The sequence below is a fragment of the Azospira oryzae genome, from assembly GCF_004217225.1.
Taxonomy (GTDB): domain Bacteria; phylum Pseudomonadota; class Gammaproteobacteria; order Burkholderiales; family Rhodocyclaceae; genus Azospira; species Azospira oryzae.
On sequence record NZ_SHKM01000002.1, the window covers coordinates 1 to 55,440 of the forward strand.

Here is a 55,440-nt window from a genome sequence, read left to right on the forward strand (position 1 = left end):
ATCTTTGTGCAAGCGCTTGATTCATTTGTCCGACCTAAGCCGGAACACCCAACCAAGCACCTACACCTATCGGTTGTCCTATTTTTTAAAGAGCTTGCAAATCAAGACTTTATCTCAATTTGCCGCGCCGCCGTAGCAACGAAAGACGCGCATTCTACACAGAGAAAAACAAGCCGTCAAACAATTTTCAAAAATAATCAACCTTGAAAACGAAGCTACGCTTACTCTGGCAGTCGATAACAACTTATTGTTTTTTATCGACTTTCCCCCGCCGCAAAGCAGCGAGAGAGGCGAATTATACAGGCCAAGAAACGCCAGTCAATACAAAAATAGAAACTTTTACCCAGAATTACTCACAAAACCAAAATTTCCCTAATAAATCCATGTGTTGAAAAAAACAGGTCGATACACGCTGCCGCTCCAGCAAACCCCGTATTACGCAACGACCCAGCCACTGGGATAGCAATGCGCACCATGCTAGACTGCCGCAGTTAAAATAGCAGGGCAGGACACGCATCATGCACCAGCACCCCGGCAGCCAACACACCTCATCCTTATTGCCTCGCCACAGCCCGCTCTACCACCTAAAAAAACATCCGGGAGCCGCCGCCGTATTTGGAGCCTTGGCCCTATTCAGTATGGTGGCTGCATTTGGCCTACAACCCCCCTCGCCAAGCACCACCGAGCTTATCCCCCGTCCCGTTGTAGAAGACCTTGCGCTTGCACTCGCCCACCCTTTGGATTTGGGCAACCAAGCCTATCTAAGAGAAGAAAAGGTACAAAAGGGCGACAGCCTAGCCAACCTGCTCAACAGACTCGGCGTTAACGATGCACCAGCCCTGGATTACATCAAGCAAACCCCTGCCGCACACCCCATCTTTCGCCAACTAGCCCCCGGCAAGTTAGTCACGGCCAGCACCAGTGACTCCGGAGAATTGCTACTCCTCAGTTTCCCACTGAACAATCGCGCAGAGAACTTGCTGATCGAAAGACACGGCAATACCTTCAGAACAAGAGAAGCGCCCCTGGCTCTTCAATCCCAACTGGAAATGAAATCAGGCGAAATTCGTAGCTCGCTGTATGGAGCGACGGATGACGCAGGAATTCCTGACGCCGTAGCCAACCAGTTGGCGGAGATTTTTGGTGCAGATATCGACTTCCACAGAGACTTGCGCAAGGGAGACCGCTTCACCCTGATCTACGAAATGTACCGCCACCAAGGTCAAAGCATTCGTAGCGGACGAATTCTTGCTGCAGAACTTGTAAATGCAGGAAAAGTCTTCCGTGCCGTTTATTTTGAAGACCCGAAGAGCAGCATCAAGGGAAGCTACTACACACCGGAAGGCAAGAGTTTACGCAAGGCCTTCCTCCGCTCCCCACTTGAGTTCTCCCGGATCACGTCTGGATTCACCAATGCCAGACTCCACCCAATTCTCCAACAATGGCGAGCGCACAAAGGCGTCGACTACGGTGCACCAACGGGAACCAAAGTACGCGCCACCGGGGACGGTACCGTGGAGTTTATCGGACGCCAAGGCGGATATGGGAATCTGATCATCCTCCGCCATCAAGGTCGCTACTCCACCGCATATGGACACCTGAGCAGCTTCACCCCCCAGCTGCGTAAAGGCTCTCGGGTCAGCCAGGGCGAGCATATCGGCAACGTCGGCGCCACCGGCTGGGCAACCGGCCCCCACCTACACTATGAATTTCGCATTGGCGGCGAACAAGTCAATCCCTTAGCAGTCCAGTTGCCTGGCGCACCATCACTTGAAACGGCGCAACTGTTGCAGTTTCGTCAGAAGACCCAGGATCTTCTGGCCCAGCTGGAAATGTTGAAACAAAGCGACATGGTTGCCTTTCAGGAGTAAGACCCCTCACACCCCAAACAAAAAAGCCTCGCAGATGCGAGGCTTTTTTGAGAGCACAGACTGAAGCGCACTATACGGAAAACGAGGAACCGCAGCCGCAGGTAGAGGAGGCGTTTGGATTCTTGATCACAAACTGGGAACCTTCCAACCCCTCGGAGTAGTCGATCTCGGCACCGACCAGATACTGAAAGCTCATCGGATCGATCAGAAGGGTCACACCATTCTTGTCCAACACGGTATCGTCCTCGTTTGCCACTTCGTCAAACGTGAAGCCGTACTGGAAACCAGAGCAGCCACCACCGGTCACAAAAACCCGCAGCTTGAGCTCAGCATTACCCTCTTCTTCAATCAACTCCCGAACTTTGCTGGCAGCACTATCAGTAAAAACCAAGGGCAGACCATCAGCAACTGCATTCATAACGCACTCCTAAACTAAAAACTTGAATCCTATTAGTACCGCCGTCAGTTACTTGAAGCTGCCAATTTAAGCTCGACAGTCTTCGCATTAGACTGATGAATCAGCCTTCCCTGAACCACAGCACCTTGCTGCATCTCCAGGCTGTTGTACTCCACGTCACCTGTGACCTTGGCACACGGCTGAAGTTCAAGGGTTTCGGTTGCATGCACCGGACCAATCACTGTCCCATTGATCACCACGTGCGCAACATTTATCACCCCTTCAATACGCGCATGCTCACTAACAACTAGGGTCGACGGCTGATCTTGGGCGGCCTCGACATTTCCCTTTATTTCACCATCAATGCGCAGGCCACCACTGAACTGAACATTACCTTCCAAGCGAGTACCAGCACCAATAAGACTATCAATACGGTTCTGGGGCTTGCTAGCACCATTCTTCTTGCCACCAAACATGGAGCCTCCTCACTTAGGTATCAAAGCGACAGGGACTGCTTGGCACGCACGGAACCGTCCTGCACCAAACGCGCCTCTACCCCCTTAAGAACAGTACCTTTGGGGATAGAAAAATAACCTTCAGTCCGAAGGAACCGCTTGATTTCCAAACGGAACTTCCCCGCCGCCGAGTCCCCCTCGGCGGGAAGAATCATCATAACATCTTTGCCCGCCTGCTGCACTTTGAGGTGGAACTGGAGAAGCCCTCGGAACTCCTTGGAACGAGCCCCCGACTCCATCGCAATCAATAGCCGGTATCGATAGCGCCCCTCCTCGCCTTCTGGCTCCACCCTCAACCGGCTAATCTTCAAACCATCCTCTGATGCCCCAACCCCAGGCACGATGCTTTCAAAGAAAGCCAAATCCTCTTTCAGACTGGCATTTTCCTGCTCAAGCTGAGCAACCTGGCGCAGAAGGCGCTCCTTCGCGGAACGCTCAATCTGAACACTGCTTTCCCCCGCCGCCGAGGACTGACGCAGCACAGCCAACTCAGTCTCCAGAGCCTCAGTTCGAGTCCGCAGAGACGATATCTCCCGATCGGACTCCCGGCTATGAAATCCTGCAAAGCGCCGCCCCACGTCATACACCCAGGCCGCAGCAGCCAAAGACAAGGATAGCAACGCCACAACCAACAAAAGCCGCCAGTACCAGGAAACATGAGTACGAACAGCCACTTTGGGCGCACTTATCCCAAACCGCTGCCGCAGACGCTTACGAATCAATGATGTCGCCAACACGGCCATGGGTTCCCAAGCAACGGATTATCACCGCGCACCGCGGCGGATGAAGACAAATCCAGCGACAATCCTTTGAACCAACACGCTGGACAGCGTCGAGCCATCTTAAACGCCCCAATCTTTACCAACAAGTCCGGATCAAGCAAAAAAAAAGCCGCCCAAGAGGCGGCTCTTTTTCACAGCGCTGATTAACGCTTGGAGAACTGCTTGCGGCGACGAGCCTTGTGGAAACCGACTTTCTTACGCTCAACTTCGCGGGCATCACGAGTCACGAACCCAGCCTTAGACAGAGCAGATTTCAGAGCAGCATCATAAGCAATCAACGCACGGGTGATGCCATGACGAACGGCACCGGCCTGACCAGATTCACCACCGCCAGTAACATTGACCTTGATATCGAAGCCAGCGACCTGCTCAACCAACTCCAGGGGCTGACGCACGATCATGCGGCCGGTTTCACGGGAGAAGAATTGGTCAACCGGCTTGCCATTAACAACGATGTTGCCGGAACCGCGCTTCATGAAGACGCGAGCAACAGCGCTCTTGCGGCGACCGGTGCCATAAAAATAGTTTTCAGCCATGACAGTACCTTAGATATCCAGGGTTTTGGGCTGCTGAGCGCTATGGGGGTGTTCAGCACCAGCGTAGCACTTCATCTTCTTCAGCATGGCGTAGCCGAGCGGGCCCTTGGGCAGCATGCCCTTAACAGCCTTTTCCAGCACACGAGCGGGGAAACGCTGCTGCAGCTTGGTGAAGTTAGTTTCATAGATACCACCGGGGTAACCGCTATGCCGGTAATACTTCTTGTCCTCGGCCTTGTTACCGGTGACACGAAGCTTCTCAACATTGGTCACGACGATGAAGTCGCCGGTATCAACGTGAGGGGTGTAAATTGCCTTGTGCTTACCACGCAGCCGGCGAGCGATTTCAGTGGCGAGGCGGCCGAGCACCTTGTCTGTGGCGTCCACCACATACCACTCGCGCTTCACCTCATGGGGTTTAGCGGAAAAAGTTTTCATCTGGGCCGTCCTTAGCCTAATCACAGAAAGCCGCGGATTATATGGGGGCAGAACACCCCGTGTCAATGCCTTCTTGGCAGACAACACAATCCAGCGCCAACAAAAAAAGCGCGACTCCAAGGAGTCGCGCTAAATCCACACCAAAGGAGGAGGGTGGAGGAGACAAACTGCAAGCATGAGCCGCACCAAAACCTACGTACAACTCACACTCAAGTTGAGTTAATTATCACTAAAGGCAAGGTCGAAATCAAGTAATTTTTTGTGCGATGCACCAGTATTTTTTTGATTTGTCGATAATGTTTATGTATAAAACACAACCCAATGTTTTGAATGATCAAATTCAATTTATCAGAAATTGATTTACCAATTCGTAATTTCACAACCACCTCAGAAGCAAGCCAACACCCCTTGCATTTGTGCGGCGCAACAATACGCACCACTCCCGGCCATCTGATAGAGCCCTTAGAATGCGCCCTTCCAATAAATGGAGAGGTCTCATCGTGGAATGCAAAGTTAAATGGGTTGATGGAATGGCTTTTCTGGCGGAAACAGGCAGCAACCATACTGTGATGATGGACGGCGCCCCGGAAGCTGGAGGTCGCAACCTGGCTCCCCGCCCGATGGAGCTATTGCTGGCAGGCACAGGAGGATGTACTGCCTTTGATGTTGTCCTGATCCTGAAAAAAGGACGTCATGAAGTTAGTGACTGCGAAGTAACGCTCCATGCCGAGCGCGCCGCCACAGACCCCAAAGTCTTCACGAAAATTCATTTCGCCTTCAAGGTCACCGGGAAAAATCTCAAGCAAGCCGCAGTGGAACGGGCTATCGAACTATCCAAGGAGAAGTACTGCTCCGCCTCAATCATGCTGGGCAAAACAGCCACCATCACGCACGAACTTGAAGTGGTCGAAGCATAGAATGCCTGCCCCAGGCCTACCGAGCCTGGGGCATACCTCATAGATAGTAGGCAACCCCCGTCATCACTTTTGACGACAACTTCATCGCAAGCCTGACCGGACCGGGCAAGTCCACTCCTCCGAGACTAACAGCCGTCTGCGCATGGCTCATCTCATCAAATTTCATCTGGCTCACAATGCTTCTTGAACGCTGATCAGCCAGGGGCAAGCGCCGTAAATGGCTATCAAGATGGCGTTCGACCTGGCGTTCTGTCTCAGCCAGAAATCCAAGATTCCACGAATCACCAGCCTTTCCCGCCACGCCCCCCAGCGCCAGCGACCCCGCATACCACAGCGGATTCAAAAAGCTTTTACGTCCGCCCAACTCCTGAATTCGCCTTTCGGTCCACGCAAGGTGCTCCGTTTCTTCCCAGGCCGCATGCTCCAGCGCCTGCTTGATCACCACATTCTTCGACGTCAGTGCCTGCCCCTGATACAAGGCCTGGGCGCATATCTCACCACAGTGATTGACCCGCATCAGCGCCGCGGCGTGACGCTTCTCCTCCGGAGACAATTCAGGCATCGGCACATCAGATCCTGGAACAGAGCGGCGAGTCGGCGCAGGGGCGAATACGGCTCGAAGCGCTTTATCAAACTCGACAATCAGGCGATCAATGCTCATTCAGCAGTCCTTAGCCGAAAGCTAGCGGGGCACATCCGGATGCCCACCTGCCTTCAATGCAGCCACACCCTCCTGGGCCGTTCGGATCGCCACACCCCCAGGACAAAAATACTCCCGGGAAAGCGCGGCATGGTGCCGGTTCACCATCTTGTTCTCCACAAGCCCCCATTGGTTGGAGCGAGCCTTTGACCAACTCCCATCCGGGCGGCCAAAAGCGTAGAGACGACGCTCCCGGGTATCACATCTCAAACCCTCATAACTGACGTTCCGAGCCCCCCCTTGGGCCACGACAACGAGCACATAGCGCACCACCCCATCAGACCCCACTGAAATGGTGGCTCCATCAACGCTGAACACCCCCTGGGCAGTGGGACTGACATAAAAGGGAATCAGAGTCTCTTCCCGGGGCGCGGGCGGCAACTGAGTCTCGACCTCCTGCCAAGGCTTCTTGTCGAACTCGTCGTCAAAGTTATAAACCGTCCCCTGAGGAGGGAAAAGAATGGCCGGCAAATCCGCCAAGACCTGCTGACTGAGACACAGCCCGAGGGCAGCCAGCAAACTGCACAGTTTGGAATATTTCACGAACACTGCCTGTCACGTTAATAAGGACGGGGAACCGTCACTTAACCAGAAAGCCGCTATACCTCCGGCTGGGAAATCACAGCCTCGATTTCCGCAAAGGTACGCGCCACCTCGGTGGTGTGCAAAGGAATGCCCAACTGGCGCGCGACTTGGGAGGCCGAGAACACCCCCCGAACCATCTGCCGCCCGCCCAGGGGATCGAAATCCACCACCAGCGCATGCTGACGCCCTGAGTATTTGAGCGTTTCGACGACATTTCCCACATCTGCGCGCAGGACGTCCCCGATATGCAGCACCTCGATTTCATCCCGAGGCGTCATGATATCCGCCACTCGGACATCCTCATGCCGCACGCCCCGATTGCGCACGACCTGGAGCGGTCGCTCCCCTAGGATATCCCGGGCGGTCACCAGCCCGACGACATCCCCTCGGGCGTCGACAACCAGCAAGGAACGAACCCCCCGCACAATCATGGCCTGGTTGGCCACATCAATGTGGGTGGATGCCTCAATAGTGGCTGCAGCCACCAGCTTGAGATCAGTCATGACTTCAAGCGCCGGGGAATCAACCCGGACCGGCTGGGGAGAAAAATAGGTGGGTTGATGATAACCAGCCCCATCGGCCAGACGGGTTATTGGAAGCGGCTTGTACTCGGTTTTCGCGACCATTGCTATCTCCTTGACTAGAGGACGACGGACCACACCTGCGAAACCAAAGAAAACCTAATTCCCAATCTCCAGCGGGCGCCGAATGCGGCCGGGAGCCCGCCCACGATCGGCGTCAATATAACGGACCAGTTCGTTCAGCGCCTGCTGATAAACGCCACGCTTGAACTCGATCACTGCATCCAACGGAATCCAGTAATCGTTCCAGCGCCACGCATCAAATTCAGGGTGACTGGTTGCCCGGAGGCACACATCGCTGTCGCGGCCCACAAGGCGCAACAGAAACCAAATCTGTTTCTGCCCCTTGTAGCTGCCACGCCATTCGCGCTTGATCCATTGCGTCGGCACGTCATAACGCAGCCAATCCTTGGTTCGACCGAGGATGCGCACGTGTTCGGGCTTTAACCCGACCTCCTCGTGCAACTCCCTGAACATGGCCTGCTCCGGCGTTTCGCCGCGCTTGATGCCACCTTGGGGGAACTGCCAGGAATGCTCACGAATACGCTTGCCCCAGAAAACCTCGTTTTTTGCGTTACAAAGAATGATGCCGACGTTCGGGCGATAGCCTTCACGGTCGAGCATGGAAAACCTGCATCAAATATTGGGTTGAAAGCATTCTTTCACAATTCCACATACTTGGAAAGGAAGGCCATCGGCCGGAAACAAGCCAATACCCGGCATCCCATGACGGTCCGTCGTCTTGTAGAATTAGATTTTTAGCCCGTCAAAAGATTCAATCCCATGCGTACCTCCCAATTTTTCATTTCCACCCTCAAGGAAGCCCCCTCCGACGCGGAAGTGATCAGCCACAAGCTGATGCTTCGTGCCGGCCTCATCAAGCGCCTGGCAGGCGGCATTTATACCTGGATGCCCCTGGGCCTGAAGGTACTGCGCAAGGTGGAAAAGGTGGTGCGTGAAGAAATGGATCGCGCCGGCGCCATTGAACTGCTGATGCCGGCCGTGGTACCCGCCGAGTTGTGGCAGGAAACCGGCCGCTGGGAAAAGTACGGACCGGAACTGCTGCGCTTCAAGGACCGTCACCAGCGGGACTTCGTCATCGGCCCCACCCACGAGGAAGTGATCACCGACGTGGTGCGCAAGGAAATCAAGAGCTACCGCCAGCTGCCCGTCCATTTCTATCAGGTGCAGAGCAAGTTCCGCGACGAGATCCGCCCCCGTTTCGGCGTCATGCGCGGCCGCGAATTCCTGATGAAGGACGGCTACTCCTTCCACACCTCCTTCGCCGACCTGGAGCGGGAATACAAGCACATGTACGACACCTACTGTCGTATCTTCACCCGCCTGGGCCTGCAGTTCCGCGCCGTGGCCGCGGACACCGGCTCCATCGGCGGCACCGGCTCCCATGAATTCCATGTGCTGGCCGACTCCGGCGAAGACGCCATCGCCTTCTGCCCGGACTCCGACTACGCCGCCAACGTGGAACTGGCCGAAGCCCTGGCCCCTGCCGCTGCCCGCGCTGCGGCCAGCCAAGCCATGACCAAGGTCGCCACCCCGGGCAAGACCCAGTGCGCCGATGTGGCCGCCTTCCTTGGCGCCAGCGCTGAGCAGACGGTCAAGGCCGTGGCAGTGATGCGCACCGAAGGTGGCTTTGCCCTGCTGCTGCTGCGCGGCGACCATGAATTGAACGAGATCAAGGCCGAAAAGATCATCGGCGAATTCCGCTTCGCCAAGGACGACGAAATCGTCGCCGCCCTCGGCTGCAAGCCCGGCTACATCGGCCCGGTGGGCATCAAGGCGGACATCCCCGTGATTGCCGACCGCACGGTGGCGGCCATGGCGGATTTCATCTGTGGCGCCAACGAGGCCGAGCATCACCTCACCGGCGTCAATTTCGGCCGCGACCTGCCCGAACCTGGCCAGGTGGCGGACATTCGCAACGTCGTAGAAGGCGACCCCTCCCCGGATGGCAAGGGCCAGCTGGGCCTGTGCCGCGGCATCGAAGTGGGCCACATCTTCCAGTTGCGCACCCGTTACTCCGAAGCCCTCAACTGCAAGTACCTGGACGAAAACGGCAAGGAACAGATCATGGAGATGGGCTGCTACGGCATCGGCGTCTCCCGCATCGTCGGCGCCGCCATCGAGCAGGGCAACGACGACAAGGGCATCGTCTTCCCCGCCGCCATCGCCCCCTTCGAAGTGGCCATCGTGCCCATGGGCTACCACAAGAGCGAGGCCGTCAAGGCGGCTGCCGACCAGCTCCTGGCCGACCTCAAGGCAGCCGGCATCGACGTGCTGCTGGACGACCGCAACGAGCGCCCCGGCTCCATGTTTGCCGACATGGAACTGATCGGCATCCCCCACCGCATCGTCGTGGGCGAACGGGGCCTGGCCGAAGGCAAGCTGGAGTACAAGGGCCGCCGCGATGCGGAAGCCCAGATGGTGGACGCCGCCGGCATCGTTGCCCTGCTGCAAGGGAAGCTGTGCGCCGCCTAAAGGCACTGCTGCTGTCCGGCTGCCTGTGCCTGCCCCTGGCGGCGCAGGCAGGGGCTCAGAAGTATGAGCCCCTGTCGGCCAGCGTCCAGGCTGCCTTGTCCAAGTCGGTCGCCGACCAGAAGCCGCCCCAGAGTTCGTTCAAAGACCCGATTGCGGCGGCCAACTGGCTGACGGAAATGTCCCACCGGCTGGAAAAGCGCATCCCCAACCAGGAAAGCCGCCTCGAGCTCCTGCGCTCGGTGCACTACGAAGCCACCCGGGCCGGGCTCGACCCCCAGCTGGTGCTGGGCCTGATCCAGGTGGAGAGCGGCTTCAAGAAATATGCCGTCTCTTCAGCCGGCGCCCGGGGGCTGATGCAGGTGATGCCCTTCTGGGTCAAGCTGATCGGCGATCCCAGCCACAACCTCTTCAACCTCCGCACCAATCTTCGTTATGGCTGCACCATCCTGCGCCATTACCTGGACATCGAGCGGGGCGACCTGTACCGGGCCCTGGGCCGCTACAACGGCAGCCTGGGCCAGCCCGAGTACCCCAACCTGGTGAAGGGCGCCTGGCATGGGCGCTGGCTCTACAACGAGCAGGTGGCCCTGCATTAGGGCGCACCAACGGCAATTGAGAAGAGAACCACGTATCTGATTTGCCGTCTCCGAGAGGGCGAACCGCCCTCTCCGAAGGGAATGGGTTCGCGCTGCTGGCGGCCATAAATAGCATTAGCCCAGAAGGCTGCAGGGACGGGCATGCCAGCTGTTCCATGCCGGAGAAGGCCGCCCTTACTGCCTCTCAGCCATGGTAACTTTCACCCCGCAACAGGAGCGGATTGGCGGCAAACACCCAGGGCCGGTCAAGCAGGCAATTCCAATAAAAAAAAGCCCCGGCACACGGGGCTTTTTTATTGCCGCAAGGGATGCGAAAGATCAGCGCATGCCCGGCATCATGCCCTTCATGCCCCGCATCAGCTTGGACAGGCCGCCCTTGGCGAAGGACTTCATCATCTTCTGGGTCTGCTCGAACTGATTGAGGAGGCGATTGACTTCCTGCACCTGCACCCCGGCACCGGTCGCGATGCGGCGCTTGCGGCTGGCCTTGATCAGCTCCGGCTTGGCCCGCTCCGCCGGCGTCATGGAATTGATGATGCCCTCAATGCGGCGCACCGCCTTGTCTTCCGCACCGCCCTGCAGCTGGCCGGCGGCCTGGGCGAACTGGGCCGGCAGCTTGTCCATCAGGGCCGCCATGCCCCCCATGTTGCGCATCTGGGCGATCTGGTCCTTGAAATCGTTGAGATCGAAGCCCTTGCCCGACTTGAGCTTCTTGGCCATGGCCAGGGCCTTTTCCTCATCGACCCCCTTGCGCGCCTCTTCCACCAGGGAAAGGATGTCGCCCATGCCCAGCACCCGGGACGCCATGCGCTCGGGGTGGAAGGCCTCCAGGCCGCTCAGCTTCTCGCCGACGCCGACGAACTTGACCGGTTTGCCGGTCACATGGCGCACAGAGAGGGCGGCACCGCCCCGGGCGTCACCGTCCAGCTTGGTCAGCACCACACCGGTCAGGGGCAGGGCCTCATTGAAGGAGCGGGCGGTATTGACCGCATCCTGGCCCAGCATGGCGTCGACCACGAACAGGGTTTCCACCGGCTTGATCGCCGCATGCAGCTGCTTGATCTCGGCCATCATGGCTTCGTCGATGGCCAAGCGGCCGGCCGTATCGACCAGCAACACGTCGTGGTAATGCTTGCGGGCCCAGTCGATGGCGGCCAGAGCGATGGCTTCCGGCTTTTCCTCGGTGCTGGAGGGGAAGAAATCGACGCCGGCCTGGGCCGCCACCGTTTTCAACTGCTCGATGGCGGCAGGGCGGTAGACGTCGCAGGAAACCACCAGCACCTTTTTCTTCTGGGTTTCCTTGAGCAGTTTGGCCAGCTTGCCCACCGTCGTGGTCTTGCCGGCACCTTGCAGGCCGGCCATGAGGATGACGGCGGGCGGCTGGGTCGCCAGATTGAGGGCGGAATTGGCACCGCCCATCAACTGGGTCATTTCCTTGTGCACCACACCGATCAGGGCCTGGCCCGGGGTCAGGGAGCCAATGACTTCCTCGCCAAGGGCCTTCTCCTTCACGGCGGCAATGAAGTCCTTGATCACCGGCAGCGCCACGTCCGCCTCCAGCAAGGCGAGGCGGACCTCGCGCAGGGCGTCGGAAATATTGGATTCCGTCAGACGGGCTTCACCCCGGAGGGTCTTCATGACACCGGCGAGGCGTTGAGTCAGATTATCGAGCATGGGCAGGAGGTGAGCTTAAGAGGTTGCTTGGTGTAAACTGCGGAAATGCCGTCCATTTTACTGCACTTCCTGCCCCACTACCTGGCCAGCGCCCTTTATGCCCTGCTGGGTTTCCATTTCTGGCGCACCCGCTGGGCGGAAACTGACAAGCCCATGGTCACGGCGCCGATGCAACCCTGGGAGCGCTGGGCCATTCTCGGCACCATGCTGATCCAGGGCATCGGCCTTTACGACGGCCTCTTCGGCACAGGAGAAATGCGCTTCTCCTTCAGCTTCGCCCTCTCCCTGATGTTGTGGCTGGCCGTCTTCATCTACTGGATGGAAAGCTTCAAGGCCCGCATGGAAGGCCTGCAGCCCATGGTGTTGCCGCTGGCCGCCGCCTGCGCCATCCTGCCGCCCCTCTTCCCCTCGGCCCACGTCCTGCCCCATGCCGATTCGGTCGGTTTCAAGCTGCATTTCATGGCAGCCATGCTGGCTTACAGCCTGTTCACCCTGTCGGCCCTGCACGCAGTCTTCATGGGGTTCGCCGAACGCAAGCTGCATCAGCGCTCCCTCACCAAGAGCCTGACCAGCCTGCCGCCTTTGATGACCATGGAAGCCCTGCTGTTCCGCATGATCATCGTCGGCTTCATCCTGCTGACTGCCGCCCTCGGTTCCGGCGTGCTGTTCTCCGAAGCCCTCTTCGGCAAGGCCATGGCACTGGACCACAAGACGGTCTTCGCCTTCATCTCCTGGGGAATTTTCGCCGCCCTCCTTGCCGGCCGCCATGCCTATGGCTGGCGTGGCCGCACGGCCCTGCGCTGGACCATGGCCGGCTTCCTGGTGCTCCTGATGGCCTATGTCGGCAGCCGCTTCGTGGTGGAAGTACTGCTGAACCGCCTCTGACGCAGCTGCAATGGCCGGGCACTGCCTCGGCCGGCGAGGCATCGCCCCCTCCTCAGCTAGGCGCCCCCTTGGGGGTACTGGCAGGCGATGGGCGCATACCGGCAACCAAGCAATTGCGTTGCCGAGTGTAAAAGTGCGAAAACACTTCGACTTTGCCATCCAAGCAACTGATCCGTCACAACTTTACAAAAAGACCCGCGGCGGGCATCATCAGCCCGATAACGACGGCATAGCTACCGCCCCACTTCAGTCCAACCCACGCAGATGCAGGAGTCATGGCAGCTACTTTTCAGGTTCCCCTAAGTGGTCTTGCGCGCGCCATGGTCCAGGCTGGACGCCTCAAAGAGGCCGAAGCCGAAGCCTTCATGGCCCAAGCCAGCGAAAAGGGCACGACATTCATTGAGCAGGTGATCGCCGGCAAGCGGGCCAGCGCCAAGGAAATAGCCGTATTCGCAGGAGAAACGTTCGGCTACCCGGTCCTTGATCTGAGCGCTTTCGATGAAGCCAACATTCCGGCCAGCGCCATTGACCGGAAGCTCATCGCCACCCACCGCGTCATACCGCTGAACAAGCGCGGCAACCGGCTCTCGGTAGCGATAGCTGACCCAACAAATTTGCGGGCCTTGGACGAAATTCGCTTCCAGACAGGCTTGGCAGTGGACTCCGTCGTTGTCGAAGAGCCCAAACTGGCACCGCTGGTCGTCAAATATTCGGAATCGGCAGAAGAAAACCTCAAGAATCTCACCAATGAGGACTTGAACCTCGAATTTGCGGAAGAAGAAGATCAGGCCAAGGCCGATGAAGCCGTATCCCTGGATGTGGATGACGCACCGGTCGTCAAGTTCATTCAGAAAATACTGCTGGATGCGATCAACGATGGCGCTTCCGACATCCACTTCGAGCCGTATGAAAAGTTTTACCGCATCCGCTATCGCATCGACGGCGAGTTGCGGGAGGTTGCCAATCCGCCCCTGGCAATCAAGGAAAAGGTCGCTTCCCGCATCAAGGTCATTTCCCGGATGGACATTTCCGAGAAGCGGGTCCCGCAAGACGGCCGGATGAAGCTGGTCCTTTCCAAAACCAGAGCCATCGACTTCCGGGTCAGCACGCTACCAACGCTGCATGGCGAAAAGATCGTCATGCGTATTCTGGATCCGTCCTCCGCCACGCTGGGCATCGAAGCGCTGGGCTACGAGCCGGAACAGAAGGAAGCCCTGCTCAACGCCATCCACCGTCCTTATGGCATGGTTCTGGTAACCGGCCCGACCGGTTCCGGCAAAACCGTATCCTTGTACACCTGCCTCAACATCCTGAACAAGCCTGGCATCAACATCTCCACCGCGGAAGACCCGGCAGAAATCAACCTGGCCGGCATCAACCAGGTAAACGTCAATGACAAGGCGGGCCTGACCTTTTCCGCCGCCCTCAAGTCCTTCCTGCGGCAGGATCCGGACATCATCATGGTGGGTGAAATCCGCGATCTGGACACAGCCGAAATCGCAATCAAGGCGGCCCAGACCGGCCACATGGTGCTATCCACCCTGCACACCAACGATGCCCCGACGACACTGGAGCGCCTGAAGAACATGGGCGTCCCCACTTTCAACATTGCCTCGTCCGTCATCCTGATCACCGCCCAGCGGCTGGCCCGCCGTCTGTGCAACTGCAAGGTCCCGCTCCATGTCCCCACCGAAACCCTTCTGAATGCTGGCTTTACCGAAGCAGAACTGGATGGCAGCTGGACACTCTATGGCCCCAACCCGGAAGGATGCGAGCGCTGCAAGGGAGGCGGTTTCAAGGGCCGGGTAGGCATCTACCAGGTGATGCCGGTTTCCGAGGAAATTCAGCGCATCATCATGGCCAATGGCAACTCCATGGATATTGCTGCCCAGGCCAAAAAGGAAGGGGTCAAGGACTTGCGTCAGTCCGGCCTGTTGAAAGTTAAGCAGGGAGTCACCTCCCTGGACGAAGTGCTGTCTACGACAAACGCCTGATAACCATTCAGAAAGAGGCCCCCCATGGCCACTGCCGGCAAAAACACACAAAACACCAAGCGTGCCGACCCAAGCATCAAGGAGTTCGTCTTTGTTTGGGAAGGCAAGGACAAGACCGGGAAAATCATCCGGGGGGAATTGCGTGCCACCAGCGAAACGGTGGTCCAGGCAACCCTGCGGCGCCAAGGCGTGCTGGTTACCAAGGTATCCAAGCAGCGTTTCAAGAGTGGCGGCAAGATCACCGACAAGGACATCACCCTGTTCACCCGGCAGTTGGCCACCATGATGAAATCTGGGGTGCCGCTACTCCAGGCCTTCGACATCGTTGGCAAAGGCCACTCAAACCCCGCTGTCGGGAAACTGCTCCTGGATATCAAGGCTGATGTCGAAACGGGTAGCGCTCTGAACCAAGCTTTCCGCAAGTACCCACTTTACTTCGACAGCCTATTCTGCAACTTGATCGGCGCCGGCGAGCAGGCCGGCATCCTCGATACACTCCTTGATCGACTCGCCATCTACAAGGAAAAAATCCTAGCCGTCAAAAGCAAGATCAAGTCAGCCCTGTTCTATCCAATTGCCGTCATTGTCGTAGCTTTTTGCATTACGGCTGTGATCATGATTTTTGTAATTCCTGCGTTCAAAGAGGTTTTCAAATCGTTTGGTGCGGACCTTCCTGCCCCGACACTGGTCGTAATAGCGATTTCTGACTTCTTCGTTGCCTATTGGTATTTGATCTTCGGCATATTGGGAGGGGGTATCTATTCCTTCCTGGAGTCGTGGAAGCGCTCCGAGGCCGTTCAGATTGCCATGGACAAGGCATTGCTGAGGATGCCGATTTTCGGCCCCCTCATACGGAAATCGGTTATCGCCAGATGGACGAGAACCCTGGCAACCATGTTTGCCGCCGGCGTTCCTCTGGTTGAGGCATTGGACTCAGTGGGCGGAGCCTCAGGCAACCACGTTTACAAAATGGCAACGCGTCAGATCCAAAGCGAAGTCAGTACCGGCACCAGCCTGACCAACTCAATGCAGAATGTGAACCTGTTCCCCAACATGGTGATCCAGATGGTTGCCATCGGTGAGGAATCTGGAGCCCTCGACTCAATGCTGTCCAAGGTTGCGGACTTCTTTGAAGCGGAAGTGGACGATTCTGTTGCGGCCCTCTCCAGCCTGATGGAGCCAATCATCATGGTCATTTTGGGGGTTCTCATCGGCGGCATGGTGGTGGCGATGTACCTGCCGATCTTCAAAATGGGCTCCGTGGTCTAAGTATGGAATTTTTACTACTGGAAAGTCCCGCCCTTGCCTCTGCTGTGGCCGGAATCCTGGGCCTCCTGGTCGGCAGCTTCCTCAACGTCGTCATCCACCGCCTGCCACGGATGATGGAGCGGGACTGGCACCTGCAGTGCGCCGAACTGCGGGGGGAAACGGCTCCGGAAAAGGAACGGCTGAGCCTCGCCGCCCCGGCCTCCCGCTGCCCCCATTGCGGCCACGCCATCCGGGCCTGGGAGAACATCCCGGTCCTCAGCTTCCTGCTCCTCAAAGGCCGCTGTTCCGGTTGCCAGGCCCCGATTTCCCTGCGCTACCCGTTGGTGGAGGCCTTCACGGGCCTGCTCTCCGCCTTCACGGTATGGCACTTCGGCCCGACCCTGGCAGCAGCTGCCGCCCTGTTGCTGCTGTGGGCCATGGTGGCCCTGACCGGCATCGACTTCGACACCCAGCTGCTGCCGGACTCCATCACCCTGCCCCTGGTCTGGCTCGGCCTGCTGTTCAACATCTCCGGCACCTTCACCGACATCAGCTCCGCCGTCATCGGCGCCATGGTCGGCTACCTGTCCCTGTGGAGCGTCTACTGGCTGTTCAAGCTGGCCACCGGCAAGGAAGGCATGGGCTACGGCGACTTCAAGCTGCTGGCGGCCATCGGCGCCTGGCTCGGCTGGCAGATGCTGCCCCTGACCATCCTGCTCTCCTCCCTGGTCGGTGCCGTCGTCGGCGTGGCCCTGATCGTGCTGGCCCGCAGGGGCCGCAACGTGCCCATTCCCTTCGGTCCCTATCTGGCTGCTGCAGGCTTGCTGGCCCTGTACTGGGGCCAGGAACTGACCCAGTCCTACCTGCGGCTGCTCTAGCCGCTTGAATTCTCCGGGTTTCACCCCCATTTTCCCAGCCGGGGCCTGCATAAGGCCGGCCCCGGTTCGGGTATAATTTCGCTTTTCCGGAGTTCCTCATGCCGATTTACGAATACCGTTGCCCCGCCTGCGGCCATCAGCAGGACCACATGCAGAAGATGAGCGACGCCCCCCTGACCGCCTGCCCCCAGTGCGGCAAGGACGGCTACGCCAAGCAGATTTCTGCCGCCGGCTTCCAGCTCAAGGGTTCCGGCTGGTACGCCACCGACTTCAAGGGCGGTAGCGGCGCCTCCCCGGCCAGCAGCAAAAAGGCCGACAACCCGCCGCCCTGCCAGGGCGGCGACGGAGCATGCGCGTGCGCGGGCAGCTGATCAAACGCTATTTCATCACCGGGCTGCTGATCTGGGTGCCCCTGGCCATTACGGCCTGGGTGCTGAACCTGATCATCGGCACCATGGATCAGTCGCTGCGGCTGCTGCCGGAGGCGATCCATCCGCGCAACCTGTTCGGCTTCGACATTCCGGGGGCCGGCGCCATCCTCACCCTGCTGATCATCCTCGTCACCGGGGTGGCGGCGGCCAACTTCATCGGCGAAAAACTGGTGCGCTGGTGGGAAAAGCTGCTGGCCCGCATCCCGGTGGTCAATTCGGTCTATAACAGCGTCAAGCAGGTTTCCGACACCCTCTTCTCCCAGAGCGGCCAGGCTTTCCGCAAGGCCCTGCTGGTGCAATACCCGCGCCAGGGCTCCTGGACCATCGCCTTCCTCACCGGCCAGCCCGGCGGCGACGTGGTCAATCACCTGGTGGGCGACTACGTCAGCGTCTATGTGCCGACCACGCCCAACCCCACTTCCGGCTTTTTCCTGATGCTGCCGCGCAGCGACACCATCGAACTGGAAATGAGCGTGGACGAGGCCCTCAAGTACATCATTTCCATGGGCGTCGTCGCACCGCCGGCCCGGCACCTGCCGCCGCCCCAGCCCCATCACTGAACCACAAGAATCAACCCTTCTGGAATCACCATGCGTACTCATTATTGCGGACAACTCAATTCCGGTCTGAACGGCCAGGAAGTCACCCTTTGCGGCTGGGCTCACCGGCGGCGCGACCACGGCGGCGTCATCTTCATCGACCTGCGGGACCGGGAAGGCCTGGCCCAGGTGGTGTGCGACCCGGACCGGGCCGACATGTTCAAGGTGGCCGAGTCCGTGCGCAACGAGTTCGTGCTGAAGATCACCGGCAAGGTCCGCCCCCGCCCCGAAGGCACCGTGAACCCCAACATGGCCAGCGGCGAGATCGAAATCCTCTGCCATGAAATCGAAGTGCTCAACGCCGCGGTGACGCCCCCGTTCCAGCTGGACGACGACAACCTGTCCGAGAACGTGCGCCTGACCAACCGGGTCATCGACCTGCGCCGGCCCCAGATGCAGAAGAACATGATGCTGCGCTACAAGACGGCCATGGCCTTCCGCCGCTTCCTCGACGGCCAGGGCTTCATCGACATCGAAACCCCCATGCTCACCAAGAGCACCCCGGAAGGCGCCCGCGACTACCTGGTGCCCTCCCGCGTGCATCCGGGCCAGTTCTTCGCCCTGCCCCAGTCCCCCCAGCTGTTCAAGCAGATGCTGATGGTGGCCGGCTTCGACCGCTACTACCAGATCACCAAGTGCTTCCGCGACGAAGACCTGCGCGCCGACCGCCAGCCCGAATTCACCCAGGTCGATATCGAGACCTCCTTCCTCAGCGAAGACCAGATCACCGCCATCATGGAAGAGATGGTGCGCTACGTCTTCAAGGAAGCCCTGGCCGTCGAACTGCCCGCCCCCTTCCCGCGCATGACTTACGCCGAAGCCATGAACCGCTTCGGCTCCGACAAGCCGGACCTGCGCGTCACCCTGGAACTGACCGAAGTCACCGACCTGGTGGCCGACGTGGCCTTCAAGGTCTTCTCCGGCCCGGCCACCAGCGGCGGCCGTGTCGCCGCCCTGCGCGTGCCCGGCGGTGCCAGCCTGACCCGGGGCGAGATCGACGAATACACCAAGTTCGTCGGCATCTACGGCGCCAAGGGCCTGGCCTACATCAAGGTCAATGACGCCTCCCAGCCCAACGAGACCGGTCTGCAGTCCCCCATCGTCAAGAACCTGCACGAAGCCGCCCTCAAGGGCATCCTGGAGCGCACCGGCGCCCAGTCCGGCGACCTGATCTTCTTCGGTGCCGACAAGACCAAGGTGGTGAACGACGCCCTCGGCGCCCTGCGCGTCAAGCTCGGCCACGAGAAGGGCTACCTCAACGGCAAGGCCTGGGAACCCCTGTGGGTGGTGGATTTCCCCATGTTCGAGTACGACGAGGACGACAAGCGCTGGACCGCCTGTCACCACCCCTTCACCAGTCCCAAGGACGGCCACGAGGAGTTCCTCTTCACCGATCCGGGCAAGTGCCTGGCCAAGGCCTATGACCTGGCCCTCAACGGCTGGGAAATCGGCGGCGGCTCCGTGCGTATCCACAAGGCCGACGTGCAGGCCAAGGTTTTCGAAGCCCTCAACATCGGTGCGGAAGAACAGCAGATCAAGTTCGGCTTCCTGCTGGACGCCCTCAAGTACGGCGCCCCGCCCCACGGCGGCCTGGCCTTCGGCCTGGATCGCATCGTCACCATGATGGCCGGCGCCGAATCCATCCGTGACGTCATCGCCTTCCCCAAGACCCAGCGCGCCCAGTGCCTGCTCACCGACGCTCCCTCCGACGTGGACGAGAAGCAGCTGAAGGAGCTGCACATCCGCCTGCGCCAGAAGGTGGAAGCCCAGGTCGAAGTCAGCAAGGGCTAAAGCAAGCCCGCCACCATGCGCCGCTCCCGCCTCCTGTCCTCCCTGCTGGCCGGCCTGGCCCTGCTGGGCGGGCTGCTGGCGGGGCCGGCCGCGGCCCGGGAACCCAATCCCGGCCCGGCTTTCGGCGATACCAGCGTCTCCGTCCAGGAGCTGCCGGCCGAGGCCCGCAGCACCCTCAACCTGATCCATCGCGGCGGCCCCTTCCCCTACCCTAAGGACGGCAGCACCTTCGGCAACTTCGAACGGCGCCTGCCCCTGCAGCCCCGGGGCTACTACCGCGAGTACACGGTGGACACCCCCGGCGCCCGTAACCGGGGCGCCCGCCGCCTCATCGCCGGCGGCCAGCCGCCGGTGGTCTTCTACTACACCGACGACCACTACCGCAGCTTCCGTCGTCTGCGGGACTGAACCATGACCGGCAAACCATCCCGCACGCCCGACTTTCCCGCCCTGCTGGCCAAGGCCGACCTGGCCGGCCCCTACCGCCTGCGCCCGGACCAGGCGCCGACCGCTCTGGCCGCCGCCCGGCAGCTGGGCCTGAGCGTGGCCGAGATCGGCCTGGACGGCGACTTCCTCGCCGAGCTGGGACGGCAGTTGCAATTCCCCGAACACTACGGCGCCAATTTTGACGCCCTCTATGACTGCCTCACCGACCTGGCGGCCAGCCCGGGCCAGGGCTGTCTGCTGCTGTTCACCGGCGCCCCTGCCGCGGGCGTGGATGAAGATGACGAGGGCAGCCCGGTGGACACCCTCATCGCCGTGCTGCAGGCCGCCGGCGACGAATGGCGGGAGCAGGGCCGCCCCCTGTGGGCCCTCTTCGCCGTCCCCGGCCTGGCCCTGGATTCCCTGCCGGCGTGAGCGCCACCCCGGGCGAAACGCCCAAGCCCTACAAGCGGCCCGTTTCCGTCCTGGTGCTGATCCACACTCCGGAGCGGCAGATTCTCCTGCTCGAGCGCGCCTCCCACCCGGGCTACTGGCAGTCCGTCACCGGCAGCCAGGAGGGCGACGAGCCCCTCGACGCCACGGCCCGGCGCGAGGTGCTGGAGGAAACCGGCATCGACATCGCCGGCGAAGGCCTGCCCCTGCGCAACTGGCAGCAGAGCCACGTCTTCGAGATCTTTCTCGAATGGCGCCATCGCTACGCCCCCGGCGTCACCCACAACACCGAGCACGTCTATTCCCTGGAGCTGCCGGCGCCCCGGCCGGTGACCCTGGCACCGGGCGAACACCTGGACTACTGCTGGCTGCCGTGGCAGGAGGCTGCTGACAAGGTCTTCTCCTGGACCAACCGGGACGCCATTCTCCAGCTGGCCCGGCCCTAGAGGCCCAAGGGACGGCCATCCCAGGCCGCTACTGCCGCAACGCACCACCACGCCTTGCCCTGCCGGCACCCCGGCTCGTCATGCCCGTCCCTTTTTGATGTCAGCCCTGGCGCTGCTGGTGGCCTTCGTGCTTCCATTGGTCATCGTCATTCCCGTCCCATCTCCGCCATGCGCCGTCCCGCCCTGTTCTGCCTGCTGCTCCTCAGTTCCTCCCTGGTCCTGGCCCACGGCCATCCGGTGGCGGTGGCCGACGACCACCCGGAGGCGCCGCGCCTGAAGCTGTGCAACCGGGCCGAGGACGTAGCCCTGCAGGCCCTCGGCGACCGAGACAAGAGACGTCCCCTGCGCCCCCTGCCGGCCGAAGAGGCCCATGCCACTTTTCTCCAGTCCCTGGCGCGCCAGGTCTATGAGGAGCCCCAGATCCGCAGCCCCAAGTTCGCCCAGAGCCTGGCCCGGGGCCGCTGCAACGAGTACTGGGAAGCCCGCGGGGAGGGGCAGAACGCACGCCCTTGAAAAGTTTTTGCCATGCCCTATATAGGAAACAGAAGGTGCCGTATGGATATGGCATCCGCCCTGAGTCCTTGAAGGAGAGATCATCATGAGCAATCACCTGACCCGCCTCAGCCAAGCCGGACTGGACCCGCTCGACGACCTGTTCCGGGGTTTCTTCGTGCGCCCGGTGGAGTTTTCCAACCAGACCCAGGCGCCCAGCATCAAGATGGACGTCAAGGAAGATGAAAAGGCCTATCTGGTACACGCCGAACTGCCGGGCGTGAAGAAGGAGGACATCCATGTCCATGTGGAAGGCAACACCGTGGCCATCAGCGCCGAGGTCAAGCAGGAGAAGGAAGTGAAGGAAGGCCAGCGCCTGCTGCGCTCCGAACGCTACTTCGGCAAGGTTTCCCGCTCCTTCCAGGTGGCCCAGGACATCGATGACGCCCAGGCTTCCGCCAGGTTCAACGACGGCGTGCTGGAACTGACCCTGCCCAAACGGGCAGCCGCCAGCAGCAAGCGCCTCACCATCGACTGAGCCTGCACCGCTCCCCAGACAGCCGGCAGCCACTGCCGGCTTTTTCTTTCCGCCCCCCGGCGGGTAGAATTCCCGGGTCTTTCATTCGGGAAACACCATGACCACCCCCACCCCCGCCCAGCAGGCCGCCATCCTGGCCGAAGCCCTGCCCTACATCAAGCGCTTCCACGGCCGCACCATCGTCGTCAAATACGGCGGCAACGCCATGACCGACGAGCACCTCAAGCAATGCTTCGCCCGGGACGTGGTGCTGCTGAAGCTGGTGGGCATGAACGTGGTGGTGGTCCATGGCGGCGGCCCCCAGATCGAGAACATGCTCGGCCGGGTCGGCAAGAAGGGCGAATTCATCCAGGGCATGCGCGTCACCGACGCCGAAACCATGGAAGTGGTGGAAATGGTCCTGGGCGGCCAGGTGAACAAGGACGTGGTCAATCTCATCAACCGCGCCGGCGGCAAGGCCGTGGGCCTCACCGGCAAGGATGGCGGCATGATCCGGGCCAAGAAGCTGCTGCTGCCGAACAAGGAAAACCCCGACGACCTGATCGACGTGGGCCAGGTGGGCGACATCGTGCAGATCGACCCCTCCCTCATCGGCAACCTGGAAGGCGCCGGCTTCATCCCGGTGATCGCCCCCATCGGTGTCGGCAAGGACGGCGAAACCTACAACATCAATGCCGACGTGGTGGCCGGCAAGGTGGCCGAGGTGCTCAAGGCCGAGAAGCTGGTGCTGCTGACCAACACCCCCGGGGTGCTGGACAAGGCCGGCCAGCTGATCACCGGCATCACCCCCAAGCAGATTGACGACATGGTGGAGGACGGCACCCTCTCCGGCGGCATGCTGCCCAAGATCAGCTCCGCCCTGGATGCCGCCCGCAACGGCGTGAAGAGCGTGCACATCATCGACGGCCGGGTGGAACATGCCCTGCTGCTGGAAATCCTCACCGACCACGGCGTCGGCACCATGATCAAGAGCCACTGATGGCCATGCCCCGGGGCTGGCGGCAGGGTGGCCAGCCGGTCTGGATCTTCGATCTGGACAACACCCTGCACAACGCCAGCCCCCACATCTTCCCCCACATCAACCGGGCCATGACCGCCTACATCCAGCGCCACCTGGCCCTGGACGAGGCGGCCGCCCAGGCCCTGCGCCAGGACTACTGGCACCGCTACGGCGCCACCCTGCTGGGCCTGATCCGGCACCACGACATCGACCCCCACCATTTCCTGCGGGAAACCCACGACCTGGAGGTATTGCTGCCCGGCATCGTCTTCCAGCGGGGGGTCAAGGCCATGCTGCAGCGCCTGCCGGGGCGCAAGATCGTCTTCTCCAACGGTCCCCAGCACTACACCGAGGCCGTGCTCGAGGCCACCGGCATCGCCGGCTGCTTCGCCGCCGCCTATTCGGTGGAGCGGGTACGTTTCCGGCCCAAGCCCGAGAGCCACGGCTTTCGCCACCTGTTCCGGGCCGAGGGCCTGAATCCGCACCGCTGCATCATGGTGGAGGACAGCCTGCCGAATCTGGCCACGGCCAAACGGCTCGGCCTGAAGACCGTCTGGGTGAGCACTGACTCCGCCGCCAGACTGCGCCAGCCGGCCTATGTGGACGTCACCCTGCGCAACATCCTGGACCTGCCCCGGGCCCTGCGCCAGCTATAATTTCCCCACCAACAACAAGGGGGAGAAGCACCATGGCCAGCAAGCCCGGCGAACGCAAGCTGCAGATTCTGCAAACCCTGGCGGCCATGCTGGAACAACCCCAGGGCGAGAAAATCACCACGGCAGCCCTGGCCGCCCGCCTCGAATGCTCCGAGGCCGCCCTCTACCGCCACTTCGCCAGCAAGGCCCAGATGTTCGAGGGCCTCATCGAGTTCATCGAGACCAGCCTGCTGGGCCTCATCAACCAGATCACGGCGGAAGAGGAAATGGGCCTGAAGCAGGTGGAACTGATCCTGCACCTGCTGCTGGGCTTTGCCCAGCGCAACCGGGGTATGACCCGGGTCCTCACCGGCGATGCCCTGGTGCACGAAAACGAGCGCCTGCAGGCCCGCATCAACCTGCTGCTGGAGAAGCTGGAGGCAGCCCTGCGGCAATCCCTCAAGGTGGCGGCCACCCAGGAGGGCCTGAGCCCCGCCACCGACTTCGCCGCCCTGGCCAACCTGCTGCTGTGCCACGTCAGCGGCCGCTGGCAGCAATACGCCAAGAGCGGCTTCAGCCGGGAGCCCCTGGCCCAATGGCCCCAGCAATGGCCCATGCTGTACGGGGCCTGCCTCAGCCAGGCAGCCTGACTTCCAATCGCCATGGACAATGAAAAAGGGCGCCGCAGCGCCCTTTTTCATTGGAGTAAGCGACCGCTTACTTGCGCAGCCACTCCGCCGCGTCCAGGGCGAAGTAGGTGAGGATGCCGTCGGCACCGGCCCGCTTGAAGGACAGCAGGGCCTCCAGGACGCAGGCCTCCTCGGCCAGCCAGCCGTTCTGGATGGCGGCCTTGAGCATGGCGTACTCGCCGCTCACCTGGTAGGCGTAGGTCGGCACGCCGAACTGCTCTTTGACCCGGCGCACGATGTCCAGATAGGGCATGCCCGGCTTCACCATCACCATGTCGGCACCCTCTTCCAGGTCCTGGGCCACTTCCCGCAGGGCCTCGTCCGTATTGGCCGGGTCCATCTGGTAGGTGTACTTGTTGCCCTTGCCCAGGTTGGCAGCGGAGCCGACGGCGTCCCGGAAGGGGCCGTAGAAGGCGGAGGCGTACTTGGCGGAATAGGCCAGGATGCGGGTGTAGATCAGCTTTTCCGCTTCCAGGGCCTGGCGGATGCTGCCGATGCGGCCATCCATCATGTCGGAGGGCGCCACCACGTCGGCGCCGGCCTGGGCGTGGCAGACAGCCTGCTTGATCAGCACTTCCACGGTCTCGTCGTTGAGCACGTAGCCGCTGGCGTCGATCAGCCCGTCCTGGCCATGGATGGTGTAGGGGTCCAGGGCCACGTCGGTGATGACGCCCAGCTCCGGGAATTCCTTCTTCAGGGCCTGCACCACGGTGGGCACCAGGCCTTCCGGATTGTAGGCCTCGGCCGCATCCAGGCTCTTGCGGCTGCCGTCCACCACCGGGAACAGGGCCAGGGCGGGCACGCCCAGCTTGAGGGCGCGCTCGGCGGTATGCAGCAGCAGGCCCAGGCTCTGGCGGCAGACGCCGGGCATGGAGGCGACGGCTTCGCTGCGCTGGCTGCCTTCGAGGACGAAAACGGGATAGATCAGGTCGTCCGCAGTGAGCACGGACTCACGCATCAGACGACGGGAGAAATCATCGCGGCGCATGCGCCGCATGCGAGTGGCGGAGAACTTTCCGGGGATGGTTTGGCTAGTCATGGCAGGCGGTTCTGAACCCAGTAAAAAATTTTCAAAAAAATTGCACGGTTTGGGAACTTCTCTCCCCCAAGGCCTCTCTTAGAACGCAGATGGCTCACACCGTCTCCCGCTTTACCTCCCTGAGCGGGTGCCTTAATCAAGTTAATTAAGGCATTTCGGCCCCCGGTTACCCCTTTACCGGGGGCTTTTTTATTTCTGTGCCGGAGCCTTGGCCGGCTTCGGTTTGGCCGGCTTGCCCCCCGCCAGCACGGCTTTCTTGTTGCCCGGGGCGTGGGTCCGGTTCTGCTTGGCGCCGGCGGCGCTCTTGGCCGAACGGATCGGCCGGGGCGGCGGCGCCGGGCGCGGCGGCGGCACTTCCATGCCCATCCAGCCGGCGATCACCTTCTCCGCTTCCTCGACGCCGGTCTTCTTCAGGCTGGAGAACAGCTGGACGGTGCAACGTTCCCCCAGATCGGCCATGGCGGCCTTGACCTGACGCAAAACCAGGGACTGTTCCTGCCGCGTCAGCTTGTCCGCCTTGGACAGCATGATGTGCAGGGGCTTGCCCGTGGCGGCAAACCAGTCGATCAGGTTCTGGTCCAGCTCCGTCAGGGGATGGCGGCTGTCCATGATCAGCACCAGGCCGGACAACGGCCCGCGATGCTGCAGGTAGGGGCCGAGCAGGCCCTCCCACTGGGAACGGATTTCCTCCGGCGCCTTGGCATAGCCGTAGCCGGGCAGGTCCACCAGGAACTTGCCCTCTTCCAGCTTGAAGAAGTTCAGGTGCTGGGTACGGCCGGGGGTTTTGGAAACGAAAGCCAGCCGGGTGTGGTTGGCCAGGGTATTGATGGCGGACGACTTGCCGGCGTTGGAACGACCGGCAAAAGCCACCTCCGCCAGGGCGTCCTCGGGCAGATCCCGCAAATGGGCGACGGTGGTTAAAAAAACCGCCTTTTGAAACAGGGCCATGGTGGGCCTTCTCCTTTTTCCGCTCCTCGCTTCGGAGCACCGAAGTGATATAGAATAGCAGGGTTTCGGCTTTTGCTTTCACGGGGTTCAGCCCCCAGGCGAGGCAAACTCCGGCCGCAGCAATGCTCAAAGAATAACCCTGGCCTCCCGGGAGGGGCCGCGCGATCCCGCTCCGGCGGCCTAGCGTCTATACCGAATTTTTTGGATCGATAGAAGGAGTTTGGACATGATTCGCACCACGGCTCTGGCGCTTCTGCTCGCCGCCAGCTTCACCGCCCACGCCAACCCGGAAGCTGCTGCCAAACCGGACCCCGCCAAGGGCAAGCCCATTGCTGAAGCCGTCTGCGGCGCCTGTCACGGCACCGACGGCAACAGCCTGGCTGCCGCCAACCCCAACCTGGCCGGCCAGATCCCCGAATACATCGTCAAACAGCTGTCCAACTTCAAGCCCGGTGCCGACGGCAAGGCGCCCCTGCGCAACAACGCCATCATGGCCGGCATGGCCGCCACCCTGGCCACCGAAGACGACATGAAGAACGTGGCCGCCTACTTCGCCGCCCAGACCCTGAAGCCCCAGGTGGCCAAGGACGAAAAGCTGGTGGCCCAGGGCCAGAAGCTGTGGCGCGCCGGCGACGTGAAGAAGGGCATCCCCGCCTGTGCCGGCTGTCACGGCGCTGCCGGTGCCGGCCTGCCCGCCCAGTTCCCCCGTCTGGCCGGCCAGTGGGCTGAATACACCGAGAACCAGCTGAAGACCTTCCGCTCCGGCGAGCGCGGCAACGATCCGGAAAAGATGATGCGCACCATCGCTGCCAAGATGAGCGATCAGGAAATCAAGGCCGTGGCCGAGTACGCTGCCGGCCTGCGCTAAGCCGCACTCCCAGCAGCACCGAAAAGGGTGGCATTTGCCACCCTTTTCTTTTTCCGCGGCATTTTTTCCGGCGCCGGCGGTCCTACCGCCAGCCACGGAAATTATTTGTCGCCGGAGGGAATTGGCGGCCGGGGATTTCCGTATATCCGTATGCAACATCACCCTACGGAGATCACCATGAAAATCCACACCTGCATCGCCGGCATCGTTCTCGCCACCGGACTGGCCGCCTGCGCCAGTTACGGCGGCGGCCCCGCTCCAGCCATGGTCGCCCAAGACGCCCTCACCGGCAGCAACGGCATGACCCTCTACGTCTTCGACAAGGACCCGGCGGACGGCAGCAAGAGCGTCTGCAACGGCCCCTGTGCCAGCAACTGGCCGCCCCTGTTCGCCAACGAGATGGACCGGGCCAACGGCCACTTCAGCGTCCTTACCCGGGACGACGGCAAGAAGCAGTGGGCCTACCGGGGCAAACCCCTCTACTACTGGATCAAGGACCAGAAGCCGGGAGACCGCAGCGGCGACGGCGTAAACAACGTCTGGCACGTGGCCAAGCCCTGAACCATGGAGGAAGCGCCGCTCCTGGCCGAGATTCCCCGGCTACGCCGCTACGCCCGGGCCCTGGTGGGCGACCGGGCGGCGGCGGACGACCTGGTGCAGGACACCCTGGAACGAGCCTGGAGCCGGCGCCACAGCTGGCAGGATGACCGCCCGCTACGTCCCTGGCTGTTCTCCATCATGCACAACCTGCGCCTGGATCAGCTGCGCCGCCCCGGCATCGCCCCCCAGTCACTGGACGAGCGAATCCCGGAACCGGGTACCCGGCCCACCCAGAGCGACGCCCTGGAACTGGCCGACCTGGCGGCAGCCCTCTACCGCCTGCCGGAGGAGCAACGGGCGGTGATCCTGCTGGTGGCACTGGAAGACATGAGCTACGACGCCATTGCCCAGACCCTGGCCATCCCCCGGGGCACCGTCATGTCGCGCCTCTTTCGCGGCCGCGAGCATCTGCGCCGCCTCATGGCGCCGGAGTCCGGCGTCACCCATTTGAGGGTCGTACCATGACGCCCCAACCCATTCACGAAGACGAACTCCAGGCCTGGGCGGACCGGCGCCTGCCCGCCGAGCGGCAAACTCAGGTGGAGTCGTACCTGGAACAACATCCCGACACCCACGCCCGACTGCAGGCCTACCAGGCCCAGAACCGGGCCCTGCAGTCCCTCTTCCAGCCGGTGCTGGAGGAGGACATTCCGGAGCACCTGCAGGAACTGCCGCGGCCGGCGCCCCTCCTCCGGCAGCGCTTCCTCACCTGGCCCTGGCAGAGCGCCGCCGCGGTACTGCTGGTGCTGTCGGGCGCCCTGGCCGGCTGGCAGGCCCATACCTACCTGCCGTCGCCCAGCCTGGCTGCAGCCCTGCCCCGCCAGGCGGCCATCGCCCACGCGGTGTATACACCGGAGGTGCGCCACCCGGTGGAAGTCGGCGCCGACCAGGAAACCCATCTGGCCGCCTGGCTGTCGAAACGGCTCGGCGCCCCCCTGCGCCCGCCCCGCCTCGGCGCCCAGGGCTTCGAACTGGTGGGCGGGCGCCTGCTGCCGGGCGGCCAGGGCCCTGTGGCCCTGTTCATGTACCAGGACGGGGGCGGCCAGCGCCTGACCCTCTATGTCAGCGGCGAAGGCAGCGGCAGTGGCGACACCTCCTTCCGTTTCAGCCGGGAAGGGGACGTCAGCGTTTTCTACTGGGTGGACGGTGGCTTCGGCTATGCTTTGTCCGGCACGCTGGACAAGGCAAGCCTGGGCACCATCGCCACCCAGGTCTATCAACAACTGGAAGCCCGCTAGGCCGGCCCGCCCCGAGCCTGCCCAATCCTCACCTCCGGAGCCGCCCATGCTGATCCGCCGCCCCCCCGACCTGCTGCCATCCGAGATTACGCCGGAGCCCCTGGCCCGGGGTCGCCGTGCCCTGCTCAAAGGCCTCGGCGCCGGCGCCGCCCTGGCCGGTCTGGGGCTGCCCCAGATCAGCCAGGCCGGCAGCCTCGGCACCCTGCGCCCCAGCCCCTTGAGCAGCGACGAAAAGCTGACGCCCCTCAAGTCGGTCACCGGCTACAACAACTTCTACGAGTTCGGCACGGACAAGGAAGACCCGGCCCGCCACGCCCCCGGCCGCCTCAAGACCCAGCCGTGGACCGTCACCGTGGAAGGGGAGATCAAGCGACCCCGCACTTTTTCCATCGACGACCTGCTGAAGCTGGCGCCCCTGGAAGAGCGCATCTACCGCATGCGCTGTGTCGAAGGCTGGAGCATGGTGATTCCCTGGGTCGGTTTTCCCCTGGCGGAGCTGATCCGCCAGGTGGAGCCCAACGGCCAGGCTCGCTTTGTCGAATTCGTCACCCTGGCGGACCCCCAGCAGATGCCCGGCGTCCGCTCGCCCCTGCTGGACTGGCCCTATGTGGAAGGACTGCGCCTGGACGAGGCCCAGCACCCCCTGACCCTGCTGGCCGTCGGCCTCTACGGCGAGGTGCTGCCGGCCCAGAACGGCGCGCCGATCCGTCTGGTGGTGCCGTGGAAGTACGGCTTCAAGAGCGCCAAGTCCATCGTGCGCATCCGCTTTGTCCGCGAACAGCCCCGCAGCACCTGGATGAAGGCCGGCCCCAGCGAATACGGCTTCTACTCCAACGTCAATCCGGCGGTGGACCATCCCCGCTGGAGCCAGGCGACGGAGCGCCGCATCGGCGAATTCATCAAGCGCAAAACCCTTCCCTTCAACGGTTACGCCGACCAGGTGGCCGGCCTCTACAGCGGCATGGACCTGCGCCGCTTCTTCTGACATCTTCCGCCCATGACCTTCCAGCCCACCCCACGCCAACTTACCGCCATCAAGGCCGCCCTGTTCCTGCTCACCCTGCTGCCGGCCCTGCACTATGCCCACGGCCTGTGGTCGGACAGCCTTGGGGCCAATCCCATCGAAGCCCTGACCCGGGGCATGGGCATCTGGACCCTCAACTTCCTCTTTCTCACCCTGTGCGTCTCGCCCCTGCGCAAGCTCTCCGGCTGGCACTGGCTGCTGCGCCTGCGCCGCATGCTGGGGCTGACGGCCTTCGCCTACGGTTGCCTGCACTTGCTCACCTACCTCTGGCTGGATCAGTTCTGGGACGTGGACGCCATCGCCCGGGACATCTGGAAGCGCCCCTTCATCACCGTCGGCGCCACCGCCTTCCTGCTGATGCTGCCCCTGGCCCTGACCTCCAGCCACGCCGCCATCCGCAGCCTCGGCGGCAAGCGCTGGCAGAGCCTGCACCGGGCCGTCTATGCGGTAGCGATCCTGGGGGTGGTGCATTACCTGTGGCTGGTGAAACGGGTGGCCCTGCTGGACCCCATCATCTACGCCCTGGTCCTGGCCATCCTGCTGGGATGGCGCGTGGTGGAACGCATCCGGCTGAACGGCCCCTGGCCGACCCGCAGCACGCCGCCGGCAGTGCAGCCTGTCGTCTTCATGAAGCGGGACGCGGCGGCGGCCCTGGGGGTGCCGAAGAAGCGCTAAAACAAAGGGCCCTGGGCACTCGTGCGCCCAGGGCCCGCCAGTATCGGGAAGATGGGGAAGGCTTGACCGCTAGGGGCGGTTTCGATCGAAGCGGACGATGCTGCGCCCGTCGGCAGTCTTCTTCGGCGCAGTTTTCCAGGCGTGGCCGTAGACCACCTCCAGCGTCACCGGCACCCGGCCGTCCCTGGCCTTGGCGGCAAAGGCGGCGGCTGCCTGGCGCCACAGACGGGGCGTCATCAGGCCGTGGCGGCGCGCCGTCATGGCGACGGTGTCGCCGGCGGCCTTCAGTTCGGCAGCCAGGGCGTCAAAGTCCGGATAGGTCAGGGTGAGGATTTCCATATCCATCACCGGATCGGCGAAACCGCAATGGACCAGCAGATCGCCCCAGTCGTGCATGTCGATGAAGCGCTGGGTGTGGGCGTAGCCATCACCGAAGGCGGCCCGCAGTTCCTTCAGCGTATCCGGGCCGAAGGTGGAAAACATCAGCAGCCCCCCGACTTCCAGGGTGCGATGCAATTCCTTGAGCACCGGTTCCGGGTCATTCACCCAGTGCAGCATGAGGTTGGACCAGAGCAGGGAGAAACTGCCGCCGGCAAAGGGCAGCCGGGCCGCCTCGCCGCCCGCCAGGGCCGGCCCCCGGGAGCCACCGCCGAGCCAGGCGGGAAGCCGGGAAAGCAACGGGCCGCTGGCCGGATGCTGGCGCCGGGCCTGGTCCAGCATGGCCGGCACGGCGTCCACACCAACGGTAAGGGCCTGGGGATAGCGGGCCTGGAGAGGCGCCAGGTCGGCGCCGGTGGCGCAGCCCAGATCGAGGATGCGCGCCGGTTCCAGGCGCACGTAGTCGAGACGTTCGGCCATGCGGCCGCCCACTTCCCGGGCGACAAAGGCGGCGCCGTCGTAGCCGGCGGCGGCACGCGCAAAGGCGCGCCGCACCTGGCGGTCGTCCACCAGGGGAGCCGCGGCCTGTTCCATGGGATTTAGACGGGCTTGAGGCCGAGCTTGGCGAACATGGCGTCGTCCTGGTCGGCCTGGGAGTTGCCGGTGGTCAGGAGCGCTTCGCCGTAGAAGATGGAATTGGCACCGGCCAGGAAGCACAGGGTCTGCAGTTCCTCGCTCATCTCGTGGCGACCGGCGGAGAGGCGCACATAGGAGGTGGGCATGGTGATGCGGGCGGCGGCGATGGTGCGCACGAACTCGATGCCGTCCACCGGATTGACGTTGGCCAGGGGCGTGCCGGGAATCGGCACCAGGTTGTTGATGGGCACGGATTCCGGTGCCTTGGGCAGGTTGGCCAGCTGGGCGATGAGGGCCGCCCGGTTCTTGCGGGTCTCGCCCATGCCGATGATGCCGCCGGAACAGACGTTGATGCCGGCATCCCGCACCTGCTCCAGGGTGTCGATGCGGTCTTCCTGGCAATGGCTCTTGATCACCTGGCCGTAGAATTCCTTGTCCGTGTCCAGGTTGTGGTTGTAGTAGTCGAGGCCGGCATCCTTCAGCTTTTCGGCCTGGCCGTCCTTGAGCATGCCCAGGGTGACGCAGGTCTGCAGACCCAGGGCCTTGACGGCGGAAATCATTTCGGTGACCTTGTCCAGGTCCTTGTCCTTCGGACCGCGCCAGGCGGCGCCCATGCAGAAGCGGGATGCGCCCCGGTCCTTGGCGGACTGGGCGGCCTTGAGCACGTCATCCAGGGGCAGCAGGGCTTCCCGCTCCACGTCGGTGCTGTAGCGGGCGGACTGGGAACAGTAGCCGCAGTCCTCGGAACAGCCGCCGGTCTTCACGGAGAGCAGGGTGGAACGCTGAATCGCATTGGGGTCGAAGTTTTCCCGGTGCACCTGCTGGGCGCGGAAGACCAGGTCCATGAAAGGCAGATCGAACAGGGCCTGCACCTGCTCCAGGCTCCACACCGGCTTGTCGGTGGCAGCATGGGCGGAAGCACTATTGGCGGCGGGAGAAGTGGTGGAAACGGCGGCTGCGACTGCATTCATGGCAAAACCTTTGCGAAAAACCCTACTGGCATCCATACTATTAAGTATGGCTCATAATTATGAATAATCCCGGAGCACGGGTGAAATGTCAATTGTAGCCCAAAGCCGGAAAGTCCTCGGGCGGGCCTGGAAATTCGCTTTGAATTCAGTGCTTCCGGCCAGTTGCCTGCTGTGCCACAACCGCTGTGAGGAAGGCATGCTGTGCGCCGCCTGCCATGACGACCTGCCGCTGCTCGGCGCCAATGCCTGTCCCCGCTGCGCCGAACCCGGCACCGGCGGCCTGACCTGTGGCCACTGCCAGAAGCAGCCTCCCCACTTCGACCGCGCCTGGGCCCCATGGCGTTACGAGCATCCCGTGGACCGGCTGATCCAGGCCTTCAAATATCAGGGCCAACTGGGGCTGGCACCCCTCTTCGCCGAAGGGCTGGCGCGACAGCTGGCACCCCTGGCCGACCAGTGGGACGCCATCGTGCCCCTGCCCCTGCATGGGGAGCGGATGGGCGAGCGGGGCTTCAACCAGAGTCTGGAACTGGGCAAGCACCTGGGCCGGCTGCTGAACCTGCCGGTCCTGTCCCAGGTCTGCCAACGGACGCGAGCGACAACGGCCCAGGCAGAACTGCCCATCGACAAGCGCCACGCCAACGTCCGCGGCGCCTTTCATTGCACCGCCGCCCTCGACGGCCAGCGGCTGCTCCTGCTTGACGACGTCCTCACCACCGGCGCCACCCTCTCAGAATGTGCCAGAACCCTGAAACTGCATGGCGCACGACAGGTGGATGTAGGCGTCATTGCCCGCACCTGTCATCATTAGCCTTTTTTCGCAGCCGCCCCGATGTCCTTTTCCTATCAGCGCCATCTGCAGTGCAGCCTGTTCCTGGTCGGGGCCATGGCCTGCCTGCCCTTCCTCAATCCGCACCACTACAACCCCATTCCCTCCTTTTATGCGGAGTGGTGGGCCGGCCTGCTTGGCCTGTTGGCCAGCAGCCTGTTCCTGCGGGAGCCGGCACGCCAGGATCTGCGCCTGCCCCTGGGCGCCCTGATTCCCTTTGCCCTCATTGCCCTGTTCCTGTTTCAACTGGTTGCCGGCAAAGTCCATTTCCTGCACCAGGGACTGCTCTTTTGCCTCTACCTCATCTGGGCCTGCCTCATGCTGCTGCTGGGCCGGGTGCTGGTCAGGGAAGCCGGCCTGGAACGCCTGACGCAGACGCTATCCATCGGCTTTCTCTGCGGCGGCCTGATGAGCCTCCTCATCGTCGGCCTGCAGTTGTATCGTCCCGACTGGCTGGGCCTGGAATTCATTTTCCCCACCCGCAATGGCCAGGTCTTTGCCAACCTGGGGCAACGCAACCAGTTCGCCGACTATCTTTGGCTGGGCGTCCTCTCCGCCATCTATCTCCAGGCCCGGCAGCGCCTGCGCCTGTGGCAGTTCCTGCTGGCCGCCATACCCCTGGCTCTGTGCGCCGTCTTCACGGCCTCCCGCTCCGTCTATCTGTACATCGCAGCCACGGCCATCCTGAGTTTTGCCGTGGGCTATCGGCAGTCCGACTTTGCTTCGATTCGCAGAGGTACCGGGTGGGTCATCGCCGCCGCATTGCTGGTGGAGCTTGCCAAGCACTTCGGCAACGTGAGCGACGTTGCCATGGTCACGGCCGGTGAGCGCCTGTACAGCGACCCCGGCGGCATTTCCACCCGTTTTGCCTTGTGGCTGATCGCCTGGAACAGTTTCCTCCAGGCTCCCCTGCTGGGCGTCGGCCTGGGCGGTTTCTCCTGGCAGACCTTCGTCCTGGCCGGCTCCGTCCCACCGGGCAGCCTGCCGGGTGCGGCGGAACACGCACACAACCTTTTCGCCCAGCTGCTGGCCGAATTCGGCATCGCCAGTTTGCTGACCCTGATGCTCGTCGGCGTGGCGCTGTGGCGCGAATTCCGGAAGCAGGCATGGGGGCATGGGCATTGGTGGGGACTGGCCGCCATCACCATCATCGGACTGCACAGCCAGCTGGAATACCCCCTGTGGTACGCCTTCTTCCTCGGCCCCATGGCCATCCTCCTGGGAGCGCTGGCCCCCAGGCCCATTTCCATAGACCTGGGCAAGCTCGGTCCCCGGGCAATGGCGCTGCTGCTGCTGGCCGGCATCTGGGTCATGGGCAACCTGTATCGGGACTATTCCCTGCTGGAGGACACCATGCACTGGCGGGATATCGACACGACCCAGCAGGCCTCCTGGCCGGAAGTGCATACCCGCTTGAGCAAGCTCTACGGCGAGTCCCTGTTCCCCCACTACGTCCAGCTCTACTACGCGCTGGCCGCCCCCATCAGCCCGGACAATCTGGAGGAAAAACTGGCAATCACCGCCGACAGCCTGTTGTTCTCGCCGGTGGATCGACTGGTCTTCAAGTACCCGGCCCTGCTGGCCCTGGCCGGGCGCCAGGATGAGGCCCAACAGATGCTGCAGCTGGCCATCCTCGCCTATCCCGCCCGGGTGCCAGCGGCACTGGGTCAGGTTCGGGTGCTGGCCGACAACTATCCGGAAATCAGGACGCTGGCAGCTTCCCTGGAAAAGGCCGAGGCGGCCGCCAGGCAGCCCCCCGGATTCAGCGCAGGCGCTGCTCCACAAACGCCGCCATCTCCGGTGTCAGGGAACCGCTAGCCCGGGCCGTCTGGAAGGCCGTACGCGCTTCTGCCCCGTTGCCCTGGGACTCCAGGGCTAGGCCAAGGCCGATCCACCAGCGGCCGTCATTGGGGCTGAGGCGCAAAGCCGCCCGGTAGTGCTCGGCGGCATCCTTGCCATTGCCCAGCCGCTGCAGGACATTGCCGGCCAGCCCCTGGTAATCGGCGTTGTTGGCACCCGCCCCCATGGAGGCCTGCAGGCTCTGCCAGGCTCCTGCCGCATCCCCCTTTTCGATCTGCAGCCGCGCCAGGGTCATGGCCCATTGATAGCGTCCGGGCTGAAGTTGTACCGCCTCGGACAGCAACTCCCGGGCCTCATCATAGGAACGCTGCTCCAGCAATGCTTTGAGTAGCAACTGCCGGGCGGCTGCGTGAGTGCCATCGACCTTCAGACAGGAGCGCAGTGCATCCATGCCGGACTTGAGCTGTCCCTGGGCCAGCAGGGCAGCACCGCGCCGGTACTCGGACTCGGCACGCTCCTGGGGAGTGGCCTGCAGGGGCGTTTTTTCGATGTGAACAGGTCCATCCCGCGTATCACCTTTGCTCGCAACACTGGCAGCAACCCCGCTCGCAGCTTTGGCAGGGACGGCTTGTGGCACGGCCACAGGAACTGGTGCAACCGCAGGGCTCTCCTTCGCCAGCGGCACACTCCGGTTTTCCTGGGGAACGGATGATTGCCGCGGATGGGGCATCGAAAGCACATCCGACAGCCGCAAGGGCATGGGCTCCGCGGCAGCTGGGGCCGGTACCGGGGCCTCTATCGGCACGCCGCCCCCCGCGGATGGGGCAACCGCGGGCTCACCCGTCGGAATTCCAGGGGGAGAGACCACGGCCACGGCCACAGGCGCTGCCCCACCTTGCGTTGCCAAAGGCAGGTAAAAATAAATGGCTGCCGTCGTCAGGGCGATACTGCCGCCGGCGATAACCCAAGGCAGAATGGAAGAACGACGGCTCGGAGGAAGGGAACGTACCTCGTTGGGCAGGGCCCGCTGCACTTCTCCTGCCTGGCGCTGGTCCAGATCCTGCAGCATCTGATTGATCAGGCTCATGGCAACCTTTCTACCACCAGAGACGGAGCGAGCGGGTGCCTTCCGTATCCCGGGCGGCAGCCTTGATGTGCTTACCCCTTACCTGGAAGTGTCCCTCGCCGAATACGGCCAGCAGGGCCTTGTGGGCCAGGATGTTGATCAGGCGGGGCGTACCGCGGCTGGCGCGGTGCAACCCCTTGATGGCGCCGGAGGAAAACAGCTCTTCGCCCCGATAACCGGCCACCCGCAGGCGGTGGGCCACGTAGGCCGCCACCTCGCGACGCCCCAGTCCGGGCAGGCGGTAATGGAAGGCGATCCGCTGTCGCAGTTGCCGGATTTCCGGCATGCCCAGTTTTTTGTCCAGCTCCGGCTGTCCCAGAATGACCCACTGCAGCAGTTTGCGTTTTTCTGTTTCCAGATTGGAAAGCAGGCGCAGGGCCTCCAGACTCTCCAGCGGCATGGCCTGGGCCTCGTCGATGCAGACCACGGTGGACTTGCCCTCCCGGGCGATATCCAGCAAACGCTTGTTGAGGGACTTGAGCAAGTGGTACTGATCGATATCCGGCGCCACCTTCAACCGCAATTCCTCAGCCAGGGCCAGGTAGAGGGTACGGGGCTCAAGGTTGGGGTTGGGCAGATAGGCGGTAACGAACTTGTCGCCCAGATTCTGCAGGAGACGGCGGCAGAGCAGCGTCTTGCCGGTGCCGACCTCCCCGGTGATCTTGACGAATCCTTCTCCCGCGCGAAGCGCCACCAGAAGGGTATTCAAGGCCTCCTGGTGGCCGGTGGTGGCGTAGACAAAACTGGTGTCGGGCGTAATCCCGAACGGATACTCCACCAATCCGAAATGCTTCAGATACACAGCGCCCCCCCGGCTCCGGCAGATGTCATTGGGGCAGGGTTCTCCGGGGATCGAAATCGTCGATGCGGGACTGGGTGTTCTGCAGATCGGACTGCCAGTCGGATTCGTTCTGGATAACCGTGGGCTTGAGCAGGATCACCAGCTCCCGCTTGTTCAGGGCCTTGGATTTCTGACCGAACAGGTTGCCGAGAACCGGGACCTGATGGATACCTGGCAGACCGTTACTGGTATCGGACTGGTCCTGGGTCATCAAGCCACCGATGGCCACGATCTCCCCGTCGCGAACCCGCACGATGGTATCGGACTCGTTGATCCGGCTGGTGGCCAGGGGCAGGGTCATGGCCAGATCCGTACCCAGGCTCAGACTCTTGTTCTTCTCCGTCACCACGCTGATGGAGGGGTGGATGTGCAAGGTGATCAGGCCACTCTCGTTGATCTGGGGCGTCACATCCAGGGCAATGCCGGAGAAGAACGGCTGCAGCGTTACCGTCGGGGTGGTGGTGGTGGTGGTGGAAGCAATGGTGGTGGAACTGACGTTGGTCACATAGTATTCGTCGGTACCGACCTTCAGCACGGCCTTCTGGTTATTCAGGGTGGCGATGCGGGGGCTGGACAGCACCTGGGTATTGCCCTGGGTCTCCAGGAAATTCAGCAGCGCGGCGAAGCTCTTGGTGCGGAATGCCAGGCCGAAGAAACCGTTGGTACCAACCGACCCCAGATTTCCATCGGTCCCCGGACGAATGGAAGCATTGTCAGAGGTCAGCGCCCCTGACGGAGACAGGGATGTGCCATTGGCAGCCACGCCAATGGTCGTGTGGCCACTGAAGGACGCCCAGTTGATGCCCGACTGATAGGCATCGCTCAGGGCCACATCGATGATCTTGGCCTCGAGCATGACCTGGCGCTCGATAATGGCCTGGGTGGCCCGCAGATACTGCTCCACATTGCGCAACTCACCGGGCATGGCACGCACCAGAATGACGCCGGAGTGGGAGTTGATGATGACACTACGCCCGTCTTCCGTCCCGACGATGGCTCCCAGAGCCGTCTTCAATTCCGTCCAGAAGTCAGCATCCTGCGAGGTGTAGACACGGCTACTGTCCTGGGCGCGGGTTGCGCCGGCACCAGCACCGGTGGTGCCGGAGGCAGTGGCAGCCTGAGCCTGGGCGGAAGAAGTCGAACTGCCAGAGGAACTGGCACCAGGGGAAACCACACTGATGGAACTGGAAGTCACCCGCACATCGCTGGAACCCTGACGCCGGCCGGCCAGGTAATTAACCTGGAAGACCCGGGTCTGCATCGCATTGGACATGACGGTGATGCGATTGCCCTGCACCCGGAAGTCGTAACCATACAGGTCCCGCAGGCTTTCCAGCGCCTCCCGCAGGGTGACATTTTTCAGATTGACCGTGATCGAGCCCGCCACTTCCGGCGGCACCAGCATGCTGTAGCGGGTACCGGAAACCAGCGCCATGAAGACCTGGGACGCAGGAGCATTGGTCACCGCCAGGTCAAAGCGAGGCTCAGCCGGCGGCGCCTTGGGCACATCCAGTTGCAGCGGCGGCAGCAATGCCTGATTCACAGCATCGGCACTGGCGGAGCGATTGGCATCCACCGCACCTTTCATCTCGCTCTGGATACGCTCATACGTGGCACCCGGTTTCCCTCCCGAGGTAACGCAACCGCCGAGAAACAGGGAGGCCAGAATGCCGATCAAGGCTCGCTTCATAAATTACCCCTTTGGTTCCTGCGCCCGACGGGCTTGGGAACTTCAACTACCGTCTTCTTGTTCACATCGGGAGTCATGCGTAATACCTCGCTCCCCAAAGGCCCTTTCAGGACCACTTCATTTTCTTTTATCTTGACCAGAATGCTATCGCCCACTTTGCCGCCCAGGGGGACCATCGCACCGCTGATGACTGCCACCGGAGTTCCCTGCCGGCGCAGCACGACTGACTGCAGGACGGGGCCGGACACCGCCGCACCGCCTTCCGGAGAGACATGAACCCAGGCCTCCGGTGGCCGGGTAGGATCAGGCAGAGCACTATCGTCAGCGATGGCAGGCATCATCGCCAAACAGCCACCCCAAAACACCAGGCATTTGATTCGTGTCATAGGACCAACCACGCCTTATCCAGGCTGAGGGTATAGACCCGCAGGGTCAGAATGGAACGGGGATACACATCAACCTTCAGTTCCGCCCCCTCCCATAGCAGCCGCTCCGGTGCCGACTCCAGATCGGCCAAATAGCCAAGGAGGTCTCCATAGCTGCCGGCCAGGCGTATCTCGATACCGTGGCGGTAAAGATTCAACTCGGGAGTGCTGGCAGCACTCGGACCATCGATGGCCGGCACCGGCGCCACGGTACGCAGACCCAGCATCTGCAGGCTCTTGCGACGCCCCATCAGGCGTTCCAGCAGGGCCGGAGCAGCCTGGGGGGAAACGAGGGTGCCATCAAACGATTTCAGTTGTCCATCCAGGTTGGTAACCCGGCTCTTCAGGGTCTGCAGAACCTGGGCGCGATTCGCCGCACTGTTCGCCAGTTCCGACTGCACATCCTTGAGCTGCAGGGAAAGGCTGGCCGCCTCGCTTTCACGCTGCTCCGCCAGGGCAGTCTGAGCCCGGACCCGAATCAGAGGAGATGAAAGCAGCAAGGCATCGCCAACAAACAGCACCAGAACAACAGCAGCCACCGCTCCGATGGTCCTCTCCCGCTTGTTGCGAGCATCAAACCATGCCAGCCAGGCCAAAAACTGCCCCTTCATTGCCCACTCCCCTTGCTCTCGGTTGCGTCCCGCTCCCCGGCAGAGGAAGAGCGCAAAGGTTTCAAGACAAAATTCACGTAATTCTGGGAAGGCCTTGCGGCCGGCTCGGACGGTTTGGCGGCACCAGCCTGCGGCACATCGGGCGCATCCGGCAGGCGGACATCCAGAGCGGCAAACTCCCGTCCGACAAAAACCGGCTCCCGGTTGAGGCGACGAATGTATTCGGGCAGCAGGGACTGGTCCGTCATGCGCCCGCGAATTTCCAGCCCTTTACCCCCTGCCCCCAGGGAAAAGCCGGTAAGCCACAGACCAGGCAAGGATTGACGGGCCAAGCCGCGGAAATAATCGGCAAAACCCTGGCCCTCCTTGGGCGAACCCTGCTCCAGCAAGGCCAGCACCTGTTCGCGCTCGGTCACGGCGCGCTGCAGGCGGGATAGTTCGGCATCCTTGTCCACCGGGACCTTGGCGGCCGCCAGTTGCTGGCTGGCCTCCTGCAGTTTTGCCTTCAACTGGGAGACAGATTGCTCAGCAGCCCTGGCCCGTTCAGTGGAAGACGCCAGACGGTAATGGGTCACGCCGGCAGCAACGAGGAAAAATACCAAAAGACCGGTAACAGCGAGGGCCAGATTGCGCCCGGTAATCCACTCTTTCTCAGGAAGCAGGGAAGGATGGAACAAATTAATTTGCTGACTCACACCACCCCCTTAACGCATCGCACAACCGAGCAACTTCAGGCACTGGGCCTGACGCTCGGGATGGCGCAACTCGGGAATACCCGGGAAATGCAGAACGTTCTGCAAGTCCAGGGTTTCGACCGGCACATAAACATTGGGGGCCAGGGTGGCCTTCAGCCCATCACCACCGGGCACCTGGGCCAACCAAAGCTGCCCCATGGGGACGAAACTATACTGGCGATCAAACGTGTCCAGGGTCCGCTGGACCTCAAGCACGATGCGGTCGAATAGCTGCTCACGACGTTCGTCCGCAGCCCCTTCCAACGCCTGGCGACTGACATCGATGCGGCGGCTGACATACAACTCGCCCTGAGCGCTGACCGTCAGCAGGCCGCCATCATCGTCGAAAGTCAGGAGAGCGACGGCCCTGTTGTCCTTTTCCAGCAAGGCGGCGATATTGCGCTGCCCCATATCGGGAACATCAATGGCTTCCAGTTTGAGTCCGGCGCCGGCCACTGCCGCAGCCAGCGGCGACAGCACAGCATTGGCCGCAACTACCACCAGCACCTGTTGCGCCCGCCCACTGCCCTGCTGACCGGGAACATCCAGCACATCCAGGGTTGCCGCCTCTACGGGATAGTCCAGCATGTCCTTGATCTGCCAACGCAAGGCTTGCCGCCGCTCGTCGAGAGGCACACTGGGCGCCTCGACCTGCAACACCTGGAAGTCACCGGAATTGAGCATGACCACGCAACGATGGGAATGCAGGCGCTTTTCCTTGCGCAAACGCTGCAAGGCCCCCTGCAAATCGCCTCCCGTGGCGTAGGACTCGAGCAGAACGACCTCGGGCATCTGTCCGGGAGCCTGCTGCACATGGGCCAAATCCACCCGATCCTTCAGGCAATTTATGGCCAGCCAACCATCCGACCGTTTGGCGGATGCGCTAGAGATAGAGGGGGCGGACAGGGAGATGGACATAGACGTCTTGATATTTCACTAAAAGATAACAATATATGGGCCTAATTACTATGAATTTTTACCCACATCAGTAGTTCTCCCGGTAATACAGGTAGGCCCCCCGGTTCAGGCCAAACGCCGCTCTGGCTGACGGATCCCGGTCAAACAAGGCACTGCCATCCCAACGCCCTGTCATATAACTCATGGCAGCAGAGCTAGTTGCCGCACAGTTGGCATCGCCCCCCAAATCCACACAGACACGGAAAGTGGAGCGCAAACCGGGAGAGGCAAAGCGCAAGCGCCCCTTGCCTGAGGCAACCTGCGTCACGGTTGGCGCCCCCAGGGTCGCAGAGGTGTCACCAGCCACCCTGACCGAGGCTACGTTGGCTGGCTGAATCGCGGTGCAGTTGTCCTGGGCATTGAGCACGAAGGCCAGGCCGTTCCAGAACCGGGCTTCCATGCCGACAGACAGGGGCAGCAATTCGGAGCCATAGGCCGTCGTCAGTTGCAGCAAGCCGAAACGGACCGCCGTCGTCGCCAACTTGGCCCGCTCATTGCTGCCGGACTGGTCGGCATCCAGATTCAGCGCCGTCGCTGCCAGCGAAACACCATCCTGGTCCCGGGGAACTGCGCCAATGGTGAAGCTCGCGTAGGGCCCGTCAGCGGTTGCCGCGCGATTCAATACGAGGTTGCCGGTAATCGTTGCAACCCCGGCACACCACCGATTGGTCGGAGACCCGCTGCAGGCAGTAGAGACTGTGCCGGGCGTAAAACCGAGGCGGGTTCCGCCCCCCCCGGGAAAGACCGTGGCACTCCCGGTGGCAGGATTATCCAAGGCCCAGAGATTGAAGTTGTTGCTATCCAGGGGGGTGGCGCCGGCTGCCGCCAGCCAATTACCCATGGTCAAGCGGGAATAGCCGCGGCCAAAGTCGTAGTTCTCCGTAGTAGAACCGCCAACAGCCTTGGCCGCTATGGAGAAGCCAAGTCCGATGGGTTCCCCCATATAGGTGAAACCATCCAGGTTCCGGTTGCTGCAGGTCGTCAGTTCGCTGCGGTTATCAAGAGCAACGGCCGACAACTCGAAATGATCGGGGATGAAACGCCCCCAACTGGTGGCGGACGGCGTCCCGATGTTGCAGCCGTACTTGCCGTTACTCAGCGTATTGGAGGTGCTATTGACGATACAGTCATCCCGCCCGTTTTGGTCAACGGTCGTGAAGGTATTATCGATCAGCGCATCCACCGGCAAGGAGAAATAGCCAACTTCCCGATACTGACAGGTACCACTGGCAGTTCCCGAAGAAGTGTCTGCCGCTGAAAACGCGCACGACAGGGGTGCAGGGGAAATGGCACCACTACTGGCCACATCGACGACATTGGCGGTGACGATACTGGGGGTTCCGCTGTAATTGCTACTCGGACTGGCCGTCGCCGAAAGGGAAAAATCTGAGCCGGCCTTCACGGTCATGGCTGCACCGGCCCCATTGCTTGAAGCCACCAGATCCGTGCTGCCAACCTTGGCTGTAACGTTGGTCAGCGAAAGGGGGCGGATGGCAAAGGTATCGGAGGAGCAGGCAGTGGTCGTGCTGTCCTTCATCCGGACCAGGACGTTGCTGTAAGCCGAATTGATCTTGAAAGTCGGCGACAACTTGAAGCCCTTGTCGGTCGAAGTAAACGACATCGTCGTCGAGGCAAAACTGGACTTGGCCGAACAAGTTGCCGCCTGGTTGGCCGTCGTACTGTTGTCGATCAACTCCACGGTGACAGTCTTGTTGGAGGTCAGCGCGTAGTTGGAGTCGATACCGGTCCCAGCACTATTCAAGACGGCGATATTCAATGCGAAATCAACGCCGACAAGCTTGGTATAGATGTGGGCGCCGGCCTGCTGCACATTGATATCCGTTCGGGCCATGGCGCTGTCGATGGCATTGAATCCGCTTGCTGTAGTGCCATTGGGCGGGATGATGGTTTGAGCGCAGACCCGCAGACCGGATATTTCATGGATATTGGTTGAGGACCCGGTGGAGCCGGTAAAGGATATCTGCCAGTTGTCCGGCACCGGGACCTGGGCAGTGGTCGGGGTAAAACCTGGGGCATAGGCATCAAAGGGGGCCAGAAGATTTACATAACCAGTGGTCGGACAAAAATCGGTACTGCAACTGGTATCCCGATTCACCTGAATCTGGGCCGTCTTGTTGGCTGTCGTGTAGTTTCTGGCGTCAATGACCACTTGATAGTAGTACCCGCGGGACGCCACCGAGGATGTGCGGTTGTCAATGGTATTGCTTCCGCTCTGCACTGCAGAGCGGGCCAGATAGGGGTAGCCCAGGCTGTAGAGATTGGCCGGCGTAGTCGCAGCGTACGAACCGCGTACGGCAACCACTTGGCTGAAGTAGCCCGGTCCATCTATACGCCCCTCAGTGGGATTGGTGTAGTTGCCAAACTCGTCGAAGCCGACGCCGATCCAACCTCCGGCAAAGCCAACGATCCCAGACTTCTGTGCATACCCCAGAGAACCACCAAACGCTCCCGGATTCGGCGCCACACTGTAATCGGACAGAGTGACGGCCAGACCATCCGCACCGCTACCGTTATAGGCAAACTGCCGGAATTCCACGGATATGTAGTTACCGGCCGCAGGGAAAATGGCCCCCAGGGTTGCGGAGGTAGCCTCGTTGGTATTGTTGTCCGTCAGGCGCAAACGGCCACTGACAAATGACGGCGTATAACTGCGCGGCCCCAGCGTACTGACCGTCCACTTGGAATTGAAGATACCGGAGGTCAGATTGGAACCGGTGAAACTGTCGCAATAGCAGGTGACGCCGGACGGGACAAACGGGGGAACAGAGCACTGCCCCGGATTGGGAGAGCCGGGCTGGCCGGTCACGAAACTGCCGAACAGCGTAAGCCCGGACAGGCTGACGCTGTTCGCCGTATAGGAACTCAAGGCCAGCACCGGAGATGTCCACGCACCGCTGGTGTACCTGCTTCCAGCGAAAGTGGACACCTGGGCCCCACCCAGAATATCGGCAGCAACAAACTGGAAAGTTGCATTGTAGGACCCGCCGCTGGGTAGGGAGGTAAGAGTGTCTCCGGTAACGCCAAGAGTCCAGTAGCGATTCACATCCATCAGGGGATTGATACCGGAGGTGTTGATCTGGGGATGCTGTCCCTTGGTCGTGCTCCCGGTCAGGGTGCCGCCGCCGATACCGGCAAACCAGGGGAAGTCAATGGTCATGGGGGCATAGGCGCTAGTATCGCCAATGGGATAGATGCAGGTGGCGTTATAGGGCGGGAAGCTCAGGCGCAGATTGCCGATGACGTAGCTGGCGGCGCTGCCGCCGCTGATGCTGGCCGGGCAATAGGTTCCGGTAACAGCCAGCACATAGCTGCCGGCAGTGATGTTTCCCGAAGTCAGGGTCAACGTGCCGGGCACCGTGACATTGCGGCTCAAGGTCACACCGGCGCTGTTGTTCATGGTCATGTTGCCCAGGCTGGAATCCGAGCTGCCGCCAATGGTCTGGGCCGAGGTGCCATTGAAGATCCAGCTGGTATTGGGCAGGGCGATACTGCCGTTATTGGTCAGCGCCCCCTTGATGTTCAACGTCGAGTAGTTGGATGAAGAAACCGTGCTGCCGCTATTGACGGTAAAGTTGGTCACCACATTCTGGCTGTTGTAGAACGTGGCGGCCTGGGTACCCGCTTTCTGAAAAACCAGATTGGTGACGGTCAGCGCATTCGAACTGGTCAGGTCGCCACCGACATTGAAAGTCGTAGCCGTTAATGGCGCATTGGAAGTGGCAGTCCCGCTCACCGTCATGGTGCCGGCCGCCAGTCCGGCGGCACCGCTGTTATTGAGATTGCCACTGACGGAGAGGGCAGTGCGCACTGTCAGCGGACTACTACTGGTCACATTCCCCGTCACCGTCAGATTGTCGACGGTAAAGGCTGACCCCGTATTGGAAACGCTACCGCCGGCAGTAATGTCGAAACTGCCATTACTGCCGTTATCCAGGATGGAGCCGGAATTGGTGATATTGCCATTCACCGTCAGCGCCCGCGTCCCAGTTCCTGTCTGGGTCAGGGAGCCGGAATTGATGGTCAGAGAGGCAACCGTACTGCTGGTGTTGAAGGAAACCGCGTGGTTGTTAATGGTGGCGCTGTCAATACTGGTAGGGGGGCCGTCACCCGAACTTACACAATTCCAGGTGGCGGCTGCACTCCAATCCCCTGCATTGGCTGAAACACAGTTTCGTGGAGCCACAATAATGGCGCCAACTAACGTATAGGTTGGACTCGCACCGCTAGAACAGCCATCATTGTCGTAGGCGATCGCATAGACGTTGTACGTCCCTGGCGATGCAGGGGCAGTGATATTGAACGTCTCGCTGTAACTGCCTGAAGAATTATGATTTGGATTGTCATAACAGGCATATGCGGAGGCGGCAGGCGCCGATGCCGCAATAGCCCAACGTGTACCACGCCAGCGGGAATTGGACCACCAATCGGAATTTGTAGTTACGCTCACCGTCAGTGAGACCGTGGCCCCGGAAGCAACGACAACACTGCCGGCAGAGTTCACCGTGGCCCCAGTAATAATCCGATCCGCCCACGCGAGGTCAACGACAAAAAATGAGGCGAGAACGAGCAACAGGCACTTAAGTGCCTGCATCCATTGCCCCAAGAAACTGGACTGAGTTCGCCTCAAAGCGGTCTGTTTCATCTCGACACCTTAGTCATTCATCTGCGCTACGGACACGCTGGCGTCACACCATCAACTACACAGCCGGTGGTCACCGTGACTTTCCGTTCCACATAGTCATTACCAACGGCAGCGGTATCATCACAAGAGCCAGAGTTGGGAACGTTACAAGCCGTTGACGTGATCTCATAGACCCTAACGGCGGAACCACTTTCGTCGTCACTGGCAACACGTGTGCAGACCACACTAGCCACAAACCCGGCAAGCTCCGTCCCGGCAAAAGCAATGTCGGTCCCGGCGCCGCACTGACCGCCCCGCAACAACTGAAACAGCCCCCACTCTGCCCCAGCCCGGGCCGCCTGGTATGCCCGCGCCCCTTGCACATCCTGGGCGCTGCCCCGGTTCTGGGCCGAGGTCAGCCACAGAATGTAGGTGGACAGGGCGGCAAATAAAATCAGCAGGAACACCGCGGCGATGATCGACACCCCACGTTGCCGCTGGCGACCAGGCAGAATCGGCTTCATGGCACGTTGCTCACATGCACTTGATGCAACAGGGTCACTGACTCACCGGCTTCCTCCAGCGTCAGGGACATGGAAACGACGCCCATGCGGGTATTGGCCACATTGGCATCGTAGGTCATGGTGCAGGCATTGGCGCGATTGGCTACCCGATCGGCAAGCAGTACCGGCGCCACGCCGGGAGGGGTGGGCTGAGCCGTCCCCACCAGGGCGTAGCCCGAATAGCGGCGCAGCAACCCGGCATCCGGATTACATTCATAGGTCACGCGCTGGTTCACGATGAAGAAGCGGGCGCCGGGAGAAGGAACCGGAAAACGGAAGGCTGCAAACTGAACCACGCCGGCTGGGGTAATGCCCGTGATGGGCACCATATTGTTGCCGGTATAGGCATCCGCCCCCGAACCCGTCCCCAGATTGGCAATGGCGACATGGTCCCCCGCCTGAAAGACCGGTGGAGTGCCCAGCACGTCGAAGCCGTTGGTGTCCGCAATGCCAAATTCCAACGGATTGCCACCACCTGCAGCAGTCGGATCGGTACGATAGCGCCCGCCAGCCCGGGTCTGCAGAAACTCGAGGTAACGCACGTTACCGACTGCAGTTACGCGGATGCTGTTGGGCAGGGCTAGGCGTAAATCCCGCGCCATGCGGCGCAAGGCGGTGTCCGCAGTGTCCGTCAGACGGGCCCGGCGCTCCGTATCGAAATAGCCTTCGATGGGAATCCGGATGAACATGCCCACCAGCGAGCCGGCAATCCCCAGCAGTACCATGGCGACAATGGCTTCGATCAGGGTGAAGCCCCGCTGACGATGACGCGCCTGACTCATGGCGACACCCGCGGCGCATGACGGGTACGGAAACCATCGAGGCTGATCCACGTGTTGTTGGGCCCCGTCACCGTGACATTGACCAGCAGAGACTCCGTCGCCGAGATGCCGGCGATACCGAGTTCAGAAATGGTCACCGAGGCCTGATAGCCTGCGGGTGCGGCAATACCGGAAGAAAGATCGGTTGCGGCAATGTTCTTCGGCGTACCAAAGGCATCAACATAATCATTGACGTTGTCGAACGGACGCGCCTCGGTCACTCCGGAGAAAGTATCCGGCCCCACACTCTCGATCAGTGCGGGAGTGCACTGGGCCGTGTTGGTGGCCGAAAGAAAATTGGGATCCTGGGGTTGGCAAAAGGTGAATCCGGCGGAGGTGATTTCTTCCATCAGGGATTCGGCCAGGGCCAGGGCCTGCTTTTGTGGCAGGGGGTCGGCGCTAAAACGGATGGCTGTGCTCATGGCCGAAAGCAATCCGGCCACGCCGATGCCGACCACCAGCAGGAAAACGATGGTTTCAATAAGCGTAAAGCCGCCCAGGCGGCGGCTCACGGAACAACCAGAAGGAATCGGGAGCTCAACGATGGACATAGCCGCTTTCGCCTTCCACCGTCAAAGTGAAACCGCCCTCCTGCCCGCTGACGTTAACGGTCACGCTGGTTGTCGGCGACAGACGCCCCAGAGGATCGAAATTCAATTGCATCGGCGCCAGCACCACACCATCGGGAATCGCCAGAATGTAATCGCCCGAGGCATTGGGATGGGCCAGGGAAGTATTGCAGGCATCGCCGGAGAAGGCTGACTTGCTAACACTGACCGTTGCCCCCGCCACAACCACACACACCTGCCGACGCTGGGCGACGGCGGTGCGGCGGGCATCCTGCAACAACACCTGCAACTGGTCGGAAAACCCCCGCCCTTCAAAGCCATGACGCCCGGTGAACCTGGGCGCCGCATAGGCCGCCAGGATACCGAGCACGATCATGACCACAACGAGTTCGGGCAGGGTAAAGCCCCGGGAGGAAGAGAGGGGGCACCGGCCGTAGCGGACCATCAGGCCCTCCTCTCCATCATGCATCAGCAGCCGCTAGTGACGACCGTGTAGGTGGGCTGGGTGTTGGCGCCAGCGGGTTGATAGGTCACCTTGCAACTGGCCGGAGTGGCTGCGTTCTTGTGACGGATACCACTGGTACCGTCCATCTCGAAATCAGACGCCGGGCTCAGGTCCATCACGGAACTCAGGGCAGCGGCATTTGCAGCGTAGCCGTAGACCACGTTGACGTTGACGGCATTGGTGGCGGAGATGGTGGTGGGACCGGCGCCCAGAGCATTGCGGGCGGCAGCCTTGCCGTAAATCATGACGTTGGCGGAACGCATGGAAGCTTCCACACCACGGATCACGCCGGCACGGGCATCACCGCTCAGGTCGATGAACTTGGGCAGGGCGGTCGCAGCCAGGATACCCAGAATGACGATCACCACGATCAGTTCGATCAGGGTAAAACCTTTTTGTTGGCTTTTCACAGTAAAGACTCCTTTAGAAAAAAATCACAGACATTCGGAATTGGCAGTTGCGGTGCCGATGACCGGCGCGATGACCGTAGTGGTACCGGACATCTGTGCAGACTGGTAGGTAAACTGGCAGTTGGTGCCGGTGCCGCCGGGGACCACAATGGTCAGGGTGTTGGCAGCACCGGAGCCACCACCACTGGTCACATAATCCACTCCGGCGCCGGCAGCAGCCCCCGCCAACAATCCGGCAGCGGCGACAATACCATTGGCATCGGCCGTCGGATACTGGGCGACCCCGGTAATATTCACGCCTTCCATCGGAATATTGATTACGGTGGTGCCATCGGCAGGACAGCTTCCGCCGGTACCGGCACGAGCCAGGCAAGTGGCGTGGAACAGAGCGGAGGCGGCACGCACGGAGGCTACCGCCCCCTGCAACTTAGCCTGGCGCGCCTGGACCTGCAGATTGACAAAACGGGGCAAAGCCGTAGCCGCCAGGATGCCCAGGATGATGATCACAACGATCAGTTCGATAAGGGTAAAGCCCTTCTGCTGGGCCCGGATCAACTTCATTACTCTCTCCCTGCGGGTGAAGCCGCGTAATGTTTTGGCAACCACCCGCACGCACATTGGCCGGTGATACGCATGCCCTCAAATACTCGCCCATGCGACGGGGACTCCCGGTACACGGCGTCGATTGTGAACTCTACGCTTTCAGACGTAATTTCGTTTGTGAAAAAGTTCTCGGAATACCTTGGGCGATAAAGGATTTTCTTTCGCTCCGCATCAAAGTACCAGCCCCCGATTTGTAAATTTCCGTAATCCCCGGCAATTACCCCGGCATAGGCCGGAACAGCGCCATGCAAGGCAGGAAAGGGATTCTCGGTTTCCAGACGAGCCAGGGCTCCATCTCCTTCCGTTCCGATACGGGCGGCCGCTTCCAGCCACACGCCTGCCCGTATTGTATCCAGCACAGAAATCACGGCGGTTCGCTCCACCGCCATCTGCACTTCCCTCAACCGGTGCAGCAACCCTGCCAACAACACTAAAGCAATCACCAAAACGACCAGCAACTCGAAACGGGATGCCCCCCTGATCCGGCGGTCCATCGCCATCAGCGCTTGAAGGCAACCTTGCCCAGGTCCCAGATCGGCAGAAAGATGCCCAACGCCAGAACCAGCACCAAGATACCAAGGGCCACGATAAGAATCGGCTCGATCTGCTGGGAGAGGTTTTTCAGTTCGTACTCGACCTCACGCTGATACATGTCCGCCACTTCTTCCATCATGTCGTCCAGGGCGCCGGATTCCTCGCCGACAGCCACCATCTGCAACACGATAGGGGTGAATACCCGGGCGCTGATGGCAGTACGCAGGACGGACTCGCCCCGCTCCACGCCTTCGCGCATTTTCTCGATCTTGTCCGCGATGAAGACATTGTCCACCGTCTGGGCCACCACGCTCATGGCCTGCACCACCGGCACACCACTACGCACCGCCAGGGCGAAGCTGCGGGAAAAGCGCGCCAGCGTGGCCTTTTCCACGATCTTCCCGGCAATGGGAACCCGTAGCTTGGTCCGGTCCCACAGGTAGCGCCCCATGGGCGTCGCCACCCAGGCGCGGAAGGCGAATATGATCCCGACCAATCCCGCCAGCAGATAGGGCCAGTCGGCCACCATGAAATCGGAGAAATTGATGAGCAACCGGGTCATGAAGGGCAACTCTGCGTTGAAGCCCTTGAACACCTGGGCGAAAGCAGGAATCACCCAGATATTCACCACCACGATGGCAATCGCCATGGCCGCCACAACAAAGCTTGGATAACGCAGGGCCGACTTCACCTGGTTGCGCATGAACTGCTCGAAATCCAGGTGGTAGAAGAGACGGAGGAATATCTCCTCCAGCCGACCGGTCATTTCCCCCACCCGCACCATGGAGAGATAGAACGGGGGGAAAACAGTCGAGTGACGCGCCAGAGACGCGGACAACTCACGGCCGGAATCCAGGCTCTCCCGCACTTCCTGCAGCAACCGCTTCATGGCGCCGTTGCTGCTGGATTCCTGCAAGCCGGCCAAGGCGCGCATGATCGGCACGCCGGCCTTGAGCAGGGTATAGATCTGGCGGCTGAAAAGCAGCACGTCCACATGACGGACTTTTTCCGCAAACAGGGTCAGGTTGAACTTGAGGCCGTCCCCGTTCTCCTGCTTGGGAGCCGGCTTGATTTCCAGCGGCGTAATTCCCTGCAACAACAGTTGATCGGCCACGGCCGAGGCAGACATGGCCTCCAGGGAGCCATTGACCAGGCCACCGCCGCTGCTGCGGCCCCGATAGCTGAAATTGGCCACGCTCAGTCTTCCGTCTGGCTGGCCACGCGCATGGCCTCGTCAATGGTGGTGCGGCCCTGACGGGCCAGGCGTACCGCATCCCGGCGCAGGGTGTTGCCGCCCATCTGCTTGCGGGCTGCCTGCATGAAGATGGAAGGATCGTCCTGATTGGTGGCTTCCACCACCTCGCTGGTCATTTCAAGCATTTCCCATACACCGGTACGCCCCTGGTAGCCGGTTCCGCCGCAGTGGGGGCACCCGGTACCCTTCTTGAAGTGGTGACCGTCGAGCTGCTCGCCCAGTTCATAACGCAGCCACTCGCGCTCGTGGGGCTCCGGCACATGGGGCGCGGCACAGGAATCGCAGATCACGCGCACCAGACGCTGGGCCAGGACCAGTTGCAGGGACAGGGCCACCATGTAGCGCGGCACCCCCATGTCGAGCAGGCGGATGGGCGTGGAGATGGCATCGTTGGTGTGCAGGGTGGAAAGCACCAGGTGGCCGGTCATGGCGGCCCGCATGCCGATTTCGGCCGTCATCTGGTCGCGCATTTCGCCCACCAGGATGATGTCCGGATCCTGGCGCAAGGCCGTACGCAGCACCCGGTCGAAGGAAAGGTCGATCTTTTCGTGCACCTGCACCTGATTGATGCCCGGCAGCCGGTATTCCACCGGGTCTTCCACGGTGATGACCTTCTTTTCCGTGGTATTCAGTTCGGACAGGGCCGCATACAGGGTGGTGGTCTTGCCGGAGCCGGTGGGTCCGGTGACCAGGACGATGCCGCTGGGGCGGTGGATGGCATGCCGCAGACGGTCCAGGATATGGGCCGGCATGTGGATGTTGTCGAGGCCGAGGATACCGTTGGACTGGGCCAGTATCCGCATCACCACCGACTCGCCGTACTGGGTGGGCATGGTGGAAATACGCACGTCCACCGGATTGTTGCGCACCTTGATGTTGAAGCGTCCGTCCTGGGGCAGGCGCTTTTCGGAGATGTCCAGGCCGGACATCAGTTTCAGGCGCAGGGCCACGGCAGTGGCGATTTTCGGGTCGGCCTCGGTCTGGATGTGCAGCACGCCGTCGATGCGGAAGCGGATGCGCAGGCGCGCCTCCTGGGGCTCGATGTGGATGTCCGACGCGCGGGTGCGCAGCGCTTCCTCGAACACGGTCTGCAGCAGCTTCACCACCGGCGCATCTTCGGCGCCCGGGGTCAGCCCCAGCAGCTCGCCGAATTCGATGGGCATGTCGCCCAGCTCAGCCTGCAGTTCCTTGGCCAGGCCGGAGATTTCCTCGGTGCGCCGGTACAGGCGGTCGATCGTGACCAGCAGCTGGCTCTCGGTCACCACCGCCAGCTCGATATCCCGCCGGACGAGGCGGACGATTTCGTCGTAGGCCAGCAGGTCGGTGGGATCCACCAGACCCACCAGCAGGGCGCTGCCCCGGTCTTCCAGGGGAATGGCGCGGAAGCGGCGAGCCTGGGCCTCGGGCAGCAGCTTGGTGAGGTCCGGCTTGACGTTGAAGGTCTTCAGGTCGAAGAAGGGGATGCGCAACTGGCGGGCCAGCGCCTGGGAAATCTGCTCCTCGCTGACGTACCCCCCATCCACGAAAATGCGGCCCAGCTTGCGGCCAGTCAGCTTTTGCTCTTCCAGGGCCAGCTTGAGCTGCGCTTCGGTCAGCAGCCCTTGCTGAATCAACAGGTCACCGAGTCGGATTTTCTCCGGCCGCGCCATAAAATCTCCAATCTGCTTTAAGATTGACGCTTAATTTTTTGAACTATATCGCTTTTTTACCAACCAACCCAAGCCGCATTGTGCCTTCGTGACCGCCATCATTCTTTACCAGCCCGAAATCCCGCCCAACACCGGTAACATTATTCGCCTTTGCGCCAATACTGGCTGTGAATTACATCTCATCGAACCTTTGGGATTCGATCTTTCGGACAAACAATTGCGGCGGGCGGGACTGGACTACCACGAATATGCCAAAGTCACACGCCATGGAGACTGGCAGAGCTGCCTGGCGGCCATGGCGGGACGGCGCATCTTCGCCCTATCCACCCGCGGCGGACAACGTTACGACACGGTGCGATATCGGCAAGACGATGCCTTCGTTTTTGGTCGGGAAACGGCAGGTTTGCCTGAGGAAATCCTGGGCCAGTTTGCCCCGGAGCAGCGACTGCGCCTGCCGATGCTGCCGGACCAGCGCAGTCTCAATCTTTCCAATGCCGCCGCCGTGATGGCGTTTGAAGTTTGGCGGCAACTGGACTTTGCCGGCGGCCGTTAGGTCAACGGCAAATCAGCCCTGCTCGGGCTTGGGGTCCCGGGAAAGCAGCTGGCTCACCGCCTCGGCGGCCGGCAGGTCGTGGTGCAGCACCGCATCCACCGCGGCAGTGATGGGCATGTCGATGCCCAGGCGACGGGCCAGTCCGGCCACCTCGGCGGCCGTGCTGACGCCCTCCGCCACATGCCCCAGATCCACCAGGGTCTGGGCCAGGGTCTTGCCCTGCCCCAGGGCCAGGCCGACCCGGCGGTTGCGGGACAGGTCGCCGGTACAGGTAAGGATCAGGTCACCCATCCCCGCCAGACCCATGAAGGTTTCCCGCCGCCCGCCCAGGGCCTCGCCGAGACGGGCGATTTCGGCCAGCCCCCGGGTCACCAGGGCCGCCCGGGCATTGAGCCCCAGGTCCAGGCCGTCGGCGATGCCGGTGGCGATGGCCAGCACATTCTTCACCGCACCGCCCACCTCCACCCCCACCACATCATCGTGGGCATAGATGCGCAGGCGCTGCGTATGCAGCTGCCGAGCCAGGCGGGCCGCCAGTTCCCCATCGGCGGAAGCCAGGGTGATGGCCGTCGGCTGCTGCCGCGCCACTTCATCGGCAAAGCTGGGGCCGGAAAGGGCGCCGCAGGGATGATCGGCGCCCAACTCTTCCGCCACCACCTGGTGCGGCAGCTTGGCAGAGCCAGCCTCCAGGCCTTTGCAGGCCCACAGCACGGGCACCGTGCCGGCCAGGCCGGCAGCCTTGAGGCTGCGCAGGGTGGGACGCAGACCGACCAGGGGCGTCGCCACCAGCAACAGGTCCGCATCGGCGGCCGCCCAGGCCAGGTCGGAGCCGACCTCCAGCCCCTCGGGGAACGAAGCACCCGGCAGGTAACGGCTGTTGGCCCGCTCCCGGGCCATGATCTCGGCCTGGGGCTGCTCCCAGGACCACAGACGGACCCGGTGGGCCGGAGCAAAGGCGATGGCCAGCGCGGTTCCCCAGGCGCCGGCACCTAGAACGGCAATATTCATGGATGGATCAATACTTAAAGGCCCCAGACCTGGTTGGCCCGGAGATAGCCGGTCTGGCCGTCCCGATGCCGGACTTTGGCCCAGCCGGCCGGACCTGCTTCGAGAAGCTCGAGGGCAACCCCCTTTTCCGCCTGGAACGCCAGGGGCGAGGCGGTATCGGCGGCCTGGTGCACCTCGGCCCGGTCCGCCGTCACCTGCAGGGTACGGCGATCGGCCAGGGCCGCCCGCTCAATCCAGGCCAGCCCGCCGGCCGCATCCCGGACCTTGGCCCAGCCTTCCAGATTGACCACCACTTCCACCGGGGTATAGCGGCGGATGATGAACTGGGGCACCCCCTTCTTCGAGGGC

At 61.8% G+C, this 55,440-nt stretch carries 62 protein-coding genes (1 of these 62 only partly in view); 29 read left to right on the plus strand and 33 right to left on the minus strand.

All coding sequences use genetic code 11. The features are described 5' to 3' along the window. Window positions 1–207 (plus strand): hypothetical protein (locus EV678_RS16170; protein ID WP_207222245.1); only part of this gene is annotated, 207 nt, incomplete at its 5' end. A 311-nt stretch (window positions 208–518) separates the two neighbouring features. Then, window positions 519–1,871 carry a M23 family metallopeptidase gene (locus tag EV678_RS09130; RefSeq protein ID WP_130459320.1) on the plus strand — a complete coding sequence of 451 codons (1,353 nt, stop codon included), beginning with the start codon at window positions 519–521 and terminating at the stop codon, window positions 1,869–1,871. A 70-nt stretch (window positions 1,872–1,941) separates the two neighbouring features. Here the strand turns inward: EV678_RS09130 and erpA are convergent, their stop codons facing one another. The 5 genes from erpA to rplM form a co-directional block, all read right to left on the minus strand. After that, entirely contained in the window at window positions 1,942–2,289 is a 348-nt protein-coding gene (gene erpA, locus EV678_RS09135) for an iron-sulfur cluster insertion protein ErpA (protein WP_014236435.1), read from the minus strand. A 44-nt stretch (window positions 2,290–2,333) separates the two neighbouring features. Further along, a complete protein-coding gene (locus EV678_RS09140; protein ID WP_014236434.1) occupies window positions 2,334–2,744 on the minus strand; it encodes a bactofilin family protein in 411 nt (136 codons plus the stop codon). 20 nt (window positions 2,745–2,764) lie between these two features. Further along, entirely contained in the window at window positions 2,765–3,265 is a 501-nt protein-coding gene (locus EV678_RS09145; protein ID WP_328590245.1) for a DUF6776 family protein, read from the minus strand. 443 nt (window positions 3,266–3,708) lie between these two features. Continuing rightward, the gene (gene rpsI, locus EV678_RS09150) at window positions 3,709–4,101 is read right to left on the minus strand and encodes a 30S ribosomal protein S9 (RefSeq protein WP_014236432.1); all 393 of its coding nucleotides are present in this window, start codon (window positions 4,099–4,101) and stop codon (window positions 3,709–3,711) included. 9 nt (window positions 4,102–4,110) lie between these two features. Next, window positions 4,111–4,539 (minus strand): 50S ribosomal protein L13, encoded by a 429-nt coding sequence (rplM, locus tag EV678_RS09155; RefSeq protein WP_014236431.1) that lies wholly within the window; start codon window positions 4,537–4,539, stop codon window positions 4,111–4,113. A gap of 500 nt (window positions 4,540–5,039) precedes the next feature. Here rplM and EV678_RS09160 point away from each other — a divergent pair, with 500 nt between their 5' ends. Beyond that, the gene (locus EV678_RS09160) at window positions 5,040–5,456 is read left to right on the plus strand and encodes an OsmC family protein (RefSeq protein WP_130459322.1); all 417 of its coding nucleotides are present in this window, start codon (window positions 5,040–5,042) and stop codon (window positions 5,454–5,456) included. 37 nt (window positions 5,457–5,493) lie between these two features. On the opposite strand, the gene coq7 is transcribed toward EV678_RS09160, so the two are convergent. The 4 genes from coq7 to EV678_RS09180 are packed head-to-tail and all read right to left on the minus strand — an operon-like array spanning window position 5,494 to window position 7,946. Then, window positions 5,494–6,117, minus strand: a complete 624-nt coding sequence (gene coq7 / locus EV678_RS09165) for a 2-polyprenyl-3-methyl-6-methoxy-1,4-benzoquinone monooxygenase (protein WP_130459323.1) — start codon at window positions 6,115–6,117, stop codon at window positions 5,494–5,496. Window positions 6,118–6,138: 21 nt separating this feature from the next. After that, window positions 6,139–6,699, minus strand: a complete 561-nt coding sequence (locus tag EV678_RS09170; RefSeq protein WP_235832441.1) for a CNP1-like family protein — start codon at window positions 6,697–6,699, stop codon at window positions 6,139–6,141. Window positions 6,700–6,755: 56 nt separating this feature from the next. Further along, a complete protein-coding gene (locus EV678_RS09175; RefSeq protein WP_014236427.1) occupies window positions 6,756–7,367 on the minus strand; it encodes a CBS domain-containing protein in 612 nt (203 codons plus the stop codon). A 54-nt stretch (window positions 7,368–7,421) separates the two neighbouring features. Continuing rightward, the gene (locus tag EV678_RS09180) at window positions 7,422–7,946 is read right to left on the minus strand and encodes an RNA pyrophosphohydrolase (RefSeq protein WP_014236426.1); all 525 of its coding nucleotides are present in this window, start codon (window positions 7,944–7,946) and stop codon (window positions 7,422–7,424) included. A 159-nt stretch (window positions 7,947–8,105) separates the two neighbouring features. Here EV678_RS09180 and EV678_RS09185 point away from each other — a divergent pair, with 159 nt between their 5' ends. Together EV678_RS09185 and EV678_RS09190 are read left to right on the plus strand one after the other, a co-directional pair. Further along, window positions 8,106–9,818 carry a proline--tRNA ligase gene (locus tag EV678_RS09185; RefSeq protein WP_014236425.1) on the plus strand — a complete coding sequence of 571 codons (1,713 nt, stop codon included), beginning with the start codon at window positions 8,106–8,108 and terminating at the stop codon, window positions 9,816–9,818. Next, entirely contained in the window at window positions 9,806–10,414 is a 609-nt protein-coding gene (locus EV678_RS09190) for a lytic transglycosylase domain-containing protein (protein WP_130459324.1), read from the plus strand. The genes EV678_RS09185 and EV678_RS09190 overlap by 13 nt, the downstream gene beginning before the upstream one ends. Before the next feature lie 318 nt (window positions 10,415–10,732). Here the strand turns inward: EV678_RS09190 and ffh are convergent, their stop codons facing one another. Next, complete coding sequence (gene ffh, locus EV678_RS09195; RefSeq protein WP_130459325.1) at window positions 10,733–12,088, minus strand: signal recognition particle protein; 1,356 nt, start codon at window positions 12,086–12,088, stop codon at window positions 10,733–10,735. A gap of 45 nt (window positions 12,089–12,133) precedes the next feature. On the opposite strand from ffh, the gene EV678_RS09200 reads away from it, so the two are divergent. From EV678_RS09200 to slmA, 15 genes are all read left to right on the plus strand, one after another. Further along, the gene (locus tag EV678_RS09200) at window positions 12,134–12,973 is read left to right on the plus strand and encodes a cytochrome C assembly family protein (RefSeq protein WP_014236422.1); all 840 of its coding nucleotides are present in this window, start codon (window positions 12,134–12,136) and stop codon (window positions 12,971–12,973) included. Between the two features lie 275 nt (window positions 12,974–13,248). Next, a complete protein-coding gene (gene pilB / locus EV678_RS09205) occupies window positions 13,249–14,967 on the plus strand; it encodes a type IV-A pilus assembly ATPase PilB (protein ID WP_014236421.1) in 1,719 nt (572 codons plus the stop codon). Between the two features lie 24 nt (window positions 14,968–14,991). Then, complete coding sequence (locus EV678_RS09210) at window positions 14,992–16,236, plus strand: type II secretion system F family protein (RefSeq protein WP_014236420.1); 1,245 nt, start codon at window positions 14,992–14,994, stop codon at window positions 16,234–16,236. A gap of 2 nt (window positions 16,237–16,238) precedes the next feature. Further along, a complete protein-coding gene (locus EV678_RS09215; RefSeq protein WP_130459326.1) occupies window positions 16,239–17,093 on the plus strand; it encodes a prepilin peptidase in 855 nt (284 codons plus the stop codon). A 98-nt stretch (window positions 17,094–17,191) separates the two neighbouring features. Continuing rightward, window positions 17,192–17,464: an FmdB family zinc ribbon protein gene (locus tag EV678_RS09220; RefSeq protein ID WP_130459327.1), complete on the plus strand. Its 273-nt coding sequence runs from the start codon at window positions 17,192–17,194 to the stop codon at window positions 17,462–17,464. After that, a complete protein-coding gene (locus EV678_RS09225; protein WP_014236417.1) occupies window positions 17,443–18,084 on the plus strand; it encodes a DUF502 domain-containing protein in 642 nt (213 codons plus the stop codon). The genes EV678_RS09220 and EV678_RS09225 overlap by 22 nt, the downstream gene beginning before the upstream one ends. A gap of 30 nt (window positions 18,085–18,114) precedes the next feature. After that, window positions 18,115–19,914: an aspartate--tRNA ligase gene (gene aspS, locus EV678_RS09230; protein WP_130459328.1), complete on the plus strand. Its 1,800-nt coding sequence runs from the start codon at window positions 18,115–18,117 to the stop codon at window positions 19,912–19,914. A 15-nt stretch (window positions 19,915–19,929) separates the two neighbouring features. After that, a complete protein-coding gene (locus tag EV678_RS09235; RefSeq protein WP_130459329.1) occupies window positions 19,930–20,322 on the plus strand; it encodes a guanyl-specific ribonuclease in 393 nt (130 codons plus the stop codon). A gap of 3 nt (window positions 20,323–20,325) precedes the next feature. Further along, a complete protein-coding gene (locus EV678_RS09240) occupies window positions 20,326–20,772 on the plus strand; it encodes a barstar family protein (protein ID WP_130459330.1) in 447 nt (148 codons plus the stop codon). Next, window positions 20,769–21,236 carry a dihydroneopterin triphosphate diphosphatase gene (gene nudB, locus EV678_RS09245; RefSeq protein WP_130459331.1) on the plus strand — a complete coding sequence of 156 codons (468 nt, stop codon included), beginning with the start codon at window positions 20,769–20,771 and terminating at the stop codon, window positions 21,234–21,236. Before EV678_RS09240 ends, nudB begins: the two co-directional genes overlap by 4 nt. Window positions 21,237–21,404: 168 nt before the next feature. Next, window positions 21,405–21,749 (plus strand): hypothetical protein, encoded by a 345-nt coding sequence (locus tag EV678_RS09250; protein WP_130459332.1) that lies wholly within the window; start codon window positions 21,405–21,407, stop codon window positions 21,747–21,749. An 85-nt stretch (window positions 21,750–21,834) separates the two neighbouring features. Next, entirely contained in the window at window positions 21,835–22,266 is a 432-nt protein-coding gene (locus EV678_RS09255) for an Hsp20/alpha crystallin family protein (RefSeq protein ID WP_014236411.1), read from the plus strand. Window positions 22,267–22,363: 97 nt separating this feature from the next. Beyond that, the gene (gene argB / locus EV678_RS09260; RefSeq protein WP_014236410.1) at window positions 22,364–23,245 is read left to right on the plus strand and encodes an acetylglutamate kinase; all 882 of its coding nucleotides are present in this window, start codon (window positions 22,364–22,366) and stop codon (window positions 23,243–23,245) included. Then, entirely contained in the window at window positions 23,245–23,922 is a 678-nt protein-coding gene (locus EV678_RS09265; protein ID WP_130459333.1) for a pyrimidine 5'-nucleotidase, read from the plus strand. The genes argB and EV678_RS09265 overlap by 1 nt, the downstream gene beginning before the upstream one ends. A gap of 32 nt (window positions 23,923–23,954) precedes the next feature. Next, window positions 23,955–24,551 carry a nucleoid occlusion factor SlmA gene (slmA, locus tag EV678_RS09270; protein WP_130459334.1) on the plus strand — a complete coding sequence of 199 codons (597 nt, stop codon included), beginning with the start codon at window positions 23,955–23,957 and terminating at the stop codon, window positions 24,549–24,551. Window positions 24,552–24,618: 67 nt separating this feature from the next. Here the strand turns inward: slmA and hemB are convergent, their stop codons facing one another. Together hemB and yihA are read right to left on the minus strand one after the other, a co-directional pair. After that, window positions 24,619–25,629: a porphobilinogen synthase gene (hemB, locus tag EV678_RS09275; RefSeq protein ID WP_207222247.1), complete on the minus strand. Its 1,011-nt coding sequence runs from the start codon at window positions 25,627–25,629 to the stop codon at window positions 24,619–24,621. Between the two features lie 189 nt (window positions 25,630–25,818). Then, window positions 25,819–26,577 carry a ribosome biogenesis GTP-binding protein YihA/YsxC gene (gene yihA / locus EV678_RS09280; RefSeq protein WP_130459335.1) on the minus strand — a complete coding sequence of 253 codons (759 nt, stop codon included), beginning with the start codon at window positions 26,575–26,577 and terminating at the stop codon, window positions 25,819–25,821. Between the two features lie 226 nt (window positions 26,578–26,803). Between yihA and EV678_RS09285 the strand changes: the two genes are divergently transcribed. From EV678_RS09285 to EV678_RS09310, 6 genes are all read left to right on the plus strand, one after another. Continuing rightward, the gene (locus tag EV678_RS09285; RefSeq protein WP_014236405.1) at window positions 26,804–27,445 is read left to right on the plus strand and encodes a c-type cytochrome; all 642 of its coding nucleotides are present in this window, start codon (window positions 26,804–26,806) and stop codon (window positions 27,443–27,445) included. Window positions 27,446–27,622: 177 nt separating this feature from the next. Continuing rightward, entirely contained in the window at window positions 27,623–28,006 is a 384-nt protein-coding gene (locus EV678_RS09290) for a COG4315 family predicted lipoprotein (protein WP_130459336.1), read from the plus strand. Between the two features lie 3 nt (window positions 28,007–28,009). Further along, window positions 28,010–28,510, plus strand: a complete 501-nt coding sequence (locus tag EV678_RS09295; protein WP_130459337.1) for an RNA polymerase sigma factor — start codon at window positions 28,010–28,012, stop codon at window positions 28,508–28,510. Next, the gene (locus EV678_RS09300) at window positions 28,507–29,283 is read left to right on the plus strand and encodes an anti-sigma factor family protein (protein ID WP_130459338.1); all 777 of its coding nucleotides are present in this window, start codon (window positions 28,507–28,509) and stop codon (window positions 29,281–29,283) included. Before EV678_RS09295 ends, EV678_RS09300 begins: the two co-directional genes overlap by 4 nt. Before the next feature lie 46 nt (window positions 29,284–29,329). Then, window positions 29,330–30,268, plus strand: a complete 939-nt coding sequence (gene msrP, locus EV678_RS09305) for a protein-methionine-sulfoxide reductase catalytic subunit MsrP (protein ID WP_130459339.1) — start codon at window positions 29,330–29,332, stop codon at window positions 30,266–30,268. Between the two features lie 12 nt (window positions 30,269–30,280). After that, entirely contained in the window at window positions 30,281–30,982 is a 702-nt protein-coding gene (locus tag EV678_RS09310) for a protein-methionine-sulfoxide reductase heme-binding subunit MsrQ (RefSeq protein WP_130459340.1), read from the plus strand. Between the two features lie 69 nt (window positions 30,983–31,051). On the opposite strand, the gene EV678_RS09315 is transcribed toward EV678_RS09310, so the two are convergent. Both EV678_RS09315 and bioB read right to left on the minus strand, forming a co-directional pair. Next, window positions 31,052–31,954 carry a methyltransferase domain-containing protein gene (locus EV678_RS09315; RefSeq protein WP_014236399.1) on the minus strand — a complete coding sequence of 301 codons (903 nt, stop codon included), beginning with the start codon at window positions 31,952–31,954 and terminating at the stop codon, window positions 31,052–31,054. Window positions 31,955–31,959: 5 nt separating this feature from the next. After that, window positions 31,960–32,967 carry a biotin synthase BioB gene (bioB, locus tag EV678_RS09320; RefSeq protein ID WP_207222249.1) on the minus strand — a complete coding sequence of 336 codons (1,008 nt, stop codon included), beginning with the start codon at window positions 32,965–32,967 and terminating at the stop codon, window positions 31,960–31,962. A 148-nt stretch (window positions 32,968–33,115) separates the two neighbouring features. Between bioB and EV678_RS09325 the strand changes: the two genes are divergently transcribed. Together EV678_RS09325 and EV678_RS09330 are read left to right on the plus strand one after the other, a co-directional pair. Then, the gene (locus EV678_RS09325; protein WP_235832467.1) at window positions 33,116–33,778 is read left to right on the plus strand and encodes a ComF family protein; all 663 of its coding nucleotides are present in this window, start codon (window positions 33,116–33,118) and stop codon (window positions 33,776–33,778) included. A gap of 21 nt (window positions 33,779–33,799) precedes the next feature. Next, window positions 33,800–35,614, plus strand: a complete 1,815-nt coding sequence (locus EV678_RS09330) for a PglL family O-oligosaccharyltransferase (RefSeq protein ID WP_130459342.1) — start codon at window positions 33,800–33,802, stop codon at window positions 35,612–35,614. On the opposite strand, the gene EV678_RS09335 is transcribed toward EV678_RS09330, so the two are convergent. From EV678_RS09335 to EV678_RS09415, 17 genes are all read right to left on the minus strand, one after another. Further along, window positions 35,559–36,683 (minus strand): tetratricopeptide repeat protein, encoded by a 1,125-nt coding sequence (locus tag EV678_RS09335; protein WP_130459343.1) that lies wholly within the window; start codon window positions 36,681–36,683, stop codon window positions 35,559–35,561. The genes EV678_RS09330 and EV678_RS09335 overlap by 56 nt on opposite strands. A 10-nt stretch (window positions 36,684–36,693) precedes the next feature. Then, entirely contained in the window at window positions 36,694–37,500 is an 807-nt protein-coding gene (locus tag EV678_RS09340) for an ExeA family protein (protein WP_235832442.1), read from the minus strand. 49 nt (window positions 37,501–37,549) lie between these two features. Next, window positions 37,550–39,241, minus strand: a complete 1,692-nt coding sequence (gene mshL / locus EV678_RS09345) for a pilus (MSHA type) biogenesis protein MshL (protein ID WP_235832443.1) — start codon at window positions 39,239–39,241, stop codon at window positions 37,550–37,552. 8 nt (window positions 39,242–39,249) lie between these two features. Further along, window positions 39,250–39,639, minus strand: a complete 390-nt coding sequence (locus tag EV678_RS09350) for a hypothetical protein (RefSeq protein ID WP_050804269.1) — start codon at window positions 39,637–39,639, stop codon at window positions 39,250–39,252. Beyond that, on the minus strand, window positions 39,636–40,289 hold the full coding sequence (locus EV678_RS09355) for a hypothetical protein (RefSeq protein ID WP_014236391.1): 654 nt from the start codon (window positions 40,287–40,289) through the stop codon (window positions 39,636–39,638). Before EV678_RS09355 ends, EV678_RS09350 begins: the two co-directional genes overlap by 4 nt. Further along, entirely contained in the window at window positions 40,286–40,984 is a 699-nt protein-coding gene (locus EV678_RS09360) for a hypothetical protein (RefSeq protein ID WP_014236390.1), read from the minus strand. Before EV678_RS09360 ends, EV678_RS09355 begins: the two co-directional genes overlap by 4 nt. A 9-nt stretch (window positions 40,985–40,993) precedes the next feature. After that, entirely contained in the window at window positions 40,994–41,941 is a 948-nt protein-coding gene (locus tag EV678_RS09365; protein WP_130459344.1) for an agglutinin biogenesis protein MshI, read from the minus strand. Between the two features lie 67 nt (window positions 41,942–42,008). Next, a complete protein-coding gene (locus EV678_RS09370) occupies window positions 42,009–46,643 on the minus strand; it encodes a DUF6701 domain-containing protein (RefSeq protein ID WP_130459345.1) in 4,635 nt (1,544 codons plus the stop codon). Window positions 46,644–46,669: 26 nt separating this feature from the next. Next, complete coding sequence (locus EV678_RS09375) at window positions 46,670–47,146, minus strand: agglutinin biogenesis protein MshP (RefSeq protein WP_130459346.1); 477 nt, start codon at window positions 47,144–47,146, stop codon at window positions 46,670–46,672. After that, on the minus strand, window positions 47,143–47,967 hold the full coding sequence (locus tag EV678_RS09380; RefSeq protein WP_130459347.1) for a type II secretion system protein: 825 nt from the start codon (window positions 47,965–47,967) through the stop codon (window positions 47,143–47,145). Before EV678_RS09380 ends, EV678_RS09375 begins: the two co-directional genes overlap by 4 nt. Next, window positions 47,964–48,557 (minus strand): type IV pilus modification PilV family protein, encoded by a 594-nt coding sequence (locus EV678_RS09385; RefSeq protein WP_130459348.1) that lies wholly within the window; start codon window positions 48,555–48,557, stop codon window positions 47,964–47,966. Before EV678_RS09385 ends, EV678_RS09380 begins: the two co-directional genes overlap by 4 nt. Continuing rightward, on the minus strand, window positions 48,544–49,020 hold the full coding sequence (locus tag EV678_RS16475; RefSeq protein WP_165397495.1) for a prepilin-type N-terminal cleavage/methylation domain-containing protein: 477 nt from the start codon (window positions 49,018–49,020) through the stop codon (window positions 48,544–48,546). Before EV678_RS16475 ends, EV678_RS09385 begins: the two co-directional genes overlap by 14 nt. Before the next feature lie 23 nt (window positions 49,021–49,043). Then, window positions 49,044–49,490 (minus strand): type II secretion system protein, encoded by a 447-nt coding sequence (locus tag EV678_RS09395; protein WP_130459350.1) that lies wholly within the window; start codon window positions 49,488–49,490, stop codon window positions 49,044–49,046. Between the two features lie 24 nt (window positions 49,491–49,514). Further along, a complete protein-coding gene (locus EV678_RS16545; RefSeq protein WP_014236382.1) occupies window positions 49,515–50,051 on the minus strand; it encodes a prepilin-type N-terminal cleavage/methylation domain-containing protein in 537 nt (178 codons plus the stop codon). Further along, window positions 50,051–50,593, minus strand: a complete 543-nt coding sequence (locus tag EV678_RS09405) for a hypothetical protein (protein ID WP_043797842.1) — start codon at window positions 50,591–50,593, stop codon at window positions 50,051–50,053. Before EV678_RS09405 ends, EV678_RS16545 begins: the two co-directional genes overlap by 1 nt. Continuing rightward, entirely contained in the window at window positions 50,593–51,822 is a 1,230-nt protein-coding gene (locus tag EV678_RS09410) for a type II secretion system F family protein (protein ID WP_130459351.1), read from the minus strand. The genes EV678_RS09405 and EV678_RS09410 overlap by 1 nt, the downstream gene beginning before the upstream one ends. A gap of 2 nt (window positions 51,823–51,824) precedes the next feature. Further along, window positions 51,825–53,495 carry a GspE/PulE family protein gene (locus EV678_RS09415; RefSeq protein ID WP_232058805.1) on the minus strand — a complete coding sequence of 557 codons (1,671 nt, stop codon included), beginning with the start codon at window positions 53,493–53,495 and terminating at the stop codon, window positions 51,825–51,827. Between the two features lie 124 nt (window positions 53,496–53,619). Here EV678_RS09415 and trmL point away from each other — a divergent pair, with 124 nt between their 5' ends. Continuing rightward, on the plus strand, window positions 53,620–54,084 hold the full coding sequence (trmL, locus tag EV678_RS09420; RefSeq protein WP_130459353.1) for a tRNA (uridine(34)/cytosine(34)/5-carboxymethylaminomethyluridine(34)-2'-O)-methyltransferase TrmL: 465 nt from the start codon (window positions 53,620–53,622) through the stop codon (window positions 54,082–54,084). A gap of 12 nt (window positions 54,085–54,096) precedes the next feature. Here the strand turns inward: trmL and EV678_RS09425 are convergent, their stop codons facing one another. After that, window positions 54,097–55,092: an NAD(P)H-dependent glycerol-3-phosphate dehydrogenase gene (locus EV678_RS09425; RefSeq protein ID WP_130459354.1), complete on the minus strand. Its 996-nt coding sequence runs from the start codon at window positions 55,090–55,092 to the stop codon at window positions 54,097–54,099. Between the two features lie 14 nt (window positions 55,093–55,106). Beyond that, window positions 55,107–55,440 carry the 3' portion of an SH3 domain-containing protein gene (locus EV678_RS09430; protein ID WP_130459355.1) on the minus strand. Its footprint extends 116 nt past the window's final position, so the window shows 334 of its 450 coding nt (coding positions 117–450); the start codon falls outside the window, past its right edge; it ends in the stop codon at window positions 55,107–55,109.

Excerpts from the sequence above, each read along its gene's own strand:
- EV678_RS09350 (WP_050804269.1), bottom strand. The coding sequence starts at position 39,639 with ATGACACGAATCAAATGCCTGGTGTTTTGGGGTGGCTGTTTGGCGATG.
- EV678_RS09365 (WP_130459344.1), bottom strand. The coding sequence starts at position 41,941 with ATGTCCATCTCCCTGTCCGCCCCCTCTATCTCTAGCGCATCCGCCAAA.
- EV678_RS09185 (WP_014236425.1), top strand. The coding sequence starts at position 8,106 with ATGCGTACCTCCCAATTTTTCATTTCCACCCTCAAGGAAGCCCCCTCC.
- EV678_RS09240 (WP_130459330.1), top strand. The coding sequence starts at position 20,326 with ATGACCGGCAAACCATCCCGCACGCCCGACTTTCCCGCCCTGCTGGCC.
- EV678_RS09405 (WP_043797842.1), bottom strand. The coding sequence starts at position 50,593 with ATGGCGATGGACCGCCGGATCAGGGGGGCATCCCGTTTCGAGTTGCTG.
- EV678_RS09375 (WP_130459346.1), bottom strand. The coding sequence starts at position 47,146 with ATGAAGCCGATTCTGCCTGGTCGCCAGCGGCAACGTGGGGTGTCGATC.
- EV678_RS09220 (WP_130459327.1), top strand. The coding sequence starts at position 17,192 with ATGCCGATTTACGAATACCGTTGCCCCGCCTGCGGCCATCAGCAGGAC.
- EV678_RS09235 (WP_130459329.1), top strand. The coding sequence starts at position 19,930 with ATGCGCCGCTCCCGCCTCCTGTCCTCCCTGCTGGCCGGCCTGGCCCTG.
- bioB (WP_207222249.1), bottom strand. The coding sequence starts at position 32,967 with ATGAATGCAGTCGCAGCCGCCGTTTCCACCACTTCTCCCGCCGCCAAT.
- coq7 (WP_130459323.1), bottom strand. The coding sequence starts at position 6,117 with ATGAGCATTGATCGCCTGATTGTCGAGTTTGATAAAGCGCTTCGAGCC.
- EV678_RS09285 (WP_014236405.1), top strand. The coding sequence starts at position 26,804 with ATGATTCGCACCACGGCTCTGGCGCTTCTGCTCGCCGCCAGCTTCACC.
- EV678_RS09215 (WP_130459326.1), top strand. The coding sequence starts at position 16,239 with ATGGAATTTTTACTACTGGAAAGTCCCGCCCTTGCCTCTGCTGTGGCC.
- yihA (WP_130459335.1), bottom strand. The coding sequence starts at position 26,577 with ATGGCCCTGTTTCAAAAGGCGGTTTTTTTAACCACCGTCGCCCATTTG.
- EV678_RS09335 (WP_130459343.1), bottom strand. The coding sequence starts at position 36,683 with ATGAGCCTGATCAATCAGATGCTGCAGGATCTGGACCAGCGCCAGGCA.
- EV678_RS16545 (WP_014236382.1), bottom strand. The coding sequence starts at position 50,051 with ATGAAGTTGATCCGGGCCCAGCAGAAGGGCTTTACCCTTATCGAACTG.
- EV678_RS09425 (WP_130459354.1), bottom strand. The coding sequence starts at position 55,092 with ATGAATATTGCCGTTCTAGGTGCCGGCGCCTGGGGAACCGCGCTGGCC.
- EV678_RS09295 (WP_130459337.1), top strand. The coding sequence starts at position 28,010 with ATGGAGGAAGCGCCGCTCCTGGCCGAGATTCCCCGGCTACGCCGCTAC.
- rplM (WP_014236431.1), bottom strand. The coding sequence starts at position 4,539 with ATGAAAACTTTTTCCGCTAAACCCCATGAGGTGAAGCGCGAGTGGTAT.
- EV678_RS09300 (WP_130459338.1), top strand. The coding sequence starts at position 28,507 with ATGACGCCCCAACCCATTCACGAAGACGAACTCCAGGCCTGGGCGGAC.
- EV678_RS16475 (WP_165397495.1), bottom strand. The coding sequence starts at position 49,020 with ATGGTCCGCTACGGCCGGTGCCCCCTCTCTTCCTCCCGGGGCTTTACC.
- EV678_RS09355 (WP_014236391.1), bottom strand. The coding sequence starts at position 40,289 with ATGAAGGGGCAGTTTTTGGCCTGGCTGGCATGGTTTGATGCTCGCAAC.
- aspS (WP_130459328.1), top strand. The coding sequence starts at position 18,115 with ATGCGTACTCATTATTGCGGACAACTCAATTCCGGTCTGAACGGCCAG.
- slmA (WP_130459334.1), top strand. The coding sequence starts at position 23,955 with ATGGCCAGCAAGCCCGGCGAACGCAAGCTGCAGATTCTGCAAACCCTG.
- EV678_RS09310 (WP_130459340.1), top strand. The coding sequence starts at position 30,281 with ATGACCTTCCAGCCCACCCCACGCCAACTTACCGCCATCAAGGCCGCC.
- erpA (WP_014236435.1), bottom strand. The coding sequence starts at position 2,289 with ATGAATGCAGTTGCTGATGGTCTGCCCTTGGTTTTTACTGATAGTGCT.
- EV678_RS09315 (WP_014236399.1), bottom strand. The coding sequence starts at position 31,954 with ATGGAACAGGCCGCGGCTCCCCTGGTGGACGACCGCCAGGTGCGGCGC.
- EV678_RS09290 (WP_130459336.1), top strand. The coding sequence starts at position 27,623 with ATGAAAATCCACACCTGCATCGCCGGCATCGTTCTCGCCACCGGACTG.
- EV678_RS09255 (WP_014236411.1), top strand. The coding sequence starts at position 21,835 with ATGAGCAATCACCTGACCCGCCTCAGCCAAGCCGGACTGGACCCGCTC.
- msrP (WP_130459339.1), top strand. The coding sequence starts at position 29,330 with ATGCTGATCCGCCGCCCCCCCGACCTGCTGCCATCCGAGATTACGCCG.
- EV678_RS09200 (WP_014236422.1), top strand. The coding sequence starts at position 12,134 with ATGCCGTCCATTTTACTGCACTTCCTGCCCCACTACCTGGCCAGCGCC.
- EV678_RS09175 (WP_014236427.1), bottom strand. The coding sequence starts at position 7,367 with ATGGTCGCGAAAACCGAGTACAAGCCGCTTCCAATAACCCGTCTGGCC.
- rpsI (WP_014236432.1), bottom strand. The coding sequence starts at position 4,101 with ATGGCTGAAAACTATTTTTATGGCACCGGTCGCCGCAAGAGCGCTGTT.
- EV678_RS09380 (WP_130459347.1), bottom strand. The coding sequence starts at position 47,967 with ATGAGTCAGGCGCGTCATCGTCAGCGGGGCTTCACCCTGATCGAAGCC.
- ffh (WP_130459325.1), bottom strand. The coding sequence starts at position 12,088 with ATGCTCGATAATCTGACTCAACGCCTCGCCGGTGTCATGAAGACCCTC.
- EV678_RS09385 (WP_130459348.1), bottom strand. The coding sequence starts at position 48,557 with ATGTCCATCGTTGAGCTCCCGATTCCTTCTGGTTGTTCCGTGAGCCGC.
- EV678_RS09130 (WP_130459320.1), top strand. The coding sequence starts at position 519 with ATGCACCAGCACCCCGGCAGCCAACACACCTCATCCTTATTGCCTCGC.
- EV678_RS09225 (WP_014236417.1), top strand. The coding sequence starts at position 17,443 with ATGCGCGTGCGCGGGCAGCTGATCAAACGCTATTTCATCACCGGGCTG.
- EV678_RS09250 (WP_130459332.1), top strand. The coding sequence starts at position 21,405 with ATGCGCCGTCCCGCCCTGTTCTGCCTGCTGCTCCTCAGTTCCTCCCTG.
- EV678_RS09140 (WP_014236434.1), bottom strand. The coding sequence starts at position 2,744 with ATGTTTGGTGGCAAGAAGAATGGTGCTAGCAAGCCCCAGAACCGTATT.
- EV678_RS09210 (WP_014236420.1), top strand. The coding sequence starts at position 14,992 with ATGGCCACTGCCGGCAAAAACACACAAAACACCAAGCGTGCCGACCCA.
- EV678_RS09330 (WP_130459342.1), top strand. The coding sequence starts at position 33,800 with ATGTCCTTTTCCTATCAGCGCCATCTGCAGTGCAGCCTGTTCCTGGTC.
- EV678_RS09180 (WP_014236426.1), bottom strand. The coding sequence starts at position 7,946 with ATGCTCGACCGTGAAGGCTATCGCCCGAACGTCGGCATCATTCTTTGT.
- EV678_RS09370 (WP_130459345.1), bottom strand. The coding sequence starts at position 46,643 with ATGAAACAGACCGCTTTGAGGCGAACTCAGTCCAGTTTCTTGGGGCAA.
- EV678_RS09265 (WP_130459333.1), top strand. The coding sequence starts at position 23,245 with ATGGCCATGCCCCGGGGCTGGCGGCAGGGTGGCCAGCCGGTCTGGATC.
- hemB (WP_207222247.1), bottom strand. The coding sequence starts at position 25,629 with ATGACTAGCCAAACCATCCCCGGAAAGTTCTCCGCCACTCGCATGCGG.
- argB (WP_014236410.1), top strand. The coding sequence starts at position 22,364 with ATGACCACCCCCACCCCCGCCCAGCAGGCCGCCATCCTGGCCGAAGCC.
- pilB (WP_014236421.1), top strand. The coding sequence starts at position 13,249 with ATGGCAGCTACTTTTCAGGTTCCCCTAAGTGGTCTTGCGCGCGCCATG.